The following is a 56,368-nucleotide window of genomic DNA, read 5'->3' as shown; positions in this document are numbered from 1 at the left end:
TCAAGGCGCAGCCCCTTGAAGAGGCAGGGGATGGGGCGGCTGAACCAGTGCCCGAACAGGGCAATGGCGCTGGGATGAATTGTCAGCTCAAGGGCATCGGCCATGGCCGTAAAATCGGCGGGCTCGGAGCGATGGTGAGGACGCCAGGCCACCCGACCATCGGCGGGCTCACCAAGCTGGCAGGGGGAACGCCAGTCCGCCTCCCACTCGCACAGGGGCAGGCCTCGTCTGGCCTCGCCATCCCGTTGCCAGCGGGCAAAAAAGTGCTCCAGGGCAGACAAAACTTGATCCGACATCGAAAATCCCCACAATTGCTGGCAAAGTCCGCTATTGCACCACCAAACCCGGTAACAGACAAGGTTGCCAGCCGACCTAGTGACCCGGGAAACAGAACCCGGGATACAGAGAGGCCGACGCCCAAGCCAAGCGGCTGCAACCATCCGGCCCTGCAATGGCCCGTTTCATTCCACTCATCATGAGCACATTACGTGAGCAACCCTGTGAGCAAACAAGATAGATACGCCGGGGCCAGCGCCCTGACCGGCCTGAGCCTGGGCCAGCAATCCGATTACATCAGCCAGTACACCCCCTCCCTGCTGCAGCCGGTTCCACGTAGCCTGAACCGGGATGATCTCAAGCTGGGCGATGACCTGCCCTTTAGCGGTTGCGATGTCTGGACCCTCTATGAGCTCTCTTGGCTCAATGCCAAGGGCAAGCCGATGGTGGCGGTGGGTGAAGTGGCCATTCCGGCCACCAGTGCGAACCTGATCGAATCCAAATCCTTCAAGCTCTACCTCAACTCCTTCAACCAGACCCGTTGCGACTCTATCGAGGCAGTCGCCGCCATGCTGACCAAGGATCTGAGTGCCTGTGCCGGTGAGACCGTCAAGGTGACCCTGTTCCCCCTCGACAAGGCGCCGCACCAGATTGCCCTGCTGCCCGGCGAGTGCATTGATGAGCAGGATATCGAGGTAGACAATTACGAGTTTGATGCGTCCCTGCTGCAAGGGGCGGTCGGCAGCGAGCAGGTTGAAGAGACTCTGCACAGCCACCTGCTCAAATCCAACTGCCTGGTCACCAGCCAGCCCGACTGGGGCTCCGTGGTAATCCGCTACAAGGGGCCGAAACTCGATCGGGAGAAGCTGCTGCGCTACCTCATCTCGTTCCGCCAACACAACGAGTTCCACGAGCAGTGCATCGAGCGGATCTTTATCGACCTCAAGCACTATTGCCAGCCTGAGCAGTTGACCGTCTATGCACGCTATACCCGCCGCGGCGGCCTCGACATCAACCCGTTCCGCTCCGATTTCGAAGCCGTGCCAACCAACCTGCGTCTGATCCGTCAATAAGAGCAGACGTTGATAAAGGGCTTCCCGGTATCACACCACAGCGCCCTGCTATCTCAACCCTGCTGGCGCCTTGATGCATCCGGCTACAAAGGAGCCTGAGCACACCATCAGTAAACGCTGGACTCGCAGGGGTGGGCTTGGATAACATGCCAACACCTCTGCGCCGTCCTTAATCCAATGAATCAACTGTTTTTTCTGGCTATGATGATGTCTTCTCTGTCCGCTCCAAATCTGGATCTGGACAAGGAGCAACTATCCCTGGATCTGCAACAGGCCCAATCACTGGTGCTGACCGACCCTGCCAGATGTGTTCAGATCACCTCCGCCTTTCTGACGCGTGCGGCCAAGAATCCCCAGCAAATCATCAGTAATCGTCAGGAGTTCGGCTATCGCGAGCCTCTGCTCAGCTACAGCACCGTTTCGCAAACCATCGGAGCACACCTGCTTGAAGGGGAGTGCCGAATCCAGCTTGGCCAATATCAAGCTACCCAGCAAACCCTCGACAAGGCGATGGAGCTGGCGGAGAGAGAGCGCCAACCCGAACTCAAGGCCCACGCCCTCTATCTCAAAATCCGTAGCCAGGGGCTAAGGCAAGATGGCCAGAACAACAGCCGTATCCTGCTGGAACAATTGGACGAACAGCTGGCCCGTCCCGACCTCAAACAGAGCCAGTTACAGATCTATAGCCGCCTGCAACGCACCAGCTACGAGATTGAAAATCAGCATCTTGAAGACGCCAAGACCCATCTGGCGGATGCAAGGATCTGGGCTGCCAAAGCCGCCAATCCTCTTGCCAGCGCCTGGGTCAGCGCCATCAGCGGCGACCTTTATCGTGTGCTGCAACAACCCCAGCTGGCATTGGGTGAATATATCGATGCCCAGCAGCAGGCCAAGAATCTCAACGACCCGCTCTTTCTCGGCTTGCTCTCCAACCAGATAGTCAAACTCTATCAGCAAGAGCAGGAGCCCCAGAAAGCGCTGCAATATGCCAATGAAGCGGCCAACTATTTTCACTCCATCGGCAATCCGTCACTGCTATGCGACTCACTTATCGTGCTGGCCCGACTCAACCGTGATCAGGGCGACCTCAATATGGCGCTGGTCTACTTCTTCAATGCGCTGGATTTGCTCGATGAGGGAAGCAGTCGGCCGCAGGCCTCTCTGCTCAAGTACGAGATTGGCAAAACCTATCTGCAAAGCGGTAACCTCTCGCTGGCCGGCAACTACCTCAATGCAGCCCGGCAGTCCCACGAGTTGGGCGATGCCAAAGAGCCGCTGATCGATACCCTGCTGTTGCTCGGCGAGCTCTATCTGAAGAAGCAGGAGGCGGCCATCGCCATCCTGCAGCTGGAAAATGCCCGGGCACTGGCCAATCAGGTAGGCGACACTCGCCGCCAGTACGAAGTATTCCGCCTGTTGTCACTTGCGTATGAGCAGAAGGGATACCTGCACCAGGCCCTCGACAGTTACAAGCGCTTCCATCGTTTGGGAGAAGAGGTTCGCCAGCAGGAAATTGATCAGGAGCAGGCTGCGATCCGCGACAACTATGTCCAGGTTGAACGGGTACAACACATCAAGGAGCTGGAGCAGCAGCTTAACAACAGCCAGCACCAGCAGGAGCGCTATCTCTGGTCGAGCATTACCACCAGCCTGCTGCTGGCGCTCTTCATCTACCTCTTCTTCACCCTCTGGCTAAAATTGCGTACCGCCCGTCTGCAACTGAAACGCACTGGCGAGGCCCTGCTGATCGAACCCCGCTCCGGACTTGCCAACTGGCAGCGGCTGATGAATCGCTGGCCGCGGGAGATGGCAAAACGCCAGCTGAAATCGGAGCGCTGGTATCTGAGCGAAGAGCACAGTGAATTCGATGACAAGCTGCACTATCTGCTGTTCCGGGTACCCTTCCTGGTCAATACGCTGGAGCGCCACGGCTATCAGGCCAGCCGTGAAATCGAGCAGGCGTTCGGCATCTATATGGATACCCTGACCCCGCAAGATGGCCGTATCTATGACTTGCGGGAAGGGCACATGCTGTACGTTGTGCCGCAGCGCCACGTGACCAACCTGCATCAACTTGCGGGAGACCTGCTAACCGCCATCGCCGCCTTCCCTTGCCAATACGAGCTTGATCGCCAGATAAGCCTGGGGATTGTCAGCCACCCCTTCCTGCCCAAGGCGGCGACCGCGCTCGATCACAATGGCCTATTCGACCTCTGCTATCTCGCCCTGTCGGGAGCCATTCAGCTCAGTGAAAAATACCGGCAAAACGCCTGGTTGGAGCTCGCCGCCATCGATTGCCAGCAGGCTGCATTTTTTAATGGGGATGTGTGGCAATGCGGCTTGATGGCAATTGACAAGGGGCTGGTAAAAGTCAATTCTTCTCATGAAAAGCAATGGGTTAACTGGCCCAGCCTCGCAAGGATGCAAGCGGCTGAAGGCCAGCCGGCAAATAATAGATAACAGACGACACTCAACCTCGGGTTCGGCCACTGTTGCTATCCAACACCAAAAACAATAATGACAACAGGGCGACCTGATAATGAATGACATCGCTGCCGTAGCAGGACAATTGGCCAGGCTCAGGGAATCCCTCCAGCAAAAACAGCTGGAGCTCGACGGCGTTCTCTCCTTTTCCGATGCAGAGCGAGCTCGTGGCATCCAGTTTATCAACAAGCTGATGCTCTCTTGCCGCGGCTTCGATCGTGAGCTGGACAATCGCTTCGCCAAGCTCAAGCAGAGACTGGATAGCAATCCCGCATTCACCTCGCTGGATGCAGAGCTACTTGCCATCGAGAAGTTGCTGCAGCAGCACAGCAATGCACTGGAAGAGTCGCTCACCCTGACCCAGGCAGCCATTGATCTTGGCTCAAAACAGCTAAAAACCATCAAGGGCTTCCCGGAAGAGACCCGAAAATCCCTCAAGGAATTTCTGAAAAGCCCCGCCGGCTATGGTATTGCCGATCATCAAAAGAAGGTGATCCGCCTGCTTGAATTCTATCAGCAGGCGATCAAGATCCAGCTGCTGCCAAGCCAGCCACTGTCCGGCTCTTCAGCGCCCCAACAGCAAGAGAGCGAGCCCGGTTGTGAACCCCAACCTGATGTTGAGCCGTTTGACCTCAAAGATCATGCGCGTATCGCAGACGAACTGCAGCGGCTGATCACCGAACTTGATTTCGCCGGTTCAATTGGCGAGAGCCTCGGGGATATCCGCCGTCAACTGCTGATCGGCATCAATCCTGCCATGCTGGCAGAGACCTGTATGCAGGTCATCGAACTTATCATCGAAGGCACCCGCGAGGAGCGCAAAGCCTCCCGCGCCTTTCTCAGCTCCCTCAACGAGAGCCTGTCAGCAGTGCATGTCGGCTTTACCGAATCCCTCGATGAGGGGCGTGCGCTACAAAATGAAACCCGTGAAACCCGCGAAGCTCTGGTCTGCGAACTGCAGGCGATCGACCACTCCCTGGCCAGCCATAACTCCATCGATGCGCTCAAGCGTGCCATCTCCGGCCATATGGGCGCCATCAATCTGCTGCTGCAAGAACGGGAAAGTACCGCAGCACGGGAACGTCACCTGCTCACCCGCCTCTCCACCATGGAGTCCAAGCTGCGCTTGATGAAGGATGAGACCGCCGAATACAAGAAGCGGCTGACCATTCAGAAGCACAAGCTGTTCCTCGACAGCCTGACTCAGGTACACAACCGGGCCGCCCTCGACGAGCGGCTGGAGCAGGAGTTCAAGCGCTGGCTTCGCTACCGCACTCCGCTCTGCATGGCGATCATCGACATCGATCACTTCAAGAACATCAATGACAATTATGGCCACATGGCCGGCGACAAGGCGTTGAAGGTTGTTGCCAAAGCGCTGCAGAGCGCCCTGCGTGACACTGACTTCATCGCCCGTTTCGGCGGCGAAGAGTTCGTGGTGCTGCTGCCCAATATCAACCCGGACAAGTTCCAGAAGCCGCTGGAAACCCTGCGCCAGACCATCAAGAGCATCCCGTTCCGTTTTCGCGATGCCAAGGTGGAGATCACCATCTCCATCGGCGCAACCCTGTTCAAGGATGGTGACAACCCCTCCGATGTGTTCGAACGGGCGGACAGAGCGCTCTACCACTCCAAGAACGCAGGTCGGGATCAAGTGACACTGGCCTGAGTTGTGACTAAAAAAACAGCGAACAGTCGTCGCCCTATTTCCCTCCCCCCTCCGTTGCCACTACTATCAAACTCAGGGGATGCAACATGGCATCCCTTTTCTCCCCAGGGAAAAAACACAACGATAACAAGTGAGTAAAGGGGAACCTATGATTACGCACATCAATCCCGTTGGCAGCATGGATTTGCTGTCACAGCTCGAGGTGGATCGCCTCAAGCAGACTGCCTCCAGCGATATCTATCAACTGTTTCGCAACTGCTCGCTGGCGGTGCTCAATTCCGGCAGCCATACCGACAGCTCCAAGGAGATCCTGGAGCGCTTCAAATCATTCGACATTCATGTGATCCGGCGCGAGCGCGGGGTCAAGCTGGAACTGTTCAACGCCCCCGAGCACGCGTTCGTCGATGGAGAGATCATTCGCGGTATTCAGGAGCACCTCTTCTCGGTGCTGCGCGACATTCTCTATGTCTCCAACCAGCTTGAATCGAACCGGCTGGTCAACCTCACCAATTCGACTCATATCTCCAACGTGGTGTTCGCCATCCTGCGCAACGCCAAGGTGATCCTGCCTGGCGCCGATCCCAACCTGATCGTCTGCTGGGGTGGCCACTCCATCAACGAGATCGAGTACCAGTACACCCGCGCCGTGGGCAGCGAGCTGGGCTTGCGTGAGCTGAACATCTGTACCGGTTGCGGCCCGGGAGCCATGGAGGGCCCGATGAAGGGGGCCGCCGTCGGCCATGCCAAACAGCGGGTGCGCAACGGGCGCTACATCGGCCTCACAGAGCCCTCCATTATCGCGGCCGAGCCGCCCAACCCCATCGTCAACGAGCTGGTGATCCTGCCGGATATCGAGAAACGGCTGGAAGCATTCGTGCGTCTGGGCCATGGCATCATCATCTTCCCGGGCGGGGTCGGCACCGCCGAAGAGCTGCTCTATCTGCTCGGCATCATGATGCATCCGGCCAACGAACGACAACCCATGCCCATCATCCTGACCGGCCCGAAAGAGAGTGCCGACTACTTCCGAGCCATCGATGACTTCATCAAGGCGACCCTCGGTGAACCGGCGACCAAGCTCTACCGGATCATTGTTGGCGATGCACCGGAAGTGGCCCGAGTGATGAAGGAGGCGATGCCGAAAATCCGCGAATACCGCAAATCGGTCGGTGATGCCTACTCCTTCAACTGGTCCCTCAAGATTGAGCCGGAGTTCCAGCTCCCCTTCGAACCGGATCACGCCAGCATGGCCAGTCTGGATCTGCACCGCAACCAGCCGCCCCAGTTGCTGGCCGCCAACCTGCGTCGTGCCTTCTCCGGCATCGTCGCCGGCAACGTCAAGGAAGGGGGCATTCGCGCCATCGAGAAGAAGGGCCCCTTCAAGCTGCACGGCGACAAGGAGCTGATGCACCTGATGGACAAGCTGCTGGAGAGCTTCGTCAAGCAGCAGCGGATGAAGCTGCCGGGCAGTCAGTATGTGCCTTGCTACGAAATCGTCCGCTAGGGTACAGATACATCATCGACAGAGGGGCGCATCGGCGCCCCTCTTTATTGGCGCTATGCCTTCCCGACCGCCATCAATCCCCCATAAGGCGAGTGGTTTGTTACAATGGGGCGTCCCGACCGCCAAGAGTGCCCCATGTCAACTATCCGGCCACACCTGCTCATCATCGATGCCCTCAACCTCATTCGCCGTCTGCACGCGGTACAGGCCCAGCAGGCACTGACCCCTGCCCAGGCGCTGGTTGCAACCCGCGCCAACCTTATCAATACCTGCCGCAAGCTGCTGGCCAATAGCGAGCCGACCCATGTCATTGCCGTGTTTGATGGCGAGGTGCATAGCTGGCGCAAGGAGGTCTATCCGGCCTACAAGGAGGGGCGAACTCCCATGCCCCCCGAACTGCGTGAGGGGTTGGCGACCCTGCAGGATGCCTTCTGGGAGTGCGGTGTCGATGCCCTGCTCTCCGAGACCGATGAAGCGGATGACCTTATCGCCACCCTCGCCAGCGGCATCGCCAGCCATGGCCATCAGGCGACCATCATCTCCACCGACAAGGGCTTCTGCCAACTGATCTGCCCGCAGATCCGGGTGCGCGACTACTTCAACAAGCGCTGGCTGGATGCGGCCTTCGTCCAGCAGCAATATGGGGTAGCCCCTGCTCAGCTGGTCGACTTCTGGGCCCTGACCGGTATCAGCGGTTCCAATATCAAGGGGGTTCCGGGGATCGGCCCCAAGACCGCCACCCAGCTGTTGCAGCAATATGGCAATCTGGCAGCCATGCTCGAAGCCTGTCAGCAAGAGGATGCCGCCAAGCCACTGCTCAAGCTGCGCCAGCATCAGGATGAGGCCCTGCTGGCCCAGCGGCTGGTGCGCTTGCAGCGGGATATTCCACTGGGATTCAACCTGCGGGACATCCGCTACCCGCCCCAGCCGGACTAAATGGCCGAACAAAAATGCAGGCAAGGGGGCGAACCATGACGAGACTCACCCTCGCTGTTGATGAAAGTGAGTAGAATGTAAAGGAATGTGGTTGGTTTGCTGAGTAAATGCTATAAAACAGCCCCATCCTCCCCTATACCCTGGAAGTGGAACCCTCTCATGTCCAAAAGAAAAATTACCGTGATCCCCGGCGACGGCATCGGCCCCAGCATCATTGAATCAGCCATCCAGATCCTGACCCATGCGGGTTGTGACTTTGAGTACGAATACGCTGATGCGGGTCTGGTTGCCCTCGAGAAGCATGGCGAGCTGCTGCCCCAATCCACCCTGGATCTGATTGAGAAGAACAAGGTGAGCCTGAAAGGGCCATTGACCACACCGGTCGGCGGCGGTTTTACCTCCATCAACGTCTCCCTGCGCAAGAAGTTCAACCTCTACGCCAACGTGCGCCCGGTCATCTCCTTCAAGGGCACCAGAAGCCGTTACGACAACATCGACATCATCACAGTGCGTGAAAACACCGAAGGGATGTACTCGGGTGTAGGCCAGAAGCGCAGTGATGACAACAAGAGCGCCGAGGCGATGAGCATCATCACCCGCGAAGGGGCCGAGCGCATCGTCAAGTTCGCCTTCGAGCTGGCCCGTCAGGAAGGTCGCAAGAAGGTCACCATCATCCACAAGGCGAACATCCTCAAGTCGACCTCCGGCCTGTTCCTCGAAGTGGCACGTGAAATCGCCAGCCACTACCCGGATATCCAGAGCGAAGAGATGATCGTCGATGCCGCCTGCATGAATTTGGTGATGTATCCGGAGCGTTTCGATGTCATGGTCACTACCAACCTGTTCGGCGACATCCTCTCGGATCTCTGCGCCGGTCTGGTTGGCGGTCTCGGCATGGCGCCCGGCGCCAACATCGGCGATGGCGCGGCCATCTTCGAAGCGGTCCACGGTTCTGCGCCTGACATAGCTGGCAAGAATATCGCCAACCCGACCTCGGTGATCCTCGCCTCCATTCAGATGCTGGAGTACCTCGGCATGCAGGATAAGGCAGAGCGGATCCGCGAGGCAGTACGAGCCACCATCGAATCCGGTGATCGGGTCACCCGCGATCTGGGTGGCACGGCTTCCACCAGCGAATTCACCCAGGCCATCATCGATCGCCTGTGAGTTAATTAATTGATTTTAAAAGGGAGCTTCGGCTCCCTTTTTTATATTTCCGAATCCTTTGCCACTCCCTAAACAGCAACTATGTTCAATAGAGAAGAAGAACAGGGAGTGTTTTTCATGAAGGGATACGGGTGCTATCTGGTTTCGGGTCTGATGCTGGTGTGTGGTACTGCAAGTGCCTTCGAACAGGATCAACAGACCCAAACTGCCAAACTGCCACAGCAGGAAAAACGGACTGCCACCGAGGTATGGCGTTCAAGCCTGGATACCAACGACCTGCTCAAGGCACCCAAACCCCTGTCATTTGGTATTGAAGTCTCCACCGACAACTTTGGTAATCAAAAGATCACCTCCTACCCGCAGCTTAATCTGACCCCGGAAAAGAGCGTCAGTCTGTCGGTCGAACGCTTCAGACCCAAGGTCAAGTTCAAGGCTGGCGGAATGAACACCGCCCTCAGGCTGAGAGGAGACGGGATAAAGATGCAGTTCAATCCGGTAGACAAAACCATCCCGCTGCAGATAGAGATCAAGGTGACCGACGACGAATCCTCCCTGCGCCTCGATTACCGTTTCTGATATTTTCCGGCAGCCGAATAGCAAAAGGCCGACAGCTTTCCCTGTCGGCCTTGGTATTTATCGTACAGGCAGAACTGCTACATCACGCCTTGGGCTCGAGTTTGGAGACCCAGTACTTGTTGTAAACATGCACGGTGATCTCTTCTCGATCGTGATAGAGCTGCTTGGCCTGGATCACGAACGCGTTGTCGATCTCCTTGAGCATTTCGCGCAACACCTCGATATTGTGTACCGATTCAGCATAACGCTTCTTCATCGGCAGCTTGAGGTTGAACATCGCCTCCTGGCAGTCGCCCTCACGGAACCAGTCTGCAATCATGTGAACGACCCGCGCCGGTTTATCGACCATGTCGCACACCAGCCAGTAGGTGTTCTTCTTGCTCGGACGCCAGACGAAACCGTCATCCCGGATATGCTTGACCTGACCGGTATCCATCAGGGATTGGGCCATCATGCCGTTGTCGACCGCCGTCACCATCATGCCACGACGCACCAGCTGATAGGTCCAGCCACCCGGACAGGCACCCAGATCCACCGCCTTCATGCCTGAGCAGAGACGCACATCCCACTCTTCCCGCGGCACGAACACGTAAAACGCCTCCTCCAGCTTGAGGCTGGAGCGGCTCGGCGCATCGGCCGGGAAGCGCAGGCGCGGGATCCCCATGTGGAATCCGGAGTTGTTGAACGAATAGGAGTAGCCCAGCAAGACATGATCATTGGCCATGAAGAAGGCGTGGAACACCGGACGGTTTGGCGTCTCCTTCTTGGTCAGGATCTCGTTGCTGCGCAGCGCCTGACGAAGCGGCACGGTGAACTTGCGGCAGAAGGCCGACAGCTCTTTCGCTTCGTTGGTATCCGCGGTTTCGACCCGCAGATCACCGCAAATGGTGTAGTCACTCACCGCCTCAAGGATCGGGGAGATCCTGTCCGCGACATCCAGATCCTTCAACTCATGGGTGACCACCAGCATCTGGCGGATGAAGATGAGCTCCCGGAACGGCAGCTTGCGAGCCAGCAGGTCCGCCTGCTCCTCGTCATACAGTTCGAAGATCACATAACCGCTGTCGTCCTTGACCCGGGCGAAACCGTAGCACTGCATGTTACCGGCACGCTCGGTGATCTCTGCAGCCGCCTCTTTCTCAAAACCGGGGCGGCAATAAAGCAGCAGATTATTCATTTTTTCCTCCAAGACGACAGCCAGCCCAGATCAGGGCCGTCCATCCCAACATAAAACAGAGGCCACCGGCCGGGGTAATCAACCCCAGCCCCTTGCTGCCAAGCAGCACCATGGCGTAAATACTGCCGGAGAATCCGATGATCCCCAGCACAAAGGCGGTGCCAGCCAGCTGGATCACCCTGCTGCGCACACCACACCAGCCCAGAACCAGCAGGGCCAATGCGTGAAAAAACTGATATTGCACGGCGGTATTGAACGCCGCCAGACGCTCGGGCGTAATGCCGGTCGCCGCCAATCCATGGGCGCCATAAGCCCCCAGCATGGTGGCCGTCAACCCGAAGAAACCAGCCAGTATCAGCCAATGTCGATGAATCTGCATCCTCACTCTCCCTCTCTCATCGAGGCTGGCAATCAAACCAACCCTATCGTGCTATCCGTGCCGGGCCACAAAATGGCTGATGGCCGCCGCCGCATGCTGCATATTCTCCTGCTCACTCACACCACTGGCTTTACGCGGTTTGAAACCATGATCACCATCGGTCAACCAATGGACCGATACGGCGGGTGAGAAGGGGAAATCGGCCAGTTCGGCGCGACTACCGAAGGTGTCGCGCTCCCCCTGCAACAGCAGGGTTGGCACTGCAATGTGCTTGAGTACCTCGCCTCGCCAACTGTCGGGCTTGGCCGGAGGGTGGAAAGGATACCCGAGAATGAGCAATCCTGCAGCATTCATCTCACCCTCACCTTCACGATACAGTTCCGCCGCCATCCGCCCACCCATCGACTTGCCCGCCAGAAACAGCCGTGGATGGGCAAACTCGCGGATCATGTCGCGCCAATGGGCGAGCAGCACAGGCGCCCTGTCAGGCGGGCGGCGCTTGCCATCCTGTGCTCGCCTGGTCATGTAGGCAAAGTTGAAGCGCACCACTTCGATATCCGGCCCGGCCAGCAGGCGTGACAACTCGGCAAGAAAGGGGTGATCCATCCCTGCACCTGCCCCGTGGGCCAGCAAAATGCGAACGGGGGCATCAATTGCCCCCTCGCGGATCACCTCATGCATCGGCGAGCCTTGCCCTGCGACGCGCCTCTTCCTGCTCCACCAGCTCCAGCATCCAGTCGCGGAAGGCAACGATCTTGCCCTGATCCGACTGTTGCTCCTGGCACACCAGATAGAAAGCATTTTTGCTCACCAGCACCTGCTCGAACGGGCAGATAAGGCGGCCGGCCTCAATCTCGGGTTGTGCCAGCACGCTGTGGCCAAGCGCCACCCCCTGGCCGTGGATCGCCGCCTGGATCACCATGGTGGAGTGGCTGAAGATGGGCCCCTGATTGACGTTGGGGGCATCGATATCGAGCTGGCGGAACCAGGCCTTCCAGTCGCGGCGGGAGGTATCGTGCAGCAGGGTATGAAGAGTCAAATCTTGCGGTGTACGCAGTGGCTTGGATCCCGTCAGCAGCAAGGGGGAACAGACGGGGATCAGGTATTCGGTATGCAGCTTGTCACTACGCAGACCAGGCCAGTTGCCGCGCCCGTAGTAGATGGCCACATCCACATCATCGGTGAGCGACCCTTCATCGAGATCGACCGCCTTGATCCGCACGTCGATATCGGGGTGGCGCTCGCTGAACTTGACCAGCCGCGGCACCAGCCACTGGATGGCGAAACTCGGCTGCAAACTGACAGTCAACGCCCCCTTGGCACTGCGGGCCAGCAGCTTGTCGGTCGCCTCTGAGATGGAGGCAAAGATGTCCTTGATATCCAGGAAATAGCCCTGTCCCTCTTCGGTCAGCAACAAGGAGCGGTTTTTGCGGCGGAACAGCTTGATGCCAAGATACTCCTCCAGCGCCTTGATCTGGTGACTGATGGCAGCCTGAGTCACAAACAACTCTTCTGCTGCGCGGGTAAAGCTTAAGTGACGAGCCGCAGCTTCAAACGCCTTGAGGGCATTGAGCGGGGGTAAACGACGAGACATGACACCAGCCGACGATGAGTTTTTCTAATGGGGCGCATTATAATTTGTCGGTTGCGGGTCGACCAGTGAATAAACATAATTCGCCCAGCAATCAGTCGTCATATGGCTCACATTTTCTACTACGTGTTGGTTTACATGTGTTTTTAGTGAGTCTTTCGACTGTGATTGTGGTGTTGTGTTTCTTCCTCTGCGGGAAGAGGGGCTCAAATCTCACCGGTTTGACCCAGTCTGTCATCTGAATGTGTTTGGCGCCTCCAGCTGGATGGCGCCTTTTTTCATCCCTTCTATACCTTGAACTGCCCCACCAGCTGCTGCTGTTTGTCCGCCAGCGCAGAGAGCTCGCGACCATTTTCGGCGGAGGTCGCCGCCTCGGCCCGAATGGTGTGGCTCACATCGCGAATATTGCTGACATTGCGGTTGATCTCGTCTGCTACCCGACTCTGCTCCTGCGCCGCCCGGGCAATCTGCTCGTTCATCTGATGGATGGTGGAGACCGACTGGATGATCTGCTCCAGCACCTGTACCGAGAGATCTACCTTGGCAAGCGTCTCGTCAGCTTGGTCATGACCATCGCGGATAGCCTTGACCACGGCGCCGGTACCGGATTGCAGTTGGCTGATCAGGGTCTGGATCTCGACGATGGCATTCTGAGTGCGACCGGCCAGATTGCGCACCTCATCGGCCACCACGGCAAAACCTCTCCCCTGTTCACCGGCTCGCGCCGCTTCAATGGCCGCATTGAGTGCCAACAGGTTGGTCTGCTCGGCAATCCCCTGGATTACGATGAGGATGTCATTGATGTTGCCGCTGTTGGCCGAGAGATGCTCGGCTACCGGCTGGGCATCATTGATGATGGTCATCAGCTTGCGCATCGCCTCCTGGGTGTCAGCCACCACATACTTGCCTTCTTGCGCCGCGGCATCCGTCGTGTTGGCGGCAGTGACGGCTGCGCTGGCATTGCCCGACACCTGCATAGCCGTGGCACTCAGCTCTTCAAATGCCGTCGCCACCAGATCGATCTCCTGATACTGGGCCTGCATGCCGCTGCTGGTGCGCTCAGCCACTTGCGCGGCTCGCTCGGCACTGTTGCGCGTACCGGAGACGGTATCAATCACCTGACTGATGGTGGATTGCAACTTGTTGAGGAAGCTGTTGAACCACTTGGCCAGCTCGCCGATTTCGTCTTGCCGCTGGATCTCGATACGCTGGGTCAAATCCCCCTCACCGCTGGCGATATCCTTGAGGCGGGCAACCACGGCGCGGATGGGCGCCACAATCTGGCGCGCCATCAACCAGATAAAACTTAGGGCCACCAGCGAGATCAAGATGCCGATCAACAGTTGCGAGACCACGCTGCGACTGGCCTCGCTGGCCAGTTCATCCTGCAGTTGCTGGGCCGAGGCCAGCACCACGGTGCGCGGCAATTCAATGTAGATACCCCATTTACGTTCAGTGCCACGCATGGAGACCGGGACAAAGGTCTGCAACAAGGTGCCATCGCTGCTCCAGCGAGTCAGCTCCTGACCCTGACTGAGCCAGCCTTTCAGCTCGCTGGCCAGCCCCTGATACTTCTGATCCAGCCCACGCCCCATGGTCACATCGAACTCATCGGCTCCCGCCACGCGCCCCTCGTGACTGACCAGCAAGATTCTGCCCTTGCCGTCATAGAGCTCCTTGTCCATGGTACTGACCAGACTCTGCAAAGTGGCCAGCGAGATATCGACCCCGACCATCCCCAGCAAGGTCTCCTGCTCCAGTAGCGGGACCGTCACCGAGGTCATCAATATCTGTTTATCGCCCACATCGTCCAGATAGGGCTCCAGCAGGCAGAGGGCACGGGTGCGAATGCTGCAGCGATACCACTCGTTTTCGATGCCACCAGCCTCGGTCGGGCTCTCATCGGCCAGTACATCCTCATTCTGCACTTCCGGCTCTATCTTGCCGTTGTCATAGGCCCAGTAACTGGAAAAACGCCCCTTGTCGTTGGAACCCAGCGCCGTTGAGCCCTGATAGTTGCTGTCTTCCCCATCCAGCTGGTCAGGCTCGAACACCGCATAGACGCCGAGCAGGTTGGTCGATGAGGCTGCCGCATCGTGCAATTGCTGATTGATAGCCCCGCGCAGCGCCTCCGAATGAACGAAGTTGTCGGCCGCATTCTTGCGCTGGAACAGCACGCTCTCGGCCAGCAGACTGGCACGAAAATAGGCTTCATCAAGATAGCTGGTCACCTTGGCGGCCTGCTCTGACCCCATCGCTTTCATCCTGTTTTCGGCTGACAGCTGTGCCTCATGCATGGTGGCTTGCCGCACCTGGGACTGCATCTTGCTCGCGTTATAAATAGAGGAGGTGACCAGCGCAGCGGCCGTGACCAGCAGACAGCAACCGGCGATCAGGGTAATCCGTCCCTGGACAGAAAGAGCATTCATGCCAATATTCCTACTTCATGCAGATACAGGTAGATTATCGACTTTATAAACAAAAACTTAACCATCTCATAGCAAATCCAGCGAGAGTTGGTTTACTTCTCCCTCCTTCGGTAGCCCGACTACCAGTCCCAGCAGACGTATCGAACGCCCTTGTGCCCGCAGCAGCCCTTCCTTGAGCAGTGGTGTGAACAATGCGGCCTGATAGCCCCCTTGGCTGCGATAGACGGTAGTCTGATGGAAGTCGGCAAACTTGAGTTTAATCCCCTGCCCCATCACCTGCTCGGCAGGACACGCCAGCTGAAATCGCCGTTCCAGCTCAGGCAGCAGTTGCTGCAATACCTTCAGACAGGCCTCTTCGTCACAGAGATCGCTTGCCAGGGTGGTCTCCACCCCGATGGTTTTGCGGATCCGGTGCGCCTGCACCGGCTGTTCATCCAGCCCCCAGATCCGGGTCGTCAGCATCTCCCCCAGCTTGCCAAAACGGCTGCACAGCTCTTGTGCCGACAAAGCCCGCGCATCCTCACAGGTGTAGAGCCCCTGAGCCTCCAGCCGCTCGGCAGTCTTGCGCCCCACCCCGGGCAGTTTGCCGAGTGGCAGCTGACAGACAAATTCGGCCACTTCGTCGGGACGAATGACAAACAGACCATCAGGCTTGCGCTGCTCCGAGGCGAGCTTGGCGAGAAACTTGTTGGGGGCGACCCCGGCCGAAGCGGTCAATCCCAGTTCGGTGACGATGGCTTGCCGGATATCTTGCGCCATCAGGGTGGCGCTGCCACCACAACAGCGACTATGGGTCACATCGAGGTAAGCCTCATCCAGCGACAGCGGTTCAACCTGATCGGTATAGCGCAGGAAAATGGCCCTGAGCTGACGGGAGATATCCTTGTACACCGCCATTCGCCCCGGGATGAGTACCAGCGGTGGGCAGAGTTTTTTCGCCAGCGCGCTCGGCATGGCGGAGCGCACCCCGAACCGGCGCGCCACATAGTTGCAGGTCGAGATGACACCGCGCAGCTCGGAGGACCCACCGATGGCAAGCGGAACTTCCCGCAATGCGGGGTTGTCCCGCATCTCCACCGCGGCAAAAAAGCAGTCCATGTCGATATGGATGATCTTGCGCATACCACTGTATAAATAAACAGACATGGCATCATCTTACCCCAAGGATAACCACAGCTCTATCTCTCTCGTTACGGCTAAAATGGTAGACTCTAAAGAGACCTTAACCACCACAATGACAAGGAGCGTTCGGGATGAAATATCTTTGGCTGGGACTCTGTTTGCTGCCGCTGACCGGCATCGGCAAGAACAACCCGACGGCGGAGTGCCGCTGGTTGTACGACCGGATTGAGATACTGGAACAGGCCATCAAGAAAGGAGACACGCTGGGCACTCAGGAAGAGCTGGCACGCTGGCGTGAGGAATACAGCAAGAAACAGTGTTCACAATACGACTACTAAGCTTGGCAATATGATGTGGCCAACAACGGCAGACAACAAGCGGGCCCCGATCAAGATGACCGGGGCCCGGTTTTCAAAGCATGGCTAGTTTGATTCAGCAACAGAGTGCGCTCAAGGCAGCACCATAGGGCCAGCCACGGCGGTAGCCACATCATCCCCACGCAGCACCCGAACCAGTTCAAGCGCAAACTCGATGGCACTGCCCGGCCCCTGGCTGGTGATAAGGCGATGAGCCTCATCCCTGACGACCCGCTCATGTGACAGTTGCGATGTCGGTAGTCGGGACTGAAAGCCGGGATGACAGGTGACGATGGCACCATCCAGCAGAGCGTGATGTTGCAACACCACCACGGGGGCGGCGCAGATGGCTGCGCGCCAGCGACCAAGAGCGGCCTGCTCTTTGAGCCGTTCGATGGCCAGCGGGGTATCGCGGATCACTTCGCTGCCGGGCAAACCACCGGGTACCACGATGGCTTCAAAGTCCCGACGGGTCAGCTCGTCGATATGACAATCAGCCACCAGCTGCACCCCACGAGATGCCTTGATCTGACGCTCACCATGCGGGCAACAAGAGGCCAGCACCACCTCGATGCTGGCGCGCACCAGGGTATCGACAATCGCGACCGTCTCTATCTCTTCCGACCCGGGGGCCACCAGCACCAGTACACTCACGTTCGCCTCCTTGCAGCTTGCTCTGCCATGTAAAAGATCAGACGGCCTGACTCTTCTCTTTAATCGCCTGATAGAGACCCTGATTGACCGGTACGGCAATGCCATGCCGGGCAGCCTTGGCCAGCAGGAAGCCGGTGATGGCCTCAATCTCGGTCTCGCGTCCCAGCTCCATATCCTTATGCATGGAGGAGTAATTGTCAGCGGTCAGTTCCACCACTGTCATCACCCGACGCAGCAACTCCTCTGCCGTTGTTGCAACTCCTTCGGCGCACATCACATCCGCCACCTCCACGCAGATCTGCTGCAGGGCATCGGCAAAACGGGGGCCAGCCAGCTCGCCATTTTTCAGCTTGTAGAGGGCCGTCAGGGGATTGATGGCACAGTTGATGGCCAGCTTTTGCCACTGGCGTGCCACTATCTGCTCATCCCAACCCGCCTGACCCAATGCCTGCGCCAACTCATCTGCCAGTGATGCATGAGCCTTGGCCGCCTCGTTAAATGGCCCCAACCAGGTTTCCCCCTTGCCGGTATGACGGAACACGAAATGGCCCGCTTTCATGGCACCATGGCTGGTCACCCCGGCAATCACCGGGTTATGCGGGAACATCTGGACCACCTTCTCGGCAATCCCCATCCCGTTGTGCAGCAGTACGATCGGCACGCCAGCATCCAGATTGCCAGCCAGTGGAGCTAGGGCGCCAACCACCTGACTGGCCTTGGTCATCACCAACAGACGCTGGATTTTTCCCGGCTGGCTGGCAAATGCACGTTCGATATTGAGCAGCTGTACCTGCCCCTCCAGCGAAGTAAAGTCAAATCCGGGGTGCAGGGTAGATTGATGATGCTCACGCAACAAGACTCGAGTGGATTGACCACTGATGGTCAACAGGGAGGCAAAAACGCCGCCGAGAGCTCCGCACCCGAGCAGTGTCCACTTGGGCGCTACAGGTGGCATAACGGGTTGTCGGGAATTTTTTAATCCGCTTGGCATGATGTGACTCTGTCAGGGTAAGGGTTGCAATCCTCTCAACCTGTTACCGGGAATAAATGAAAAATAGCGCGAACGGACACTAACGGGTCCAATCTTCCTGTGCGCAGGGGATTCTAGCAGAGCACTCCCATCAAAATCAGCAAATTTGCCGTATTTCTGGTAGATTTGGCCCCCGATAACGCAACATGAGGAGCTTCGGCTATGCCGTCATTCGATATTGTCTCTGAAGTCAAAATGAACGAGGTGTTGAACGCTGTCGACAACGCTAATCGTGAACTGGCCACCCGTTTCGATTTTCGTGGGGTAGAAGCCAGCTTCGAGTTGAACAAGGAAGAGGTAAAACTGGAAGCCGATGCCGATTTCCAGCTCAAGCAGATGGTTGAAATTCTGCGCGGCGCCCTGCTCAAGCGCAACATCGAAAACAGCTCCATGGAAGTGGGTGACTCCGTTCACTCCGGCAAACGCTTCCACCTGACCGTCAAGTTCAAACAGGGGATCGAGAAAGAGATCGCCAAGAAGCTGGTCAAGCTGATCAAGGACTCCAAGATCAAGGTACAGGTCGCCATCCAGGGTGATGAAGTACGTGTCACCGGCAAGAAGCGTGACGATCTGCAAGAGACCATGGCACTGGTCCGTGGCGCCGACCTGGGCCAACCGATGCAGTTTCAGAATTTCCGCGACTGATGATGGGAGAGAAGGGCTCTCCCTTCTCCTCTTCTTTAATCGTCCGAGCATAAAAAAACCGGAGCAAATGCTCCGGTTTTTTGTTCCCCAAGTTTTATTAGAACTTGTAGGTAACAGAGAAGTAGTGGCTGAAGCCGGTGCTCTTCCACGGGGTACCGTCGTAGGCTTTGGAGCCATCTTTGGTACCGTAGGCATCCATGAAATACTTCAGGCCATAACCAACCGCGTAGCGATCGGAGTGCCAGTAGATACCGTGGAAGGTGGCCAGGTTGTCGCTGGTACGGTCAGCACGGTCATGGGTATCCAGGCCGAATTGATAATCCAGATAACCCTGGTAGGAGACAAAGCTGCCATTGCCGAAGGTATAGAAAGGCTTGAACCAGTTCATGGAGAACTGATAACCGTTCCACTCACCTTCTTCTTCGGTGAAGAACTGGTTCTCGGTGGCGTGACGTGCATACAGGTTCATGCCAACCTTGCCAAACCAGGGAACCATCACATCGGCACCCAGACCCAGCTGGTTTTCCATCTGCTTGTCACCAACGTTGTTCAGGTTGGCAATGTAAAGCTCTTGCACAGGACCAAAGGAGAGATCTTTACCTGTCAGCGCATCCAGAGACATACGCGGTGCAAACTTCATGAACAGGTTCTGACCATGGTGTTTATTGCTGTGACGGGAGTCGAAAATATCGAATACGTCGACGTAACCGTACAGGTCAAACAGGCCGGAGCGACCACCGAACTCCATCTCAAAATAGGTATCGTTGTAGTCCTCTTCACCGGTAGTGAAAGGGCGCTGGTCGATGGTGTGCATTACGTTGAACTGCATCCACTTGTAGTCATTCTTGTGGATATCACCGCTGTAGTCAGCAGCAAAGGCTGGAGTTGCGGCAGCAGCCAGCAGACCGGTAGCGATCAGAGTCTTGGTAAATTTGGCCATTTTATTGGTCTCTTGTGCGTTAGTTGAGGTTTTCCGTAGCCTGCCCACAAGGAGCGAGAGGAATTCTAATCAAATAAAATTGGGGGTGAAACAACTTCTCGGGAACTTTATCCGGAAGTGTGAATCTAATCACCCCCGATTCTACGCAAACGCTTGCTATTTGTCAGCAACTGAGAACAACTCACCCCCTTTACGGGCGACCAGCACAATCAACAACAACACGGGCAAGCCCAACAAACTGGTGCCGACAAAGAAGGCGCTGTAGCCAATCTGCTCCACCACCTGCCCCGAAAAACCGGCCAGCAACTTGGGCAGCAGCAACATCACCGAGCTGAACAGGGCGTATTGCGTCGCTGAAAACGCCACATTGGTCAGGCTGGAGAGATAGGTCACAAAAGCTGCGGTGGCGATGCCGGCGCTGAGGTTATCGAGCGAAATGATCAGGGTCAGCAGCTCCAGGTTGTGCCCAACCTGATGGAGCAGGGCAAACAGCAGATTGGTGCTGGCGGTGAGCAGCGCCCCGAGAAACAGGATCCGCAGCGTGCCAAAGCGCATCACCAGCACGCCCCCCAGTGCCGCCCCCACCAGCGTCATGATAACGCCAAACACCTTGGTGATAGTGGCGACTTCGGTCTTGCTGAACTGCATATCCACATAGAAGCTGTTGGACATCACCCCCATCACCACATCCGCAATCCGGTAACAGGCGATAAGCAAAAGGATCAGCAGCGCCGAGCGACCATAACGGCGAAAGAAGTCGGCAAACGGACTCCAGACCGCCTCATAACCCCAAGCTCCGGCACTTGCCAAGGGGGCGGGCCACCCCTTTCCCTGCAGCAGTGCCTTGCGCTCTGCCTGTTGTCTGCCCTGACCGGCCAGATCGATATCAGGTTCATGGCAGAACAGCGTGGTAATCACCCCGAGTGACATCAGACCGGCCATCACCAGATAAGTGATCTGCCAGCCACGATAGTCATAGCCGCTGTTGCTGCCAAACCAGGCTGCCAGCGCCAATGCGCCGGCACCGGCAATAATCATCGCCAGGCGATATCCGGTCATATAGGAGGCCGCCATCGCAGCTTGCAGCCGCTCCGGCGCAGACTCGATGCGATAGGCGTCGATCACGATATCCTGCGTGGCCGAGGCAAAGGCCACCAGCAGGGAAAACAGCGCCAGATGAATCAACCCACTCTTGGGATCACAAAGTGCCATACCGACCAGTGCACCAGCGATCAGCAGTTGGGAGAAGAGCATCCAGCTACGACGACGCCCCAGCAGTCTCGAAAGCAGTGGTAATGGCATGCGATCCACCAGCGGAGACCACATCCATTTAAAGCCGTAGGCTAGCGCCACCCAGCTCATGTAACCGATATCGGTCAGGCTGACATCGGCCTCGCGCAACCAGAATGAGAGGGTGCCAAATACCAGCAACAGCGGCAGACCCGATGAAAAGCCCATGGCAAAGAGAATGAGTACTCGGGCTTCGAGATAAACAGCGAGCGATTCCCGCCAACTCGGTGTGCGGATCATATTCAACTACCTGACAACTTTGGAAAAGTGCGTCATTTTGGCAGGTTGATGGCAGATAGCCAAGGCGGGTAAGGAGATAGGCACAAGAAGCCCGGCCAGAGAAAAGGCCCATCCCGAACGGGATGAGCCTTGAATGGTGGCGCGACGGGATCACGGTGACATACCGCATCCGGCGATGGGTTACTTGCCGGCTTTCTTGTCCGCCGGGGTTTCCGCCAGCAACACTACCTTCTTCAGGATGACAGGGCTGGTCGGCACATCGTTGGCACGCAAAATGGGGCTGTAACCGGTCTGTACCTGAGCCAGTTTGTCCAGTACCTCCATCCCCTGAACCACCTGACCGAACACGGTATAACCCGCAGAGCCGCCGGCGTTGAGGTTATTGTTGTCGACCAGATTGAAGTAGAACTGGCGAGTAGCGCTGTCGACCGCCAGGGTGCGAGCCATGGCGATGGAGCCACGCTTGTTGGGCAGACCGCCACGCGACTCGTTGACCACCGGCTCATAAGTTGGCAGTTGCTGGAACTGCTGGTTGTATCCCCCACCCTGCACTACGAAATCCTGGATCACCCGGTGGAAGATGCTGCCGTCATAGCTGCCATCAGCCACGTAGCGCAAAAAGTTTTTCACCGTCTGGGGCGCCTGCTTGGACGCCAGCTCCACCACGATATTGCCGTGGTTGGTCTCCATTCTCACTTTCGGGCCCGCGAACGCCAGCGGGGCGATCAACATGGCCAGCAACCAGAGTTTTTTCATCATCAGACACCTGCGCCGTTCGGTTGACCTTTAAGGTAACCGCGCAGCGCCTCATCGGCCATGATCTGCTGCAGCACGCTACCCAGTTGCAGGTTCAGTGTAGACTCGAGATCGGCCATACCGGGCTCGCTCGGACTCTCCTTGCTGGAGGACATGTTGAACTGCTTGGTCAGACGGTTACCCTGGAAATCGGCAATCACCTGCAGGCTGACACGGGACTTGGTGACATAGGTAAAGGTCTTCTCTTCCACATTGACCGCAGCACTGGAGATCACCAGCGTCAGGTTGGTGGTACCACTGTTGCCCACTTCCAGACCCTGACTACGCAGTCCTTCCGCCAGCCGTTCGGCCATCAGCAGATTGAGCGGACGCTCGCTGTTGACCAGCACCGGCGCTTTCTCCTTGTGTTTGATGGAGAAGACATAGGCAGCCTCACGCTTGTCTACCCCTTCCATGGTGATGCGATTGCCAGAATAGTATTGCTGGTTGGCGGGGATCACCTGCGGATTGAGCAGCGCCGTCTCCGGCCAATGAGTGGCACACCCGCCCAGCATCAGGGCGGCCAGCAGCAAGAGTGACTTTTTCATCATGGTTTCCTTTGGCTTTAGCGTTTGATGGCTTTCAAAATAACGAATTTGCTGTTCGACGCAACGACTTGTGCGTTGGCAAACAAGCGTTTGAGTTTGTTGTGATAATCCAGATGACGGTTGCCTACTATCCAGAGTTCACCCCCTTGAGGCAACACCCGGTGCGCATCGCTGAACATCTGCCAGGCGATATGATCGGTGATCGCCTGCAACTGATGGAAGGGAGGATTGCAGAGGATCCGATCCGCCGAACCGACCGCCACCCCGTCGAGACAGTTGTTGACCATAAAGCGGGCGCGCGGCAGAGCATCGGGCAGATTGTGCTCGACATTGAGCTGTGCCGAGGCAACCGCCATATAGGATTCATCGATAAAGGTCACCTCCACCTCGCTATCTTTGGCGAGCAGCGACAGACCCAGCACCCCGTTGCCGCAGCCCAGATCGATCACCTTGCGGGCACTGTGGATGGGCAGGTTGTCCAGCATAAAACGGGCACCGATATCGAGACTGGTGCGCGAGAAGACGTTGGCATGGTTGTGGATGAGCATGCCACTCCCCTCCAGCGGCCAGACAGTCGGGAAGGGGTTGGCCAGCGCGGGGCGTTCTGCCTGCGGCTCGCAGTGAATGAGACGCGCCTTCTTCCAGGCCAACGAGGTACGGGTAGGCCCCAGATACTTCTCGAACAACTTGAGGGTGGAGGTATGAATATCCTTCGCCTTGCCGGCAGCGATAACGCGGGTTGCCGGTGTCACCACCTCCCGCAGCGCCAGCAGTTGCTGCTCCAGCAGTGCCTGATATTTGGAGACCTTGATCACCACCAGCGCAGGAGCATCGGGCAGCGGTGCCAGCGCATCCTGCAAGGTAATCCCGCTCGTATCCAGCCCATTTTCGGCCAAATTGGCCATGGTAGCCCGCTCACTGATGTAGGAGTCGGTGACACAGCAGGGGGAGTGCGGATGCAGATAGGCGGCAAGCGCGCCAAAACCGTCATTCATGATGATGACGTGGCCCGCCTGCTCGAGGGGGGACTCCGCCAGAGTGTTGATCAGATATTCGTCAGCCGCATCCCAGGCTTGCAGTGTCTCCTGACTCTGGCGCGGATAGCGGTAGAGCGTGAGCTGGCAATGGGGAGTGTCGAGAAGGGTTTGCATAGGAAGAGTCCAACCTCGGCTTGATTCATGGATACAGGCGCCAGGGGCGACGCAAAGTGGCGCTATTCTAGCGAGGAGCAGGAATTTCACCAGTTCGGAGCGTGCCAATGAACGGATAGCAGGCGATTTTCCTTTTGCGGGGGCTTATTCCACACCTAGACAGCCGATAGAATGGCCCGACATTCACTCTGGAAGCTGATCCTATGACCATCCAACAACTGATTGAAGCCAAGCTGACGGCAGCCCTCTCCCCCACTCTGCTGGAAGTGATCAACGAGAGCCACATGCACCGAGTGGAGCCGGGCTCTGAGAGCCACTTCAAGGTGGTGATCGTCAGCGAACAGTTTGCGGGTCAGCGCCTTCTCTCTCGCCATCGTCAGGTCAACGCCATCCTGGCCGATGAACTGGCCGGCGCTGTCCATGCACTTGCACTGCATACCTACACGGCAAGCGAGTGGCAGGAGAAGGGTAAAGCACCACGCACACCAGCTTGTGTTGGCAACCCCTCGCACTCCTGAACGGCTAGCTGTCACCCATTGCTCTGACCCACCACCCTATGGGTGACAAACAAACAAAAATTAAACAAAAAGCCGCCAGCCTGCTGATCCTGACAACCATAAATAGGTATTTAATTCAGTTTTCCCTGGCGGCTTAGTCACAGCCTTACACAAGCATACCCCCATGGGGGTATTAAACTAAAAAAACCTTTAAAACCACAGCTTACAAGGAATTCAGGGGTTATTCATTGCAGGTTAATTTTGTGATGACGCAGGGATTTTGCCTATTTGGCATGGCAGAAAATGGGCCTTAAGTGGTAGACTCAAGCGCTTTTGAGTGACCTCGCATGTTGAATAATTGCTGAGCCTGACCACCCGGCGCAGCCACAACAGCGACTCATTCAACCACCCGTCGTGATGTATTTCTCGGCGCTAACCAACCTCTCTTCCCGTAACGGTAGTGCAATTAAGTATGATTACAATCAAAAGAGGACTGGACATCCCCGTGCTGGGTGCGCCAGAGCAAGTAATCTACGATGGCCCCGCCATCACCCGTGTTGCTACACTGGGCGAGGAGTTCGTGGGGATGCGACCTACTATGTTCGTCAAAGTAGGTGATCGCGTCATCAAAGGTCAGGAGCTCTTCGAAGACAAGAAGAATCCCGGCGTTAAATTCACGGCCCCCGCCACCGGCGTAGTTTCAGAGATCAACCGTGGAGCCAAACGTGTGCTCCAGTCTGTGGTCATCGACCTCGACGGCTCCGATGAACAGGTGACCTTCGAGCATTTTGCCTCTTCCGAGCTGGTCAAGCTCGAGCGCAGCAAGGTGCAAGAGATCCTGGTTGCATCAGGTCAGTGGATAGCACTGCGCACTCGCCCGTTCAGCAAAGTCCCTGCGGTTGGCTCAGCCCCGCGCGCCATCTTCGTGACCGCGATGGACACCAACCCGCTGGCTGCCGATGCCGAGCTGATTATCAAGGAACAGCCGCAGGCCTTCCTCGATGGTCTGGCCGTATTGACCCGCCTGACCGACGGCACCGTCTATGTCTGTAAAGGCGAAGGCAGTCTGCCTCACTCCTCTTTGGCTCAGGTCAAGGAAGAGATCTTCGTCGGTCCGCACCCTGCCGGTCTGCCGGGTACCCATATCCACTTCCTGGATCCGGTCAGCAGCACCAAGGTGCAGTGGCACATCAACTATCAGGATGTGATCGCATTCGGCAAGCTGTTCACCACCGGTCAGATCTGCACCGACAAGGTGATCGCCCTGGCCGGCCCGAATGTGCTCAAGCCGCGTCTGCTGCGTACCCGTCTGGGGGCCTGCATCAGCCAACTCACCAACAATGAGCTGCGTGCCGATGAAAACCGCGTCATCTCCGGTTCCCTGCTGAGCGGCGCCAAGGCTGAGGGTGTTCACGACTATCTGGGTCGTTACCACAATCAGGTCTGTGCACTGGGCGAGGGTCGCGAGAAAGAGTTCCTGGGCTGGATCAACCCCAGTGCCAACAAGTTCTCCATCACCCGCACCACCCTCTCTCACCTGATGAAGGGTCGCCTTATCAACTTCACCACCACTACCAACGGTAGTGACCGTTCCATGGTGCCTATCGGCAACTATGAACGGGTGATGCCACTCGACATCCTGCCCACCCTGCTGCTGCGGGACATGGTCTCCGGCGATACCGACGGTGCGCAAGCACTGGGTTGCCTGGAGCTGGATGAGGAAGATTTGGCCCTCTGTACTTTCGTTTGCCCCGGCAAGACCGAGTACGGCCCGATCTTGCGTGAGTGCCTGACCAAGATTGAACTGGAAGGTTAAGCGATGAGTTTCAAGCAACTTCTTGAAAATATGGAACATCACTTCGAACCGGGTGGAAAGTACGCCAAGTACTACGCCCTGTTCGAAGCGGCGTATACCCTGTTCTATACCCCGGGTAGCGTTACCCGCAATGCCGCCCACGTCCGTGATGCGCTCGATCTGAAGCGCATGATGATCATGGTGTGGCTGGCCGTGTTCCCGGCCATGTTCTGGGGCATGTACAACGTTGGCAACCAGGCCATCGCCGCCATTGCCCACATGGGCTCGGCAGCCGGTGCCAGCAGCTGGCAATATGCCCTGGCCACCATGCTGGGTGCCTCCCTCGATCCGTCTGTTGCCGGTATCGGCAGCAAGATGCTGATTGGCGCCACCCACTTCTTCCCGATCTACATCACCGTCTTCTTTGTCGGTGGTTTCTGGGAAGTGCTGTTTGCCATGGTGCGCAAGCACGAGATCAACGAAGGCTTCTTCGTGACCTCCATCCTGTTTGCCCTGATCGTGCCGCCCGAGCTGCCCTTGTGGCAAGCTGCGCTGGGCATCACCTTCGGTGTGGTAATGGCCAAGGAAGTGTTCGGTGGTACCGGCAAAAACTTCCTGAACCCTGCGCTGGCAGGTCGTGCCTTCCTGTTCTTCGCCTACCCAGGCCAAATCTCCGGTGACGCAGTCTGGGTTGCCGTTGATGGCTACTCCGGTGCAACCGCGCTGAGCCAGTGGGCTCAGGGCGGCCAGATGGCGCTGATCAACGGTGCCACCGGTCAGGCTATCAGCTGGATGGACGCTTTCCTTGGCAACCTGCCGGGTTCCATCGGTGAAGTCTCCACCCTGATGATCCTGCTGGGTGCGGCCATGATCGTCTATATGCGCATCGCCTCCTGGCGCATCATCGCCGGCGTGATGGTCGGTATGATCGCCACTTCCCTGCTGTTCAACGTCATCGGTTCCGATACCAACCCCATGTTCAACATGCCGTGGCACTGGCATCTGGTACTGGGTGGCTTCGCCTTCGGTATGGCCTTCATGGCGACCGACCCTGTCTCCGCCGCCTTTACCAACAAGGGCAAGTGGTGGTACGGCGCCCTGATCGGCGTGATGGTCGTGCTGGTTCGCGTGGTCAACCCTGCGTTCCCGGAAGGCATGATGCTGGCCATTCTGTTTGCAAACCTGTTTGCTCCCCTGTTTGACCACTTCGTCGCTCAGGCAAACATCAAGCGGAGGATTGCTCGTGGCGTTTAATAAAGACTCAACCTTCGGCACCATCAGCGTGGTCACCGGCCTCTGTCTGGCCTGTTCCATCGTGGTATCCGTTGCTGCCGTTGGCCTGCGTTCTACCCAAGAGGAGAACAAGGCGCTGGATAAACAGAGCAATATTCTCTCCGTAGCCGGCGTGGACATCAGCGATGTAGCCAAGCGCGATCTGGCCAAGCTGTATGGCGACAAGATCGAAGCCCGTCTGGTGGATCTCGCCACCGGTAACTTTGTTGACGGCGATGCCGACAACTTCGATACCAAACAGGCGGCCAAAGATCCGGCGCAAAACATCCGTCTGGCTGCTGCCGAGGACAAGGCTGGCCTGCGCCAGATCTCCAAGCTGGTTCCGGTGTTCTTCGCCAAGGATGCCGATGGCAAGATCGACAACATCATCCTGCCCATCTACGGTCAGGGTCTGTGGTCTACCATGTATGCCTTCGTCGCGGTTGCCGCTGATGGCCAGACTATCAAGGGCATCACCTACTATGACCACGGTGAAACCCCTGGTCTGGGCGGTGAAATCGAAAATCCAGCCTGGCGCGAGCTGTTTGTCGGCAAGAAGCTGTTCGATCAGGATGGCATGCCGGCGCTGCGCGTCATCAAGGGTCACGCTCCGGCGGGCTCCGAGCACGAGATCGACGGTCTCTCCGGCGCCACCCTGACCGGTAACGGTGTACAGCATACCTTTGACTTCTGGATGGGTCCCAAGGGCTTCGGTCCTTTCCTGGCCAAGGTTCGTGCAGGAGAAATCAACAATGGCTGACAAGAGCGAAATGAAAAAGTTGCTGTTGACTCCAGTGCTGGGCAACAACCCCATCGCCTTGCAGGTGCTGGGTGTCTGTTCCGCACTGGCGGTTACCAGCCAGATGAAGACAGCGTTTGTAATGACCCTTGCGGTCATGGCGGTCACCGCCTTCTCAAACCTGTTCATCTCCCTGATCCGCAACCAGATCCCGAACAGCGTGCGGATCATTGCCCAGATGGCGATCATCGCCTCGCTGGTTATCGTGGTTGACCAGGTGCTCAAGGCGTATGCCTATGACATCTCCAAGCAGCTGTCAGTCTTCGTCGGTCTGATCATCACCAACTGTATCGTGATGGGCCGCGCCGAAGCGTACGCCATGAAGAGCGCGCCGCTCCCCTCCTTCCTGGATGGTATCGGTAATGGTCTGGGCTATGGCGCCATTCTGCTGAGTGTCGCGACCGTGCGTGAACTGCTGGGCTCCGGCACCTGGTTTGGCATCGAGCTGCTGCCGCTGGTGAACAACGGTGGCTGGTATGTACCCAACGGCCTCCTGCTGCTGCCGCCGAGTGCATTCTTCATCATTGGTCTGATCATCTGGGGCGTGCGCACCAAGGATCCCAAGCAGGTGGAGGCGAAGGATTAAGGTATGGAACACTATCTGAGTCTGTTGATTAAATCGATCTTCATCGAAAACCTGGCACTCTCCTTCTTCCTGGGGATGTGTACCTTCCTGGCGGTATCCAAGAAGGTCAAGACCTCCATGGGTCTGGGTATTGCCGTTATCGTGGTGCAAACCATCGCCGTACCGGTCAACAACCTGATCTACAACTATGTGCTGAAGGCCGGAGCTCTCTCCCCTGACCTGGATCTGAGCTTCCTGAGCTTCATCACCTTTATCGGGGTGATCGCAGCGCTGGTACAGATCCTGGAGATGGCGCTGGACAAGTACTTCCCGGCTCTCTACAACGCGCTGGGCATCTTCCTGCCGCTCATCACCGTGAACTGCGCCATCTTCGGTGGCGTTTCCTTCATGGTGCAGCGTGACTACACCTTCGTGGAGTCTGTGGTCTACGGCGTGGGCTCAGGGGCAGGCTGGATGCTGGCGATCGTTGCGCTGGCGGGTATCCGCGAGAAGATGAAGTACTCCGATGTTCCGGAAGGCCTGCGTGGTCTGGGCATCACCTTCATCACCGCCGGTCTGATGGCGCTGGGCTTCATGTCCTTCTCTGGTATCTCCCTGTAATCGGCTTTCCTGCAATCAGAAAGGAACGATAGATGGAAATTATTTTGGGTGTGGTCATGTTTACCGTGATCCTGCTGGCACTGGTGGCAGTCATTCTGTTCGCCAAGTCCAAGCTGGTGACCGCGGGCGACGTGACAATCAGCATCAATGGTGACCCGGCCAAGGCTGTGACCAGCCCGGCCGGTGGCAAGCTGCTCGGCGTACTCGCCGGCAACGGTATCTTCGTCTCTTCCGCCTGTGGCGGCGGTGGCTCCTGCGGCCAGTGCAAGGTACGGGTGAAATCCGGTGGCGGCGACATCCTGCCGACCGAACTGGATCACATCAGCAAGGGTGAAGCCCGTCACGGCGAGCGTCTGGCCTGCCAGGTCACCGTGCGTGGCGACATGGACATCGAACTGCCGGAAGAGATCTTCGGGGTGAAGAAGTGGGAATGTACTGTTATCTCCAACGATAACAAAGCCACCTTCATCAAGGAGCTCAAGCTGCAGATCCCCGATGGCGAGAGCGTACCGTTCCGCGCCGGTGGTTATATCCAGATCGAAGCGCCGGCTCACCATGTGTACTACAAGAACTTCGATATTCCCGAGGAGTATCGCGGTGACTGGGATCGCTTCAAGATTTTTGAGCTGGAGTCCAAGGTCGATGAGCCGATCATCCGTGCCTACTCCATGGCAAACTATCCGGAAGAGTTCGGCATCATCATGCTGAACGTGCGTATCGCGACCCCGCCCCCGAGCAACTGGACTGCCCCTCCGGGACAGATGTCCTCCTACATCTTCAGCCTGAAGGCTGGCGACAAGGTGACTATCTCCGGTCCGTTCGGTGAGTTCTTCGCCAAGGATACCGATGCCGAAATGGTATTCATCGGTGGTGGTGCAGGTATGGCGCCGATGCGTTCCCATATCTTCGACCAGCTGCGTCGCCTGAAGTCCAAGCGCAAGATGAGCTTCTGGTACGGTGCCCGTTCCAAACGCGAGATGTTCTATGTCGAAGACTTCGACATGCTGGCGGCCGAGAACGAGAACTTCACCTGGAACGTAGCGCTGTCCGATCCGCAACCGGAAGACAACTGGGATGGCTACACCGGCTTCATCCACAACGTGCTCTACGAGAACTATCTCAAGAACCACGAAGCGCCGGAAGATTGCGAGTTCTACATGTGTGGACCTCCCGTGATGAACGCAGCCGTCATCAACATGCTCAAAGATCTGGGCGTTGAGGACGAAAACATCCTGCTGGATGACTTTGGTGGTTAATCCATGAACAGCGTTGTAAAGACCTGGCTAGCCTTCGGGCTAGCCTTTTTCTTGACAGGGTGCGGTCAGGAAAGCACGGTCCAGTCGAAACCGGAGATCCATATCACCGGCAGCACCATGGGCACTTACTACTCCATCAAGGTGGCGGACAACGTCATCAGCGATGCAGCCAAGTTTCAGGCCGAGGTCGATGTACTGCTGGAGCGAGTCAACGATCAGATGTCCACCTATCGCCCCGATTCCGAACTGTCGCGCTTCAATCAGCACCACAGTTCGACACCGGTAGTGGTATCGCGGGACACCGCGCGGGTCATTACAGAAGCCATTCATATTGGCCGTGAGAGCCAGGGGGCGCTGGACGTCACCGTCGGCCCCTTGGTCAATCTGTGGGGCTTCGGTCCGGACAAACGGCCGACCAAGATGCCATCAGAGGAGCTGATCACCCAGACCCGTCAGAAGACCGGCCTGGGCAACCTGCACGTCATCACTTCGGTCGATGCCGACACCCTGCAAAAGGACATCCCGGATCTTTACGTTGATCTCTCCGCCATTGCCAAGGGCTTTGGTGTGGACAAGGTGGCCGAGTATCTGGAGTCTCTGGGTGCGCGCAACTATCTGGTGGAGATCGGCGGCGAGCTGCGGATCAATGGCGTCAACGGCAAGGGACACCCCTGGCGCGTTGCCATCGAAAAGCCGACAGCCAATGCCGGTTCGGTGCAGGAGGTGATCGTTCCGGGTGACAACGGAGTGGCCACTTCGGGCGAATATCGCAACTACTATGAGATGGATGGCCAGCGCTTCTCCCACACCATAGATCCACGCACCGGCAAGCCAATCCAGCACCGCATGGTGTCGGTCACCGTGATCCACCCCTCCTGCATGACCGCAGACGGGCTGGCGACCGTATTCATGGTAATGGGACCGGAGAAGAGCCTGGCCTATGCCAAAGAGCGCGGCCTGGCGATCTTCGTGATCACCAAGACGGACAACGGCTTTGAAGAGGCCTACTCCGATGCGTTCAAACAGTATCTGGTCAGGAAATAGGGAGGATAGATGCAGGTTTTTCTGATCACCTTCGGGGTATTCATGCTGGTGATAGCCGCCATGGCTATCGGCTATATCTTCCAGAAAAAATCCATCTCCGGCTCCTGTGGCGGTCTGGGGAGCGTTGGCATCGAGAAAGAGTGCGACTGCCCCGAGCCCTGCGACAATCGCAAGAAGAAGATGGCCAAGGAAGAGGCCCGTCGCAAGATGCTGGAAGAGAACCGCATCATCTGATGACTCTGATTGTTCGATAAACAAAAGCGCGCCATCGGCGCGCTTTTTACTGGGCGTTATCTTGCGTTAACGGTCAGGCTGACGTTCGATATAGAGGATCACCTCGCCAAGATGGATACCGAACTTGCTGATCTCGGCACGATTGATCAGACGATCTTCGTCCAGCAGATACATCCAGTCATCGAAGCTCACCCGCACTACCTCGCCATCCGGCAGCGCCAGATCAAGCTGATAACGCCAGTTGAGGGCAAACCCTTGGCTTTTACCCATCGCCTCCCCCACCACATCGGAAGCAGTACCTCGCCAGTGACCGTCAACCCCCTTGCTCAGATACCAGGTACGGGTCTGCTGGCGGCCATCATCAAAGTAGAACTGCTCGAACAGCTCTCCCTTGCCATCCTTCCAACGACCCACCATCTCGACCCGAAAGCGACTGGTCACTTCGCCGCTGCGGTCGGTTACCAGGCCGTGAGCCACTAATTTACCGTTGAAGAAACGGGCGAGATCCCAGTTTGGCCCCTGCCCCCGATAGTCATCGAGACTGGCACCACAGCCGCTCAGCAGCAAAAAAGGGAGCAACAGCAACCAGCGGTATGCACGATAGAAAAACATTGGAAACTCCATGTTCAGGGTTGGCCACGCAGGCGGCGGGTCAGGGCAGGATCGCGGCTGTTGTCAGCCAGCCAGATGGCGAGAAAAGCGGCCGAGAATTGCGGATCGGCCAGAGTGCCGAGGGGCTTCTCCTGCCACCAGAAGTGGCCTGTCCCACCCTTGTCGACATAGAAGGTAAGCCGGTCACCCGCCTGGATATCGGGCCACAGCGCGGCGAGCTGGCCAAGCCAGCGCTGACGCTCGGCGTCGGAGCCAAGACCGAGCCGCTGCCACTCCGCGGCAGTAGCGCTCAGCAGATCTTCCCGCTCGATGGATCTGGCATAGGTGAGGGTCAGTGCCTGTGGATAGTGACCGGGCTGATAGCGCCCGCTCGCACTGTAGAGGGTGGCATCGTAGAGCTTGAACCAGAGCCAGTTCATCTCCCCCTGCCCGACCGGGCGCAACTGCTGCCAGGGGGCGGCAGAAGCCTGCACTGCGGTTGCAGCAAAGAGCGCAAACGCCAGCATCAGCGGGTTAATTCCACCCCATATGCCAGTGGTTGGGGTCTTCCAGTTCATGCCAGTCCATCTCCTGTTCCTGCAGGGTGTTGATATCCTGCATCACCACCTGCACCAGCTGCCCTTGCGCATCCCGCTGGCAGGCAACCACCAGATAGAAGCGATCAGTGAGCTCATGCTGGCTCTCTTTGGTCCATTTGGAAAAAAGCAACGAGTCGGTCGAAAAGGTGTTTGTCATGACTCACCCTCCAGCTTGACCATTACCCACAGGAGTACGGGTAACCACCACACCCAGATCACCGCCAGCAGCGCCGAACTGATCCAGATGCCCCAGGGTAAGTTTACTGCCCCCATGGCGGCCCCCGCCACATAGGAGGAAGCACCGCCAAACACGCCAAACAGCGCCTGCTGCCAGCGAGGCAAGCGCAGCAGCCAGCGCATACCGTGGGCCAGCGTCAGGGCAAAACCGAGCCAGAGCAGCACCAGCCAGAGGGGAAAACCGGACGGAAACCGGAACAAGCCGAGCTGCCAGAGCAGCACATCCAGCAGACAGCCGGCAACGGCGATGGGAAGCAGCCGCCAGTCACGCTGGCGGCGGGGTGAGAAGATAAAGTGCAACAGCAACATTGCCAGCAGCGGGCCCGGCTGCTGCCACTTCACCGCCAGCAACCAGTAGAGGTTAAACCCCAGCAGGTGAGCCCACTGCCACATGGTCAGTGACCGCTTACTGGCACATCACCCGACCAGCCAGCGGGCCCCGGCTTGGCGGCCTCGAGCTGCACCAGACTGATGCTGCGCTCCCAGAATCCCCCTTCGCAATAGGCAAAGTAGAAGTGCCACAGCCGGATGAAATCCTGGCTGTAACCGAGCATGGGCAGCTCGGGCGCCAGCGCCAGAAAACGCTCGCACCAGTGAGCCAGGGTGCGGGCATAGTGATGGCCGTGATCATGCAGCCGTACCAGCTGCATGTCGGTCTCCCGCGCCAGCAGCCCCGCCATCTGGGAGACGCTCGGCAGGCAGCCACCGGGGAAGATGTAACGCTGGATAAAATCGACCCCGCGCAAGTACTGGGCATGGCGCTGATCGGCGATGGTGATGGCCTGAATGAGCAGACGGCCACCGGGCTTGAGCAGCCGCGACAGCTGGCGGAAATAGTCGGGCAGGAAGGCGTGGCCCACCGCCTCGATCATCTCGATGGAGACCAGCTTGTCATAGGTGCCCTCCAGCTTGCGGTAATCCTCCAGCAGCAAGGTGATGCGATCCCCCAGCCCCTCCCGCGCAATCCACTCCTTGGCATAGTCATGCTGGGCCCGGGAGATAGTCGTGGTGGTCACCCGGCAGCCATAGTGGCGGGCAGCATAGACGGCCAGGCCGCCCCAGCCGGTGCCGATCTCCAGCAGATGATCGTCAGGTCCCAGCGCCAGTCGCTCGCAAATGGTGCGCAGCTTGGCCTGCTGACCCTCTTCGAGAGTGGCATCGGCGCTCGGATAGATGGCGCTCGAGTACTGCATATGGCTGTCGAGAAAACCCTGATAGAGGGTATTGCCGAGATCGTAGTGGGCGGCGATGTTGGAGCGCGAACCTGTCAGAGTATTGCGGTTGAGCCAGTGGCGCACCTTGTTGAAGGGGAAGCTGAGCCAGCCGAGGCGCCGTTCGAGGGAGTCGAGCAGGGTCAGGTTGCGGGCCAGCAGCCGCACCAGCGCCACCGGATCCGGGCTGGTCCAGAGCCCCTCCACCCAGGTTTCTCCGGCGGCAATGCTGCCCCCCAGCAACAGGCGACGATAGAAGGCCGGATCCTGCACTACCAGTTCGGCATGCAGATCGGTACCCGCGACGCCAAAGCTGTGGCGCTCACCGCCATCCCGCAGCAGCAGCTGGCCATGTTCGAGGCGACCCAGCAGATTGAGCAGCAGTTGTCTTGCCCCCTTGTCGATGAAAGAGGCAGAGAGGGTTGATTGAGCAAGTTCCATTAGCGGCTCTCCGGATGGGTAAAAATCGGGGTTCGTTTGATAAATAGACGCAGGGCCTGCCAGTAGATCCCGATCAGCACCTTCATGGTCATCCATGGCCAGCGGGCCAGCAGGGCCACCAGCCCCTTGCGCGACAAGGGTTCGCGAGTGAGCGCCAGGGTTGCGTCAAACAGCTTGGCTTCACCGGATACGGGATGACTCTCGATGTGGATCAGTGTCTCCTGCGCGGGCGGCCTGATCCGCCAGTGATAACGCATCGCCAGCCCCATAAAGGGGGAGACGTGAAAATCCTTGTCATGGGGTGCCAGCGCCGCCAAATCCAGCAGGTAGTAGTGACGCTCGTTCCAGGGGGTGTTCGACACCTCTGCCAGCAGATAGCGCGCCTCGCCCTGCCGATAGCAGAAGTAGAAGTTGACCGGGCTGAAGTAGAATCCCAAACAGCGCACGTTGCCGAGCAGCAGTACCCGCCCCTCGGGCTCGGCATCGCCACCCAGCTCGCTCACCTTCTGCCACACCGCCTGCTTGAGGCTCCCCTCACTCCCCTTGAGATAGTCATGGCGGTGAAACGAGAGCAGCCCCGAACGCTCAACTCCGAACCAGCGCCCCTGATCGAGCTGCGGCAGTTCGTCGAGATCCAGTCCCAGCATAAAGAGGCTGTAGGAGAAGGCGTGAGCCCGCGGTGCAAAACGGCGGTGGCGCACCGAGCCCTGCCAGATGGCGCTGGTGACGCCAGCCAGTTCGTCTGTACGCTCATGTTCGGTGGCCACGGTGGCGCCGTTCATAGCTCGGCTCCGAAGCGCCTGGCGACATCCAGCGCGCTGCGCACCCCATCCTCATGGAAGCCGTTGTACCAGTAGGCGCCGCAGAAGTGGGTGTGCTGCTGGCCACAGATCTCCGCCCGCCGCTGCTGGGCGGCGATGGAGGCCTGATTGAACACCGGATGGTGATAGACGAAGCGTCGCAGCACCTTGCTCTCATCCACCTTGCCCTTGGGATTGAGGCTGACGCAGAAAGGCTCTGGCGAGTTCACCCCCTGCAGGATGTTCATGTTGTAACTCACCAGCGGCCTCGCCTCGTCGTTGCCATCGAGCTGATAGTTCCAGCTGGCCCATGCCTTGCGGCGGGTGGGCAGGCAGCGGGCATCGGTATGGAGCCAGACATCGTTGGCCTGATAGGGCATGTCGCCGAGGATGGCCTGCTCCCGCTCGCCGGGATCCGCCAGCAGCGCCAGCGCCTGATCGCTGTGACAGGCGAAGATCACCTCGTCAAACCGCTCCTCACCGTAACTGCTCTGGATCACCACGCCATCCGCATCCCGCCGTACGCTCTGCACCGGACAGGCGAGGCGGATCTGCGACTGCCAACCCGCGGTAAGGGGGCCGATATATTCCCGCGAGCCACCCGGGATCACGTACCACTGGGGGCGATTGGCCACATCCAGCAGGCCGTGGTTGGCAAAAAAGCGCAGGAAGAAGCCAAGGGGGAAGGCGCGCATATCGGCCAGGGTCGATGACCAGATCGCCGCCCCCATCGGCAAGATGTAGTGGCGGGCGAAGTAGTCGCTAAACTCCCCCGCCAGCAGAAAGTCCCCCAGGGTCAGCTCGGGGCCAGCCCCTTGATGTTGACCATCCGCCAGCCAGGCCCGCGCCTCCCGGTTAAATCGCAAAATCTCGGCAACGAAGCCGTAGAAGCGCGGACTCAGCAGATTGCTGCGCTGGGCAAACAGGGTGTCGAGGTTGTGGCCGTTATACTCCAGCCCCTCCGGGCTCTTCACCGAGAAGCTCATCTCGGCCGGTTGGCGCGCCATGCCGATCCTTGCCAGCAACCTCAAGAAGTTGGGGTAGGTGCGATCGTTGAAGACGATAAAACCGGTGTCGATGGCATAGCTGCGGCCAGCCTGATTCACATCGACAGTGGCTGTGTGCCCCCCCAGAGTCGGCGCCGCCTCGAACAGGGTTATGTCATGGAGTTTGTGGAGCAGAAAACCGGCGGTGAGCCCCGAGATCCCTGAACCGACGATGGCGATCTTTTTCTTCATGAATGGCTTCCTTTCGATACGAGTGCGCGGCCAAGGCGCAGCCAGAGCCCCACCGGCAGCGCACCGAGCAGGCGCAGCAACCAGATGAAACGGCGGGGAAAGTGGATCTGGTGACGACCAGCGGTCAGCCCGTCCATGATGGTGCGGGAGGCCTGTTCCACCGTCACCAGACAGGGCATGGGAAAATCATTTTTGGCGGTGAGCGGCGTCTGGACAAAGCCGGGGCGGATCAGGGTCACCCCGATCCCTTTGCTGGCCAAATCGAGGCGCAAGGTATCCGCCAGATAGTCGAGGGCCGCCTTGGAGGCGCCATAGGCCTCGGCTCGTGGCAGCGGCAGCCAGCTCACCGACGAACTGACGATGGCCAGCCGTGACCCAGCCCCTAGCAACGGCAAGAAGGCGGCCAGCGCATGGCCGGTAGCGGTCAGATTGGTGTCGATGACACGGGCAAACAGCTCGCTGTCAAACCCCTCGCCGACATCCATGTACTCGCAGTTGCCTGCATTGAGGATTAGCAGATCGAGGGATGGCAGCGTAGCGGCTATCCCGCTCATTGCGGCCAGATCACGGGCATCGAACTGCAGCGGAGTGACGCCACCCAGCCCCAGCGCCTGCAGCCGTTCGCCATCGCGGCCACAACCCCACACCTGCCAGCCGGCCCGCCGGTAATCCAGCGCCAACTGGCGACCGATGCCGGAGGTCGCGCCTGTGATGAGCACCCGGCCGCTCATGCGCCAAGCCTCATCTTGATGGTGCGCACCACTGGCCCGAGCAGCGGCAACTGCTCGTAGAGCATGGCGCCCAGGTCAAAATAGTCCCGATGCTGGCACACCTTGCCCGCCTCGTCGAATTCGAGGCGGGTGGCCCCCTCCAGCGTCACCGGCTCACCACCACGCAATCTGGGGTGAGAGAAGGTCATGGTCCAGCCGAGCCAGGCCTGCTGCCCTTGCAGCTGCTGACTAGTGATGACGAAACGGCAGTAGGCGAGGCGCTGATAGAGGGCGGCAAAATAGTCGCCAAGGGCCGCCAGCCCCTCGATACGGTGGGCCGGATCGGTAAAGACCACCTGTTCGGCATAGACCTCGGGCAAGCGGTGCAACTGCTGTTTGTCCAGTTGCTGATAGAGGCCAATAAAGCGGGCCAGCGGCTCGTTCATCCTATTTCTCCAGAGAGCGAAACATCTCGATGGCTCTCACCCGGGCAACGGCGTGATCCACCATGGGGGCCGGATAATCCTGTCGCCCCTTGAGTCGCAGCCAGTCGTGGGGCTGATGCACATAAGCGGCGGGAATATCGGCAAGTTCAGTTACCCAGGTACGGATAAACTCCCCTTGTGGATCAAATCGTTGCCCCTGAGTGGTGGGGTTGAAGATCCGAAAGTAGGGGGCGGCATCGGCACCGGTGCCTGCAGCCCACTGCCAGCCACCGTTGTTGGCTGCCAGATCCCCGTCGATCAGTCGACTCATGAAGTAATCCTCCCCGAGCCGCCAGTGGATATGGAGATCCTTGGTGAGAAAGCTCGCCACTATCATCCGCAGCCGGTTGTGCATCCAGCCGGTGGCGTTGAGACAGCGCATCGCTGCATCAACGATGGGGTAGCCGGTACGGCCCTCGCACCAGGTGGCGAAGGCATCCGGGTCCCAGCTCCACGGCAAGGCTGCCGTCTCTGGTTTGAAGGGGCGATTCATGGAGAGGGGCGGGATCAGCACCAGCAGGTGGCGATAGAACTCACGCCAGATGAGCTCATTGAGCCAGACAAAGCCGGGCTGGGCCTTGGACTGGGGCCGATAGCCAAGCCGCTGCTGAAGCGCCGCCACACACTGACGAGGACTGATGATGCCCGCCGCCAGATAGGGGGAAAGCACAGAGGTGCCCGCGATGGCAGGAAAATCCCGGGTCTCGCCATAGTCGAGCACCGCCTGCTCCAGAAAAATGTTCAAACGACGCAGAGCTTCCACCTCGCCCACAGGCCAGCGGGGGTCTGCCGTCAGTTCGCCAAGGGCGGCATCGACGAAGTCCCGCTCGGCCAGCGGCTGCCACGGCAGCGGCTCACCACGAGCAGTGGGCGCGCGATGAATGACAAACCCCTCTTCGTCGAGGGCCTTGAGCCAGGCACGGCTAAAAGGAGTGAAGACCTTGAACATCTCACCCGACCCGGTCAGCACCCGCCCCGGTGGCAACATGCAGCAGCCGTTGAGCCAGTGACAACTCACCGCCTGCTCTGCCAGCACGGCGCTGACGGCGTGATCGCGGCGCTGCTCATCGATCTCGATAGCCTGATTGGCGTAGAGCTGGGTCACCCCCAGCTCGCGGCAGAGGTCTGCCAGCGCAGCGGGCGCCTCGGCAAAGGTTTCCACTCGCAGCAGATGAAGCGGAATGCCAAGGGCCGCCAGCTCGCGCCCCAACTCATCCACCTGCGCCAACATAAAGCGCTGACGGACGGGGGCCATTTTGTGCTGCCGCCACTGGGCAGGAGAGATGATAAAGAGCGCGGCGACCGGTTCATCACCGGCGCAGGCATGGCGTAGCGCCGGGTTGTCGGCAAGGCGCAGATCGTTGCGCAACCAGACCAGTCTCATGACGTTTTCCTCCCGCGTCCGCTGGCGCCAGCCGCAGCAGGCGCGTTCGCCATCAGCTCGGCAAGGCTCGCCTGCCAGCCGTGTGCTTTAAGCCACTCATCATCGTAGAGACGGCCCAGTTCGCCAAACAGGCGCGTGCCTGCAGGCCACCCGGCGGCCAGCTCCGGTTTGCCAAGACCAGCTCCCAGCAGTACCAGCCAGGGGGTAACGGCACGCCCCTCCAGCAAGCTGGCATGGCGAGGCTCTACCGCTCCCAGCAGTTGCACCTCATAGCCTTGACCGATCAGCTCGTAAGCGGCCCACACCAGATCGAGGGGGCCGACCTGTCCCCAGCTCACCAAGGTGATCGGCACGCCCTTCTCCTGCTCGATCAGGTGGCGGGCGAAGCGGGTATGGAACCAGCCCAGCCACACCTGTTGCAGCAGCTCGCCATCGGGCCGCTCGCGCCACAACCCCAGCAGCCGCTCCACCAGCGGTTGCAGTACCCGGCTGCGCACCAGCTCGAACGGGTAGCTAGCCAGCAAATCGTTGAGCTCAGCCTCCGCCTTGCGCTGGTTGAAGGCGAGTAACGCCTGACTGAACTGCTCCAGAGTCTGCTGCCAGTGATCGCTCACCGGCTCGGAATGGGGTTCGCTCAGGAGCCCCTTCACCTGCCCGATACTCACTCCCCGCTCCAGCCAGCTCAGGATCTCGCTGATTTGGCGGATATCCTGCTCGCTGTAGAGGCGGTGGCCCTTTTCGGTGCGGGCCGGTTGCACCAGACCATAGCGGCGCTGCCAAGCGCGCAGGGTCACGGCATTGACGCCGGTGAGACGGGAGACCTCGCGAATGGGGTAGCTCCCCTCATCAGCGAGATGAGCAACTTCTTGCGATAAATCAGACATACAACGTCCATCAAACAGAGGTGTAAAGCGCCCGGTGCAAATCATGCACCGGGGCAACAGAACGGATTCAGAGTCCGTAACGCAATTTGAGCGTATCGGGGTGCGGATTGAGATAAACCTGCTCGGCGAGATAGGGATTGGGGTACTCGCGCAGGTAGTGGCGGATCAGGGTGAGCGGCACCAGCAAGGGGAAGATGCCGGTGCGGTACTTGTCGATGGTATCGGCAAGCTCCTGCTTCTGGGCCGGGGTCAGCACCCGCTTGAAGTAGCCCTGCAGGTGCATCAGCACATTGGTGTGGCTGCGACGGTTGGCCCGCAGGGTCAGCGCGGTCATCAATCCCTTGATGTAGTTGTCAGCCACCTCCTGCAAATTGGTGGACTTGCCCAGATTGCCGAGCAACTTGCCGAGCGCCCGGTAGTGGGTGGTTGCGTGGGAGAGCACCAGATACTTGTAGCGGGAGTGGAAGCGGATCAGCGCAGAGGCGGTGATACCGCGGGCACAGAGTTGCTGCCAGTCGTGGTAGGCGAAGACCCGCAGCACAAAGTTCTCCCGCAGGATGGGATCACAGAGCCGACCATCCTCTTCCACCGGCAGCAGGGGGTTGGCCTCCATCAACGCCTTGGCAAAGAGGCCGATCCCCTCCTTGGCGCTCCCCTCGTTGTTGGCGCCATAGACCTTGACCCGCTCCATACCGCAGCTGGGTGATTTGGCACAGAGGATATAACCGGAGATGAAGTCGAGCTGGCGTGCCTTCTGCTCGCTGAAGGCAATCAGCTTTTGGGTGACATCGAAACTACCGTTGCTCGCCTCGGCACGGATCTCGCCGTTGCGCTTGACCAGCCGGATGGCGGCACGGGGCGCCCCCAGACCGATAGCCATCTCGGGGCAGACGGGGTGATAGTCAAAGTGAGCGCCAAGATCCCGTTCGCAGAAGCTGGAGCGCTTGTGGCCCCCGTCGAAACGCACCTCTTGTCCCAGCAGGCAAGCACTGATACCGACTTTAATCTTGTACATGATGGCACTCCTTGTATAAGTCTTGATTCAGTTATAGCAGTTATACAAAAAAATGGAAGTTGTATAACTATTGCCGACTGATACGACACAAGGAGAAAAAAGAGATCACCGGAAAACGAAAAAACCCATGGCGAACGCCATGGGTAAAAATCAAGACACTACGGACTACTGGAAGGAGGATCAGAAGCTGTACTTCACACCCAGGCTGGAGATGGAGCCTTTCTGCAGATCCCAGCTGCGATAGGTGTAGTCGGCAGTCAGCGCCCAGTTCTGGTTGAGCTTGTAAGCACCGCCTACCTTGAAGTCATGCATATCGTCGGTCATGTTGGCGTAACGGTAAGCCGTGGAAAGCTCGATGTCGCCGATGTCGTAGCGCAGACCCACTTCACCGTACATGCTGCCACTATCCTTGCGAGCCACTTCGTCCCATCCCTTGTTGTTCTTGGCCAGCTCACGCTCAAGTTGATAGCCCATCAAACCGGTTTCGCCATAGAGATTGAGTCCTGTGCTCAGCGGGGTAAAGACACCGATACCCAGGCTGGAAATGGACATGCTGTCATTGCCGTCGTTGCGGGAGGTGAATTCGGTTCCGGCACGACCGTAGAAGTTGGAGCCAAAGCTCTTTGAGAGGTCCAGGCTCAGACCACCAAAATCACGGGTACCTTTGCTGGCAGCATCACGGGGAAATGCAGCGCCGTCTTGGCTAAGGTAATCAGACTTGGTGTGCGCCCAGGTCAAACCGCCCTTTGCGTAGCTGAACGCATCCTGTGCCAGAGCGGAAGTAGAGGCGAAACCGGCCAGAACCAGAAGAGATACAGTTGCTTTTTTCATGATGATAACTCCATGTGATTGGGCCCGTTGCTAGCGAGCTGGTATGGAGTCATTGTGCAGTCAGCATCCCGGCTTGCCGAGCGGCAAGCTATTGCAAAACCATGTCAGATGTAAGCAGATATTTCCCGAGATGTCAGGGGTAACAAATTGCCGGCCCAAGCGGTTTGCATGGGCCGGACAACACCAAATCAGCGGAAGACCACCTCATCAATTTCGACCCTGACCAAGGGCTGCCCGGTCAATCCGGCAGGACGGGGGATCTCGAGGGCCAGCGACGGACGGACTTGCCCCTTGCGCAGATAGGTCTCCGGCAAGCGATTCTCGGCGACCCAGAAACGGGCTTCCTGACGCACCAACTGCACACCGTCAGCACTGAACAGAGTCACCATGCCGCGCACCCCGACCACATTGCGGCTGCCGGTATTGCTCACCATAAAGGTCAGCGCCAACGGATCAGACCCCTCGAGCTTGTCCAGCTTGACCACCACACCGTCGCGTGCCGCTTGTGACAGCAATTCGGGGTTGGCCTTGGCCTGCTCGGTCAGTACCGGGGCGGCAACCGCCACCACGGCCCCCGCTTTCCCATCAGCAGCCATACCCTGCACGGGTTCGGCCGGTTTGACCACCAGATACTCCCAGGTAAAGTCATCGTTGAGCTGAACCTGCCGACCATCGGGCAGCGTCACCTGAGAAAGAGGGGCAGCCTGCGCCAACACGGGGGAGAGGCACAGGGCAATCAGCAGACGGGAGAAGGGTTTCATAGGGCGAAGCTCGGCAACAGGTGAAAGGGCGACAGTATAAACAGTCCCGCCACCCCTTGCCTATGACAGCACTCACGTTCTGGCTCCGGCGTCGCTTGCCCACGGGCTAGATGGCAAGATCGTGCCGCTCTTTGTGCGCCATATCCAGAGTCACCAGATCGAACTCGGTCCTCTTGAGGGCAGAGAGAATATCCGATTGCATATCAAAGGCCTGAGCACGCTGATGCTCGGGCAGACGCACCCGGGCCAGGGTGGTAGAGCAGTCGCACAGGGTATGGAAAAAGACCTGCGCCTCATCCAGCCCCATGTCGGCCAGCATCTGTTCGGCCTGATCCACCATTCGTAGATAACGCTGCTTCAACTGCCGTGGATTGGTGAAGCGATTGCTGAGGCAACCGTTGCTCCCTTTGCCCCAACGACCGAGCTGACGCTTGTTGAAGCCATAGCGAAAATCACGGCTCATCACCCCGTTATCGGCAAAAAACCAGATGGTGTTGGCAGGCAGTGAGCCGAACTGGGCAAGATAGTCATCACGCTCCTCCACCGCGGCCGGAACCAGCAACGGCAGATGAGCCCATTCCGGACGAGCCTGCACATACTCACCAATGCGGCGAACCGGATCGATCAACCCCTCCATATTCGGCAGGCGATCGCAAAAGATGATTTCGTCACTCTTGATGACCCAGTGATCGATGCCATAACGCTGGCAATAACGGCGGGCTCGGGCCACTTCGCTGCGGCTGCGGGTCGGATTATCGAGGGTGATGGCGCGGATCTTGATCCCGCTGGCACGGCACAAATCGATGCTGTAACAGGATTCCAACCGCCCCGAAAAAGAGACTATCAGCTCGTCAAAATTTGCCAGTCGCTCAATCAGCTGCAGCTCCCTGGCTTGAAAAGAGTGATCATATCCCTGATTCAAGACAACAACATTGGCATCCATTAAACAGCTCCGGATGATAAACAGGTGGCTTATTGTGCGGGAAACAAGCTGAATAGGCCCTTACAGAGTCAGGTTAAAATTAAAACTTGATGATTATTTCCCGTGATTCATCCATAAAATCAATACCTTGAGCGTCGTACACTCGCAATCTGGCCTGATGTACCCGATGGGCTCGCAAAAAGCCCTGCGCCTGATCCAGCGAGGTGAAGGTCAGGTGCTCCCCCTCGCTGTCGGTCAGACAGAGGTACTCCCCTTCCGCCTCGATACAGAGCTGATAACCACTGCCATCCTTGCAGGCGATGATCAGGATTGCCTCGGGATAGTGACTGAGCCAATTGCGAAACCGGCCATGCTCCATAGTACTCCTGGAGGGGCATCACCCCTTGTCGGTGACAGGCAAACTGTCCAGCTCACCCAGTTGCTGACGGCAACTCGCCACGTCGGTAAAGACGATCCCCCTGATGCCGAGGGCCTCGGCGGCCGCAATATTGGCGGGACTGTCATCAATAAAGATGCACTCTGCCGGTTTCAGATCGAACGACACCAGCAGATAGCGGTAGATATCCGGCTCCGGCTTCATCATCCGTACCCGCGCCGACACCACCTTGCCGCTAAAGAAGCGCCAGAAATCCTGATGCTGCTCCAGCCAGTCGATGCTGGCGTGCCCCATGTTGGAGAGGGCATAAAGAGTGTGCCCCGCCCCGTGCAGATCGGCTATCAGGGTTAGCATAGCGGGATCTGGCAGCAGGGAAGCGGGAACTGCCTGTAAAATGGCCAGATTCTGTGCCGCCGAGAGGCCAGTGCGCGCTTGCGCTTCCCGGGCCATGGTGTGGAGCGACATGGTGCCTCTGTCTACCTCCAGCCAGTCCGGGTGGTTAAAGAGCTGCTCGGCCAACTGTTCGGCCCCTTGCGGGCCACGCACCGAATGCACTATGCCTACCGGATCCCAGCTCACCACCACCCGTCCCAGATCGAAAATAATCGCCATCGTCTTTACCTCCCCCACTGGGTGTCAGTCATCAAAACAGAGTCAATAGAACATCGCTCATACACCATTTTCTTAACCGGATACCCTGCCCCCATCCCCGCCCGCGGGCAAGTTTTACTTGCATCAGACCGGCAAATCCCTTAATGGTTATGACGTTACTTCAAGGACACACCTATGCACGCACCATTCTTCTTTGCTTTCTCGTTTATCCGGCCCGCTTGAGGGAAGGCCTGTCGTCGTGTGAACAGAAAGCAAAGACGAATCAAGCCTCCCCTAGCGGAGGCTTTTTTTTGCATTAATATCAATCGATTACTTGGATAGGGAACAATCATGGCAACGCTCGACGAGATCAGACAAGACATCACCCGGTTGGATCAGGAGCTGCTTGCCCTGCTGGCGAAACGCAAGACCCTCAGCATCGAGGTGGCCCGTGCCAAGCAAGCCAACCCGCGCCCCATTCGTGACCACCAGCGGGAGCAGGAGCTGCTGGTCGCCCTAATCCAAAAAGGGCGCGTGCTGGGACTGGACGCCCAGTACATCACCCGCATCTATCACACCATCATCGAAGACTCTGTGCTCTCCCAGCAGGCCTATCTGCAGAGCCTGCTCAACCCGGAGCAGCAGGAGCCGATGACCAGCGTCGCCTATCTGGGGCCGCGCGGTTCCTACTCCAGCCTGGCCGCCCGCAAATATCTGGCGCGCTACAAGGATCAGGTGATCGAAGTAAACTGCCAGAACTTCCGTGAAGTACTGGATGCGGTGGAGTCGGGTCGCGCCGCCTTTGGCGTGCTGCCCATCGAGAACACCAGCTCGGGCTCCATCAACGAAGTCTATGACGTGATGCAGCATACCAGCCTCTCCATCGTCGGTGAGCTCACCTACCCCATCGAGCACTGCATTCTCACCGCCGTACCGACCGAGCTTGGCCGTATCAAGACCTTCTATGCCCACCCGCAGGTGTTCCAGCAGTGCTCCCACTATCTGAGCAAGCTGGAAGGAGCCCGTCACGAGATCTGCGACTCCTCCTCCAGCGCCATGATGAAGGTGAAAGAACTGGCAAGCCCGGAGGCCGCCGCCATCGGCAGCGCCGCCGGTGGCGAACTGTATGGTCTGGATGTGCTGGCCGAGCAGCTTGCCAACCAGAAAGAGAACTACAGCCGCTTCATCGTGGTGGCGCGCAAGCCCATCGATGTGGCACCGCAGATCCCGGCCAAGACCACCCTCATCATGTCCACCTCCCAGAAGCCGGGTTCGCTGGTCGAGGCGTTGCTGGTACTGCGCAGCCACGAGATCAACATGACCAAACTGGAGTCCCGTCCGGTGCAGGGCAACCCGTGGGAAGAGATGTTCTATCTCGATGTCTCCGCCAACCTGCAAACCCCGGCGATGCAGGCCGCACTGGTGGAGCTGACCAAGATCACCCGCTATATCAAGGTGCTTGGCTGCTACCCGAGCGAGGATGTGAAACCCACCGCAGTGCCGCCGGTGCTGATGGGGAGCTAACCAGCCCACAACGACAAAAGGCGAGCACACTGCTCGCCTTTTGTTTTGATGCCTGTGTTGATGCCTGTTTTCAGGTCAGGCAATCAACTCAGAACTGACCCGCCATCAACTGATTGATGTTGTAGAGGGCGCGGGTATCGAGCTCCATCTCGGTGGCATAGGTATTGCCGCGCGGATAGGAGGCCACCACCCGGGCACCACGCACCACACCGGCGACCGACACATCCAGCGAGTTGGAGGTCTGGGTCAGGTCACGATAGCTGCTCTGGCCGCGCACCTGCTGACCATTGAGCTGCTCGGCCAGCTCGCGATAAGCATCCATCTTGGAAGCGCGAATGGCTTGCAGCATCTTCTCCGACTGGGAGGGACCGGGCTGGATGTCGATCACCGCATAGCCCACCGCCTTGAGCACCGGAAAATCATCGGGTTTGCCACCCTGGGTGTAATCCACCACCCGGTTGCCGCTGCAACCGGTGAGCAAGAGTGCCAACAGGCAACCAAACAGGCTCTTCATGACTCGCTCCTCACGGGGTCAGGTTGACCAGATGACCGCCCGGCCGGGCCTGACTGTCACGCATCAGATAACCGCGATTGATCGATGCCCGACCAAACGAGTTGTTAGCACCGAACAGATATTTTTGCGGGATCAGGCTCTGGGCCGTGGTCTCAACCATCTTGGTGCGCATGTCGATAACGCGGGCATTGACCAGGATCCCCTTGCTGTTGCGGCTGAAGGTGCCGACCAGAATGCGGGAGATCGGCAAACGGGAAGAGAGCTCCTTATAGTTGCGGCTCAGCACGAAGTCCCCCTGCGGCGTCACCTTGATGCTACCGGTCAGCTTGAAGTCCACCACCACCTCGCCGCGGCGGTTGAGCTCGTAGATAAAGCTCTCCTCAATCTGCTGCCCCATCCAGTTGGTATCCTGCAGGGTATCGAGATCGACGAAAGAGGCCACCGCGATGGGCTCGGTCAGGGTGGTCAGTGATTTGCGCTCCATCAACTGATCGGTCATGCGCGCCACCAGCCAGTTGAGCTCCATCCCCTGCGCCGCCTGGCGGGGGTCACCCTGATCTCGATTGATAGGGTCGGAGCCGCATCCGGTCAATGCCAGGGCGAGCGCCAACGCCGTGATGAGTTTGTTCATGGATACCTTTCCTGTATCTGCACCTGATTTGTTATCGGACGCGCCGGACAAAGCTTGAGCCGGGAATGAGGCATGATTCTTGCTGAAACACTCGTTGTTAAGCCAATCTCTGGCGGATGGTCAGAAAAACGCCATCGAACAACTGTTGTGATCCATGTCGGCCCGCCATGATCTCTTCAAGAGAAGAGGCTGCGAGTCGCCTAATCAAGGTATCTGCTATGAAATTACCGCTGCTGTTGACCCTGCTGCTGGCCAGCCTGAGCGCCCGAGCCGAGCTTATCGAAGCGCAGGGCAGCGCCGCCATTCTGGGGGGCGATGAGGTCTATGCCCGCGAGCAGGCGACCCGCGACGCCCTGCGTCAGGCGCTGCTGGCCAGCGGCGCGGCCGTTTCCAGCGTCCAGCGTCTGGAAAATGGCAGCCTGCGATCCGAGCAGATCCAGATCCGCTCCGGCGGCGACATTCGCCAATACCGGCTCAAGCGGGAAGAGGTGCGCAACGGCCGCATGTACATCACGCTAGTGGCCGACATTCAGGCCGAACGCCAGATCTGCCAGACCCAGCACTTCGCCAAGGATTTGACACTGGTCAGGCTGCGAATGCGCTATCCGGACCAAGCCAGCTACGGCGCCATGGACGACATGCCGGAAAACCTCTCGCGACGACTGTTCGAGACCCTCGCCAATGCGCCGCAAGGGGTCGCGGTGCGCCAGTGGCTGGATGAAAACCTGCGCATCGATCCGCTCCATCTGCAACAGGGAGATCGCAGCGCCCTCGAGGAGATCAAGGCGCTCAGCCTGCGTACCGACAGCCAGTATCTGGTGCTCGGCAGCATCGACGATCTCTCCATAGAGCCGCAGGGCAACCAGCTGACCAGCTGGTATGAGGATCCGGTGCGCAACTTTCGCATGCAGCTCTACCTGTTCGACGGTATTAACGGCAGTCTGATCAACCGCAAGGTCTACGAAGGACGTGCCACCTGGACCTTTGGCAAGCGGGAACAGGTGGGCAGCAGCAGCGGCCAGTTCTGGCAATCGAGCTATGGCCAGGAGGTCAACTACCAGTTGCAGCAGGCGGCTCAAGATCTGGTAGCCCAGCTCACCTGCGCCCCGGTCACCGCCCGGGTGGTAGGCCAGAACGAACGTGGCCCCTACATCAATCTGGGGCGGCGCAACGGCGTCAAACTCGGCGACCAGTTCAGGATCCAGCACAACGCCGACTTCATCGACTCCTACGGCAAGTCCCGCATGATGCGCAACCCAGCCGACGGCCTGTTCGAAGTGGTGCAGGTATTCGACGATGGCGCCATCATCAGCAGCCAGAACAAATATTCGCCGTTTAACATCCAGAATGGGGATTTGGCAGTATTGGAATAGGTGCCAGAGAGTTACCGGCGCTTACGGCATCTCCCGAGCTTCCCGTTGTTATGGTTCACCAGTGGATTGGTATCGGTCAGTTTCCCAACACCTGACGCAACCTCTCCTGCGCAACGCCCACCAGCAGGTCGGGCTGGAACTTGGAGATAAAGCGATCACAACCCACCTTCTTGACCATGGCTTCGTTGAAGTTGCCGCTCAGGGAGGTATTGAGGGTGATAAAGAGATCGGACATGCGCGGATCACTGCGCACCTCGTGGGTCAGCCGGTAGCCGTCCATCTCAGGCATCTCGGCATCGGTGATCATCAGCAGGATCTCGTTGGTCACCTTCTTGCCAGCATCGCACCACCCCTTGAGCAGGGTCAGCGCCTGCAAGCCATCCTGACACTCGATAACCTCGAGTCCCAGCTGGCCAAGAGTCTCACGCACCTGGGTACGGGCGGTGCTGGAATCATCGACGATCAGCACTTTGCGTCCATGCATCTCGGGCAGGATCTCCCGGTCCAGCACCTCCTCGGAGATGCGGATGTCATAGGTGATGATCTCCGCCAGCACCTTCTCCACATCGATGATCTCGACGATCTGCTCCACTCCATCTTCGGGAATGCGGGTGATGGCGGTGAGGTAGTTGGCGCGCCCGGCGGAGCGCGGCGGCGGCAGTATATCCTTCCAGGTCATGTTGACGATGTTGGCCACCTGCCCCACCAGAAAGCCCTGAATGGTACGGTTGTATTCGGTGATGATGAGGTTGGATTCACTGTCGATGGGCATGGGACGCATGCCGATGGCGCTGCGCAGGTTGATCACCGGGATCGAGGTACCGCGGATATTGGCCACCCCGCTGATATTGTGATGGGAGCCCGGCATCTTGCTCAGATGGGGCAACTTGACCACTTCCCGTACCTTGAAGACGTTGATGGCGAACATCTGACGGGTGCCGAGACGAAACATCAACAACTCGAGGCGGTTTTCCCCCACCAGTTGAGTTCGTTGATCAACGGAATCCAATATACTCGCCATACGCTGATATCCATCTGATTATTAATCGACTCTATTATAGAGGCTGCCCGCCAGGAAAGGCAGGCGCATTTTCAACCAGAGCGACCAACCAGACAAAAAAAGTGAGGCCGAAGCCTCACTTATCTCATTGATTTTAAAATCAATAGCTACAGACAGACTTCCAGCTGCCATCGGTTGCCTTGGGCTCGCTGCTGGTCCACCAGTTTGCTTGCCACACTACCTTGTTATGGGTGATGCGATCTCCGCCATTGGCATGATCCCCCTGCGGCCAGCTCGGATAGGCCTTGTAGGCCGCCGGATTGACGTTCTGGCTGCTGCAGCTGGTGCCCGGATTCTCGCCACCACCCGAGCCCAGCACGGCCTCCGGCAGGGTAGGGAACTCGGCCTTGAGACCAATGGTCTGGCTGCCGCTGATGATGCGCATACCGCTTGGCACGCCAGCGGCGGGCAGGTAGTAGGTCATGGCGACTTCAATCTCGGCCCCCGGTGCCAGGGTCTGCCATCCCGGCAGGTTCATGGCGACCTTGTGGAAGTCCTTCTCATTGGCAATGCCTTCCGAGTTGCCGTTGCCACCGCTCTCCACCACTTTCAGGCCCATGCCACTCTGATCCGTGATGGTGTCAGAGCTAGAGGTGGGCACCAGAAACTCGATGCGCGCGCCGCCCGGAATGGTCTGGGTCGACTTGTTGACCAGCTTGAGTTTCGGGTTGATCGGATAGTTGGAGTCCCCTTCCTTGAAGCCGGAGAGGCTGACCTGGATGTCGAGCTGGGCGCTCGGCGCGGCCAGATCGTTTTGCTTGGTGTTGTACGGAGTTGCCTTGGCAAACTTCTCATAAGCCAGGGTGGTCAGGGTACTGCCCATGCCGTACTCGTTCTTGGCCGGATCGAAGGCGTAATCACCCGCCATCTCCCAGAACATCACGCCACCCAGACCGCGCTTGATGATGTAGTCGAGCTTGTGGCCCATGGACTCTTCATCTTCGGTTGAGAGGAACACCTTCTTCTCTTCGTTCCACAGCCAGGGCGCGTGGGCCTTGTCATCGTAGTAACGCACATACTTGCCCTGCATCACGTGAGCCGGATTGTTGGGATCCAGACCCCAGGCAGTGCCATAACTTGGCAATGTGGTGATGCCGAGGCTGGCCGCATGCTCCAGATTCTTGGCATGCCACATGGGCACGGCGCCACCGCCGATCTCTTTGCCGTTCTTGTCGAGATCATGCCAGATGTTGTCGATGCCGACCGCCCCGTTGCCGCACGGAATGGTGCTGCCACCTGTGCCCGGCTGGCACTCGTTCTGGCTCGGCAGGGCTGCCTTGCCACCCAGCCCATGACTGCCACCGCTCACCCCCTGCCAACCGCGGGTGTAATAGGGCACGCCAACGTTGATCTTGCCAGCCGCCAGCGCACCGCGGAAGTAGTGGGCAGACCAGGCCGCGTTGAGGTAACCGATACCGCCAAACTGGGTCTGGGTATAGACGCCCCAGTGGGAGAGCTCGGGGTCGGCATTGTTGTCGAACAGGGCCGCGTTGTGACCGACAAAGTGGTTCCAGGCACCGTGGAAGTCATAGGTCATCAGGTTGACGTAATCGAGGTACTGGGTGACCTGGAAGTTCTCCATCCCGCGCAGCAGATAGGCCGAGGCCGGTGAGGCGATGGTCAGCATGTACTTGCGACCATCCTCGCTGCCGGCGCTGTCGAGCTTGCTGCGCAGAGTCTGCATCAGCACCTTGTAGTTGGCAAACAGCTTGCCACGGCACTGGTTGGAGAGCGGGAAGTCGTTGGGATTGCCCGCATCCTTCATCGAGGTGGGGTATTCGTAGTCGATATCGACCCCATCAAAGCCGTACTGGCGGATAAAGCTCACTGCCGAGTCAGCCAGGGTGTTGATACCGGCAGTATTGACCGAGCAGTCGCCCTTGGTAGTGGCGGTGTAGAAGCCGCGGGTATCGGCCCAGCCCCCCACCGAGATCAGGGTCTTCACGTCCGGATACTGCTTCTTGTACTTCGACAGCAGGTTGAAGTGGCCCTTGTAGGCGAATTCAGGATCCATCTCGGCACCCGGCACGCCATCCCAGGTCATCTTGGTGGCTGCATCGTCCACCTTGATGGTGTGGCTCTGCTCATCCACCGCCGCGAAGGCGTAGTTGATGTGGGTGATCTTGTTCCATGGAATATCGCTCACCAGATAGGCAGGCAGGCCGTTCTTGCCGGTGCGCCAGGAGGTGAAGTAGCCGATAACCCGACGGGCATGGTCATCCCCCATGCACTCGTAACCATCCGGACGATAGATCTGGCGAATGTCACAAGAGAGGTTGCCACCGGTGGGCGGCAGCGCGGCCTCCTCGACATTGACGGTCACCGCCGCCGACTCACCGCTCAGATTGCTCTTGTCAGTGGCCACCAGCTTGAGGGCGGCACTCCCTTTGGCATCCGGCGTCCAGTTCACCTGCCAGGGGGCACTGGTATCTTCGCCTACCTTCTTGCCGTCGACATAGAGCTCGACTTTGGCCACATCGTTGTTGGCATCGGTGACGTTACCGCTCACCGCCACACTGCGACCCAGCGTCACCTTGGCGCCATTGGCCGGGCTGCTGATGCTCGCCTTGGGCGCCTCGGGCGCCACCACGGCGGCGACGTTGAAGCTGGAATCCGCCTCGCTCAGCACCTTGCCGTCTTTATCCAGCGCCCGTGCCTTGAGGGTATGGGTCCCCACTCCGGCGGCGCTCCAGCTGGAACTCCAGGGCGAGGCACTCGCCGTGGCGACCAGCGTGCCGTCAACAAGATATTCCACCCGGGCCAAGGCCGTTACCGGGCCGCTCAAGGTCACCGCCAGCGCCACGCTGGCTCCTTCGTTGAAGCTGGCACCAGCAGCTGGCGAGCTGACGGCTACGCCGAGTGCAGGAGGGGGCACCTCGCCACCATAGGGCTTCCAGGCATCTGCCCAGACCACCCCCACCCCCGGCTCATAGTGATAGGGGGATGCCCCGCACCAGCCTGAATAGGGGAATTCTTTGCACTCGTAGAGGGCACCGACGTTGCTGACGATATCGCCAGCCTTGTAGGCAGTACCGGATTTATAGGCGGGATAAGCGGCCTGAGCCCAGGCGGGCGCAGCCGCAAGGGCGACCAGCATGGCAAGCCTGCTGGGTCTGAAGAGCTGTTGCATATTGTTATCTTCCTTGTTTTGTCTTGGCATTGGTCACCAAGGCAAAGAACAATCGCAACCTGCATGATGGGCGCAGACAACTGGCAATGGACCTGCCACACAAACCACCCCTCACCCAGGGAAACCCCGCTATCTGGATCGCACGCTCTGAAGACCGGAGGCATTGCGTCCCGGCATCTCGACCGGTTTGCCCTTTACCTGGGTTCCGTGAGGAACAAGCCGAGTATAGGAATCAACCAGCTGAGTCTCAATCTTCATTCTCGAAGAAAAATATGTGGTTGCCGGCAGGATCACACTTTCTCACCGACGCACTTGATAGGTCTTTTATCAGTAACTTCAAGATGTTAGCCAAGTCAAAAAAAGCTGCTTTGCGCTCGTTTGTATCCCTGGAATGTGCGTTGGCTCACTGGTATGACATGCCAGAAATGTGACAATGCGCGCCCTTGGTCAACGAGCCAAGGCTATGGAATCACTGGCAAAAATAAAAAAGGAACACCTATGAAAGGTACTCGTACCCTGCTGTCGCTGGCCGTGGGGCTGGCACTTGCATCCTCAGGCGCCCATGCGGCATTTGTCTGCCCGTCCGATCCGGCTCAACTCACCCCCATCCCGACCATTCAGGGCACAGGCTCCGCCAGCGCGCTGGCCACCCAGACCGTGACCGACAAGAACGGTAACGTGACCGGCAAAATCAGCCCGGGCACCTTCAACGTTCGCGGTATCGTGACGACGCTGGGCCAAAGTCTGACCAAGGGTTTCTATCTGACCGACCCGGTGGGCGATGGCAACCCAGCCACCTCTGATGGCATCTTTGTCTATCTGAACGACAAGGACTTCGCGACCAAATATAAAGACATCAAACCGGGGGCTGAACTCTGCCTTGAAGCCAAGGTCGAGGAGTATTACGGCGGCACCCAGCTCAAACCCACCTTCGAATCCAGCAAAGCCCGCCTGCAAGTCACCGCACAAGGGCTGAATGTGCCGACCAGCGTACTGCAGGTCAATGAAGGGGAGACGCTGGCGCAAGCGCTCAATCGCCACGAAGGGATGCGGGTACGTCTCGACAGCAGCAGTGACCTGCACCTGACCCGCAACTACGGCTTCGACTACAAGGTCTATCGCAACAACGTAGAGTTGGCCCACAAAACCCCGCTGATCAAACCGACCCAACTTCATGTTGCCAACAGTGCGGACGCTGTCGCACTAGCCACCAGAAATGGCAGCAACCGTCTGGTAGTCGAGTCTGATTACAAAGCGCCGGATGGCGTACTGCCCTGGTTCCCTGGCTGGGATGCCGATCAGGGTTATCTGCGCATCGGTGATCAACTGACCGGGCTGGAGGGGGTGATCGTATACAACAAGGATGCCTTCCGTCTGGTGGTACCGAGCGATATCACCCTGACTACCGGCGCCCTGCTGCGCAGCCCTGAAGAGGATCGTCAAGACGCGCCGGCTCGCCTCGCTGGCAGCGATCTGCGGATCGGCAGCTTCAACGTACTCAACTACTTCACCAGTCACTCCAGCATTGGCGGCGCACTCAATATCCTGTGCAAGGATCAGGCGGATGCCGACAACGCCAAAGGTTGCAACCGGGGTGCCAAGAGCCAGCCCGAGTTCGAGAAGCAGCGCACCAAGATCGTCAATGCCATCACCGCAATGGATGCCGATCTGCTCGGCCTGATGGAGATGGAGAACAACGGCTTCGAGGATAACTCGGCCCTCAACAATCTGGTGACCCGCCTCAACGAACAGCAGAAGGATGCGAGCAAACACTACGCCTATGTGCGTCTGCCGGTCACTGCCCTTACCGATGGCAAGTTCTTCGGCGGAGACGCCATCATGGTGGCGATGATCTACCGTCCTGCCCTGCTCACCCCCAGCGGAGATGCCAGCGTCATCAAGCTGCCGGAGCAGCGCTACACCACAGGTGGTGTGGCCAAGACAGCCGGTCAGCGCGATTCTCTGGTTCAGACCTTCACCCTCGCCAAGAGCAAGGAGCCGCTGACGCTGGTGGTCAACCACCTCAAATCCAAGGGGTCAGGCTGCTACGAAAATGGCGATGGCAAGACAGAACCGGCCGACCTGCAGGGCAAGTGCACCGAGTTCCGGGTCTCTGCCGCCAAGGTGCTGGGTGAGGCAGTCAGCAAACTGCCGGGCCAGGTGCTGCTGGTGGGCGACTTCAACTCCTACGCCAAGGAAGATCCGATCCGGGTACTGACCGACTACAACCCGGCCACCAGCGAGCGGAAGATCGTATCGGCCTCCCACACCTTTATCGGTGATCAGTCCTATGAACAGCTCGGTCGCGAAGTGACTCGCAGCTACGGCCTGATCGATCTCAACGTCAAATTCAACAAGGAGAAAGCCATCTCCTACAGCTACGACGGGGAGCTGGGCACCCTGGACTACGCCCTCGCCAACCCGGCGCTGGCCAGCAAGGTGGCAGGTGTCGCCGACTGGCACATCAACTCCTTCGAGAGCTCCCTGTTCGAATACGGCAGCCAGTACACCGGCACACTGCTCAAGTCTGACAACCCCTTCAGTGCCTCCGACCATGATCCCATCATCGTCGACCTGAGACTGGAGAGCGATGCCACCAAACCGGACACCTCCTCAGGCGGTGGTGCACTGGGACTCGGCCTGCTGGCCCTGTTGCCACTGGCCTGGCGACGTCGCCGTTAACCACAGGCGCATTTGAATAGTGCAAGCAAAGCCCGCGACTCTCGCGGGCTTTTTCATTCAGGTCATTGGATTTACAAATGAAAGGCGCGGACGTATGGAGAAAATAAATGATGGAGAAAACAAAAATGCCACCGCGATGCGGTGGCCTTTTTGCTTCTTGTAACAAGAATTTGGTGGAGCTACGCGGGATCGAACCGCGGACCTCTTGCATGCCATGCAAGCGCTCTCCCAGCTGAGCTATA

At 58.4% G+C, this 56,368-nt stretch carries 56 protein-coding genes, 1 riboswitch and 1 other annotated feature (1 of these 58 cut by a window edge); of the genes, 21 read left to right on the top strand and 35 right to left on the bottom strand.

Annotation, left to right across the window (positions count from 1 at the left end):
- A protein-coding gene (gene syd, locus G5306_RS16775) for a SecY-interacting protein (RefSeq protein WP_421313241.1) crosses the window boundary here: on the bottom strand, positions 1-296 show its 5' portion. Its footprint begins 253 nt before the window's first position; only the first 296 of its 549 coding nucleotides appear in the window; the start codon lies at positions 294-296; its stop codon lies off the left edge, out of view.
- 204 nt (positions 297-500) lie between these two features.
- Here syd and queF point away from each other — a divergent pair, with 204 nt between their 5' ends.
- The 7 genes from queF to G5306_RS16740 all read left to right on the top strand — a co-directional run bounded on the left by queF (position 501) and on the right by G5306_RS16740 (position 9,685).
- Entirely contained in the window at positions 501-1,349 is an 849-nt protein-coding gene (queF, locus tag G5306_RS16770) for an NADPH-dependent 7-cyano-7-deazaguanine reductase QueF (protein WP_216951892.1), read from the top strand.
- Between the two features lie 177 nt (positions 1,350-1,526).
- Complete coding sequence (locus tag G5306_RS16765; protein ID WP_266134129.1) at positions 1,527-3,809, top strand: hypothetical protein; 2,283 nt, start codon at positions 1,527-1,529, stop codon at positions 3,807-3,809.
- 79 nt (positions 3,810-3,888) lie between these two features.
- Positions 3,889-5,502 (top strand): GGDEF domain-containing protein, encoded by a 1,614-nt coding sequence (locus tag G5306_RS16760; protein WP_216951894.1) that lies wholly within the window; start codon positions 3,889-3,891, stop codon positions 5,500-5,502.
- A 148-nt stretch (positions 5,503-5,650) separates the two neighbouring features.
- A complete protein-coding gene (gene ppnN / locus G5306_RS16755; RefSeq protein ID WP_019445906.1) occupies positions 5,651-7,006 on the top strand; it encodes a nucleotide 5'-monophosphate nucleosidase PpnN in 1,356 nt (451 codons plus the stop codon).
- Between the two features lie 135 nt (positions 7,007-7,141).
- Positions 7,142-7,942, top strand: a complete 801-nt coding sequence (gene xni, locus G5306_RS16750) for a flap endonuclease Xni (RefSeq protein WP_106842360.1) — start codon at positions 7,142-7,144, stop codon at positions 7,940-7,942.
- Positions 7,943-8,101: 159 nt separating this feature from the next.
- Complete coding sequence (locus G5306_RS16745; RefSeq protein WP_421231396.1) at positions 8,102-9,109, top strand: isocitrate dehydrogenase; 1,008 nt, start codon at positions 8,102-8,104, stop codon at positions 9,107-9,109.
- A 117-nt stretch (positions 9,110-9,226) separates the two neighbouring features.
- Entirely contained in the window at positions 9,227-9,685 is a 459-nt protein-coding gene (locus tag G5306_RS16740; protein WP_043819010.1) for a hypothetical protein, read from the top strand.
- A gap of 82 nt (positions 9,686-9,767) precedes the next feature.
- Here G5306_RS16740 and rlmM read toward each other — a convergent pair whose 3' ends face one another.
- From rlmM to dinB, 6 genes are all read right to left on the bottom strand, one after another.
- Positions 9,768-10,862, bottom strand: coding sequence for a 23S rRNA (cytidine(2498)-2'-O)-methyltransferase RlmM (rlmM, locus tag G5306_RS16735; protein ID WP_005338617.1), 1,095 nt, complete (start codon positions 10,860-10,862; stop codon positions 9,768-9,770).
- On the bottom strand, positions 10,855-11,241 hold the full coding sequence (locus tag G5306_RS16730; protein ID WP_216951896.1) for a DUF423 domain-containing protein: 387 nt from the start codon (positions 11,239-11,241) through the stop codon (positions 10,855-10,857). The genes rlmM and G5306_RS16730 overlap by 8 nt, the downstream gene beginning before the upstream one ends.
- Positions 11,242-11,292: 51 nt before the next feature.
- Entirely contained in the window at positions 11,293-11,922 is a 630-nt protein-coding gene (locus tag G5306_RS16725) for an alpha/beta family hydrolase (RefSeq protein WP_421313238.1), read from the bottom strand.
- Positions 11,915-12,835, bottom strand: coding sequence for a transcriptional regulator GcvA (locus G5306_RS16720; RefSeq protein WP_185227590.1), 921 nt, complete (start codon positions 12,833-12,835; stop codon positions 11,915-11,917). The genes G5306_RS16725 and G5306_RS16720 overlap by 8 nt, the downstream gene beginning before the upstream one ends.
- A 284-nt stretch (positions 12,836-13,119) precedes the next feature.
- Positions 13,120-15,261 (bottom strand): methyl-accepting chemotaxis protein, encoded by a 2,142-nt coding sequence (locus G5306_RS16715; RefSeq protein WP_421172784.1) that lies wholly within the window; start codon positions 15,259-15,261, stop codon positions 13,120-13,122.
- Positions 15,262-15,327: 66 nt separating this feature from the next.
- On the bottom strand, positions 15,328-16,383 hold the full coding sequence (gene dinB / locus G5306_RS16710; protein WP_323913059.1) for a DNA polymerase IV: 1,056 nt from the start codon (positions 16,381-16,383) through the stop codon (positions 15,328-15,330).
- Positions 16,384-16,514: 131 nt separating this feature from the next.
- Here dinB and G5306_RS16705 point away from each other — a divergent pair, with 131 nt between their 5' ends.
- Positions 16,515-16,721, top strand: coding sequence for a hypothetical protein (locus G5306_RS16705; protein ID WP_101530802.1), 207 nt, complete (start codon positions 16,515-16,517; stop codon positions 16,719-16,721).
- Between the two features lie 111 nt (positions 16,722-16,832).
- Here G5306_RS16705 and G5306_RS16700 read toward each other — a convergent pair whose 3' ends face one another.
- Together G5306_RS16700 and G5306_RS16695 are read right to left on the bottom strand one after the other, a co-directional pair.
- Positions 16,833-17,393 (bottom strand): DJ-1 family glyoxalase III, encoded by a 561-nt coding sequence (locus G5306_RS16700; protein ID WP_101530803.1) that lies wholly within the window; start codon positions 17,391-17,393, stop codon positions 16,833-16,835.
- A 37-nt stretch (positions 17,394-17,430) separates the two neighbouring features.
- Entirely contained in the window at positions 17,431-18,384 is a 954-nt protein-coding gene (locus G5306_RS16695) for a ketopantoate reductase family protein (protein WP_216951899.1), read from the bottom strand.
- Positions 18,385-18,585: 201 nt separating this feature from the next.
- Here G5306_RS16695 and G5306_RS16690 point away from each other — a divergent pair, with 201 nt between their 5' ends.
- Positions 18,586-19,068 (top strand): YajQ family cyclic di-GMP-binding protein, encoded by a 483-nt coding sequence (locus G5306_RS16690; RefSeq protein ID WP_216951900.1) that lies wholly within the window; start codon positions 18,586-18,588, stop codon positions 19,066-19,068.
- Between the two features lie 97 nt (positions 19,069-19,165).
- Here the strand turns inward: G5306_RS16690 and G5306_RS16685 are convergent, their stop codons facing one another.
- From G5306_RS16685 to G5306_RS16665, 5 genes are all read right to left on the bottom strand, one after another.
- Positions 19,166-20,008: an outer membrane protein OmpK gene (locus G5306_RS16685; RefSeq protein ID WP_216951901.1), complete on the bottom strand. Its 843-nt coding sequence runs from the start codon at positions 20,006-20,008 to the stop codon at positions 19,166-19,168.
- Between the two features lie 156 nt (positions 20,009-20,164).
- Positions 20,165-21,544 carry an AmpG family muropeptide MFS transporter gene (locus G5306_RS16680; RefSeq protein ID WP_421313235.1) on the bottom strand — a complete coding sequence of 460 codons (1,380 nt, stop codon included), beginning with the start codon at positions 21,542-21,544 and terminating at the stop codon, positions 20,165-20,167.
- Between the two features lie 174 nt (positions 21,545-21,718).
- Positions 21,719-22,294 carry a peptidylprolyl isomerase gene (locus tag G5306_RS16675; protein WP_421313279.1) on the bottom strand — a complete coding sequence of 192 codons (576 nt, stop codon included), beginning with the start codon at positions 22,292-22,294 and terminating at the stop codon, positions 21,719-21,721.
- Between the two features lie 2 nt (positions 22,295-22,296).
- Entirely contained in the window at positions 22,297-22,881 is a 585-nt protein-coding gene (locus G5306_RS16670; RefSeq protein ID WP_421313233.1) for a YajG family lipoprotein, read from the bottom strand.
- A gap of 17 nt (positions 22,882-22,898) precedes the next feature.
- A complete protein-coding gene (locus G5306_RS16665; RefSeq protein WP_227341205.1) occupies positions 22,899-24,032 on the bottom strand; it encodes a methyltransferase in 1,134 nt (377 codons plus the stop codon).
- A gap of 203 nt (positions 24,033-24,235) precedes the next feature.
- On the opposite strand from G5306_RS16665, the gene G5306_RS16660 reads away from it, so the two are divergent.
- The 9 genes from G5306_RS16660 (at position 24,236) to nqrM (ending at position 32,115) form a co-directional block, all read left to right on the top strand.
- On the top strand, positions 24,236-24,550 hold the full coding sequence (locus G5306_RS16660; RefSeq protein WP_227341207.1) for a BolA family protein: 315 nt from the start codon (positions 24,236-24,238) through the stop codon (positions 24,548-24,550).
- Positions 24,551-25,001: 451 nt separating this feature from the next.
- Positions 25,002-26,345, top strand: coding sequence for a Na(+)-translocating NADH-quinone reductase subunit A (locus G5306_RS16655; protein WP_421209761.1), 1,344 nt, complete (start codon positions 25,002-25,004; stop codon positions 26,343-26,345).
- 3 nt (positions 26,346-26,348) lie between these two features.
- On the top strand, positions 26,349-27,578 hold the full coding sequence (locus G5306_RS16650) for an NADH:ubiquinone reductase (Na(+)-transporting) subunit B (RefSeq protein WP_216951905.1): 1,230 nt from the start codon (positions 26,349-26,351) through the stop codon (positions 27,576-27,578).
- Positions 27,568-28,356: a Na(+)-translocating NADH-quinone reductase subunit C gene (locus G5306_RS16645; RefSeq protein ID WP_005343676.1), complete on the top strand. Its 789-nt coding sequence runs from the start codon at positions 27,568-27,570 to the stop codon at positions 28,354-28,356. Before G5306_RS16650 ends, G5306_RS16645 begins: the two co-directional genes overlap by 11 nt.
- Positions 28,349-28,981 (top strand): NADH:ubiquinone reductase (Na(+)-transporting) subunit D, encoded by a 633-nt coding sequence (locus G5306_RS16640; RefSeq protein WP_033114212.1) that lies wholly within the window; start codon positions 28,349-28,351, stop codon positions 28,979-28,981. Before G5306_RS16645 ends, G5306_RS16640 begins: the two co-directional genes overlap by 8 nt.
- A gap of 3 nt (positions 28,982-28,984) precedes the next feature.
- Positions 28,985-29,581, top strand: a complete 597-nt coding sequence (gene nqrE / locus G5306_RS16635) for an NADH:ubiquinone reductase (Na(+)-transporting) subunit E (RefSeq protein ID WP_227341212.1) — start codon at positions 28,985-28,987, stop codon at positions 29,579-29,581.
- 32 nt (positions 29,582-29,613) lie between these two features.
- Positions 29,614-30,837, top strand: coding sequence for an NADH:ubiquinone reductase (Na(+)-transporting) subunit F (gene nqrF, locus G5306_RS16630; RefSeq protein ID WP_216951907.1), 1,224 nt, complete (start codon positions 29,614-29,616; stop codon positions 30,835-30,837).
- A gap of 3 nt (positions 30,838-30,840) precedes the next feature.
- Positions 30,841-31,881: an FAD:protein FMN transferase gene (locus tag G5306_RS16625; RefSeq protein ID WP_216951908.1), complete on the top strand. Its 1,041-nt coding sequence runs from the start codon at positions 30,841-30,843 to the stop codon at positions 31,879-31,881.
- A gap of 9 nt (positions 31,882-31,890) precedes the next feature.
- Entirely contained in the window at positions 31,891-32,115 is a 225-nt protein-coding gene (nqrM, locus tag G5306_RS16620) for a (Na+)-NQR maturation NqrM (protein ID WP_216951909.1), read from the top strand.
- Between the two features lie 66 nt (positions 32,116-32,181).
- On the opposite strand, the gene G5306_RS16615 is transcribed toward nqrM, so the two are convergent.
- From G5306_RS16615 to G5306_RS16535, 17 genes are all read right to left on the bottom strand, one after another.
- A complete protein-coding gene (locus G5306_RS16615) occupies positions 32,182-32,727 on the bottom strand; it encodes a DUF3833 domain-containing protein (protein WP_216951910.1) in 546 nt (181 codons plus the stop codon).
- 14 nt (positions 32,728-32,741) lie between these two features.
- Complete coding sequence (locus G5306_RS16610) at positions 32,742-33,284, bottom strand: chalcone isomerase family protein (RefSeq protein ID WP_421313231.1); 543 nt, start codon at positions 33,282-33,284, stop codon at positions 32,742-32,744.
- Entirely contained in the window at positions 33,241-33,462 is a 222-nt protein-coding gene (locus tag G5306_RS16605) for a TIGR02450 family Trp-rich protein (RefSeq protein ID WP_005338671.1), read from the bottom strand. Before G5306_RS16605 ends, G5306_RS16610 begins: the two co-directional genes overlap by 44 nt.
- Positions 33,459-33,935: a DUF2878 domain-containing protein gene (locus G5306_RS16600; protein ID WP_421313229.1), complete on the bottom strand. Its 477-nt coding sequence runs from the start codon at positions 33,933-33,935 to the stop codon at positions 33,459-33,461. Before G5306_RS16600 ends, G5306_RS16605 begins: the two co-directional genes overlap by 4 nt.
- A 2-nt stretch (positions 33,936-33,937) precedes the next feature.
- The gene (locus G5306_RS16595) at positions 33,938-35,194 is read right to left on the bottom strand and encodes a class I SAM-dependent methyltransferase (RefSeq protein WP_421313227.1); all 1,257 of its coding nucleotides are present in this window, start codon (positions 35,192-35,194) and stop codon (positions 33,938-33,940) included.
- On the bottom strand, positions 35,194-35,976 hold the full coding sequence (locus G5306_RS16590; RefSeq protein WP_421313225.1) for a DUF1365 domain-containing protein: 783 nt from the start codon (positions 35,974-35,976) through the stop codon (positions 35,194-35,196). Before G5306_RS16590 ends, G5306_RS16595 begins: the two co-directional genes overlap by 1 nt.
- Positions 35,973-37,232 (bottom strand): NAD(P)/FAD-dependent oxidoreductase, encoded by a 1,260-nt coding sequence (locus tag G5306_RS16585; RefSeq protein WP_335841661.1) that lies wholly within the window; start codon positions 37,230-37,232, stop codon positions 35,973-35,975. The genes G5306_RS16590 and G5306_RS16585 overlap by 4 nt, the downstream gene beginning before the upstream one ends.
- The gene (locus tag G5306_RS16580; protein WP_421313223.1) at positions 37,229-37,963 is read right to left on the bottom strand and encodes an SDR family NAD(P)-dependent oxidoreductase; all 735 of its coding nucleotides are present in this window, start codon (positions 37,961-37,963) and stop codon (positions 37,229-37,231) included. The genes G5306_RS16585 and G5306_RS16580 overlap by 4 nt, the downstream gene beginning before the upstream one ends.
- Positions 37,960-38,388: a nuclear transport factor 2 family protein gene (locus G5306_RS16575; protein WP_421313221.1), complete on the bottom strand. Its 429-nt coding sequence runs from the start codon at positions 38,386-38,388 to the stop codon at positions 37,960-37,962. The genes G5306_RS16580 and G5306_RS16575 overlap by 4 nt, the downstream gene beginning before the upstream one ends.
- 1 nt (position 38,389) lies before the next feature.
- Positions 38,390-39,811, bottom strand: coding sequence for a deoxyribodipyrimidine photo-lyase (phrB, locus tag G5306_RS16570; protein WP_421313219.1), 1,422 nt, complete (start codon positions 39,809-39,811; stop codon positions 38,390-38,392).
- Complete coding sequence (locus G5306_RS16565; RefSeq protein WP_421313217.1) at positions 39,808-40,695, bottom strand: MerR family transcriptional regulator; 888 nt, start codon at positions 40,693-40,695, stop codon at positions 39,808-39,810. Before G5306_RS16565 ends, phrB begins: the two co-directional genes overlap by 4 nt.
- A gap of 67 nt (positions 40,696-40,762) precedes the next feature.
- Complete coding sequence (locus tag G5306_RS16560) at positions 40,763-41,710, bottom strand: YbgA family protein (protein WP_266134143.1); 948 nt, start codon at positions 41,708-41,710, stop codon at positions 40,763-40,765.
- 180 nt (positions 41,711-41,890) lie between these two features.
- Positions 41,891-42,541 (bottom strand): autotransporter, encoded by a 651-nt coding sequence (locus G5306_RS16555; RefSeq protein ID WP_421205904.1) that lies wholly within the window; start codon positions 42,539-42,541, stop codon positions 41,891-41,893.
- A 188-nt stretch (positions 42,542-42,729) separates the two neighbouring features.
- A complete protein-coding gene (locus tag G5306_RS16550; RefSeq protein ID WP_421205903.1) occupies positions 42,730-43,302 on the bottom strand; it encodes a DUF3157 family protein in 573 nt (190 codons plus the stop codon).
- 106 nt (positions 43,303-43,408) lie between these two features.
- Complete coding sequence (locus G5306_RS16545) at positions 43,409-44,245, bottom strand: hypothetical protein (protein ID WP_227341232.1); 837 nt, start codon at positions 44,243-44,245, stop codon at positions 43,409-43,411.
- 79 nt (positions 44,246-44,324) lie between these two features.
- The gene (locus G5306_RS16540; protein WP_421313215.1) at positions 44,325-44,603 is read right to left on the bottom strand and encodes a DUF6482 family protein; all 279 of its coding nucleotides are present in this window, start codon (positions 44,601-44,603) and stop codon (positions 44,325-44,327) included.
- Positions 44,604-44,621: 18 nt separating this feature from the next.
- On the bottom strand, positions 44,622-45,233 hold the full coding sequence (locus tag G5306_RS16535) for an HAD family hydrolase (protein WP_421205902.1): 612 nt from the start codon (positions 45,231-45,233) through the stop codon (positions 44,622-44,624).
- 170 nt (positions 45,234-45,403) lie between these two features.
- Positions 45,404-45,525, top strand: a sequence feature (Phe leader region).
- 38 nt (positions 45,526-45,563) lie between these two features.
- On the opposite strand from G5306_RS16535, the gene pheA reads away from it, so the two are divergent.
- Positions 45,564-46,736 (top strand): prephenate dehydratase, encoded by a 1,173-nt coding sequence (gene pheA / locus G5306_RS16530; protein WP_005338715.1) that lies wholly within the window; start codon positions 45,564-45,566, stop codon positions 46,734-46,736.
- An 88-nt stretch (positions 46,737-46,824) separates the two neighbouring features.
- On the opposite strand, the gene G5306_RS16525 is transcribed toward pheA, so the two are convergent.
- Both G5306_RS16525 and G5306_RS16520 read right to left on the bottom strand, forming a co-directional pair.
- Positions 46,825-47,250 carry an LPP20 family lipoprotein gene (locus G5306_RS16525; RefSeq protein ID WP_421313213.1) on the bottom strand — a complete coding sequence of 142 codons (426 nt, stop codon included), beginning with the start codon at positions 47,248-47,250 and terminating at the stop codon, positions 46,825-46,827.
- Between the two features lie 10 nt (positions 47,251-47,260).
- Positions 47,261-47,881, bottom strand: a complete 621-nt coding sequence (locus G5306_RS16520; protein ID WP_005338718.1) for a FlgO family outer membrane protein — start codon at positions 47,879-47,881, stop codon at positions 47,261-47,263.
- 218 nt (positions 47,882-48,099) lie between these two features.
- Between G5306_RS16520 and G5306_RS16515 the strand changes: the two genes are divergently transcribed.
- A complete protein-coding gene (locus G5306_RS16515) occupies positions 48,100-49,254 on the top strand; it encodes a flagellar assembly protein FlgT (RefSeq protein WP_421254403.1) in 1,155 nt (384 codons plus the stop codon).
- 76 nt (positions 49,255-49,330) lie between these two features.
- Here G5306_RS16515 and G5306_RS16510 read toward each other — a convergent pair whose 3' ends face one another.
- On the bottom strand, positions 49,331-50,275 hold the full coding sequence (locus G5306_RS16510) for a chemotaxis protein CheV (protein WP_421254402.1): 945 nt from the start codon (positions 50,273-50,275) through the stop codon (positions 49,331-49,333).
- A 139-nt stretch (positions 50,276-50,414) separates the two neighbouring features.
- A complete protein-coding gene (locus G5306_RS16505; RefSeq protein WP_421313211.1) occupies positions 50,415-53,444 on the bottom strand; it encodes a glycosyl hydrolase family 18 protein in 3,030 nt (1,009 codons plus the stop codon).
- Positions 53,445-53,560: 116 nt separating this feature from the next.
- Positions 53,561-53,646, bottom strand: a riboswitch (cyclic di-GMP riboswitch).
- A gap of 296 nt (positions 53,647-53,942) precedes the next feature.
- Here G5306_RS16505 and G5306_RS16500 point away from each other — a divergent pair.
- Complete coding sequence (locus tag G5306_RS16500; RefSeq protein ID WP_421313209.1) at positions 53,943-56,126, top strand: ExeM/NucH family extracellular endonuclease; 2,184 nt, start codon at positions 53,943-53,945, stop codon at positions 56,124-56,126.
- The last annotated feature ends 242 nt before the right edge of the window (positions 56,127-56,368 follow it).

The sequence above is a fragment of the Aeromonas sp. 603404 genome (assembly GCF_049171775.1).
Taxonomy (GTDB): domain Bacteria; phylum Pseudomonadota; class Gammaproteobacteria; order Enterobacterales; family Aeromonadaceae; genus Aeromonas; species Aeromonas veronii_A.
Note: the sequence above shows the minus strand (reverse complement) of the source record. Positions and strands in the feature narration are given on the sequence as shown.

Coding starts and splice junctions, on each gene's coding strand:
- G5306_RS16715 (WP_421172784.1), bottom strand. CDS start 15,261: ATGAATGCTCTTTCTGTCCAGGGACGGATTACCCTGATCGCCGGTTGC.
- G5306_RS16760 (WP_216951894.1), top strand. CDS start 3,889: ATGAATGACATCGCTGCCGTAGCAGGACAATTGGCCAGGCTCAGGGAA.
- G5306_RS16515 (WP_421254403.1), top strand. CDS start 48,100: ATGAAATTACCGCTGCTGTTGACCCTGCTGCTGGCCAGCCTGAGCGCC.
- G5306_RS16765 (WP_266134129.1), top strand. CDS start 1,527: ATGAATCAACTGTTTTTTCTGGCTATGATGATGTCTTCTCTGTCCGCT.
- G5306_RS16565 (WP_421313217.1), bottom strand. CDS start 40,695: ATGTCTGATTTATCGCAAGAAGTTGCTCATCTCGCTGATGAGGGGAGC.
- G5306_RS16725 (WP_421313238.1), bottom strand. CDS start 11,922: ATGCATGAGGTGATCCGCGAGGGGGCAATTGATGCCCCCGTTCGCATT.
- G5306_RS16510 (WP_421254402.1), bottom strand. CDS start 50,275: ATGGCGAGTATATTGGATTCCGTTGATCAACGAACTCAACTGGTGGGG.
- G5306_RS16730 (WP_216951896.1), bottom strand. CDS start 11,241: ATGCAGATTCATCGACATTGGCTGATACTGGCTGGTTTCTTCGGGTTG.
- G5306_RS16650 (WP_216951905.1), top strand. CDS start 26,349: ATGAGTTTCAAGCAACTTCTTGAAAATATGGAACATCACTTCGAACCG.
- G5306_RS16560 (WP_266134143.1), bottom strand. CDS start 41,710: ATGTACAAGATTAAAGTCGGTATCAGTGCTTGCCTGCTGGGACAAGAG.
- G5306_RS16625 (WP_216951908.1), top strand. CDS start 30,841: ATGAACAGCGTTGTAAAGACCTGGCTAGCCTTCGGGCTAGCCTTTTTC.
- ppnN (WP_019445906.1), top strand. CDS start 5,651: ATGATTACGCACATCAATCCCGTTGGCAGCATGGATTTGCTGTCACAG.
- rlmM (WP_005338617.1), bottom strand. CDS start 10,862: ATGAATAATCTGCTGCTTTATTGCCGCCCCGGTTTTGAGAAAGAGGCG.
- pheA (WP_005338715.1), top strand. CDS start 45,564: ATGGCAACGCTCGACGAGATCAGACAAGACATCACCCGGTTGGATCAG.
- G5306_RS16660 (WP_227341207.1), top strand. CDS start 24,236: ATGACCATCCAACAACTGATTGAAGCCAAGCTGACGGCAGCCCTCTCC.
- G5306_RS16520 (WP_005338718.1), bottom strand. CDS start 47,881: ATGAACAAACTCATCACGGCGTTGGCGCTCGCCCTGGCATTGACCGGA.
- G5306_RS16670 (WP_421313233.1), bottom strand. CDS start 22,881: ATGAAAAAGTCACTCTTGCTGCTGGCCGCCCTGATGCTGGGCGGGTGT.
- G5306_RS16555 (WP_421205904.1), bottom strand. CDS start 42,541: ATGAAAAAAGCAACTGTATCTCTTCTGGTTCTGGCCGGTTTCGCCTCT.
- G5306_RS16740 (WP_043819010.1), top strand. CDS start 9,227: ATGAAGGGATACGGGTGCTATCTGGTTTCGGGTCTGATGCTGGTGTGT.
- G5306_RS16655 (WP_421209761.1), top strand. CDS start 25,002: ATGATTACAATCAAAAGAGGACTGGACATCCCCGTGCTGGGTGCGCCA.
- dinB (WP_323913059.1), bottom strand. CDS start 16,383: ATGCGCAAGATCATCCATATCGACATGGACTGCTTTTTTGCCGCGGTG.
- G5306_RS16550 (WP_421205903.1), bottom strand. CDS start 43,302: ATGAAACCCTTCTCCCGTCTGCTGATTGCCCTGTGCCTCTCCCCCGTG.
- nqrM (WP_216951909.1), top strand. CDS start 31,891: ATGCAGGTTTTTCTGATCACCTTCGGGGTATTCATGCTGGTGATAGCC.
- G5306_RS16525 (WP_421313213.1), bottom strand. CDS start 47,250: ATGAAGAGCCTGTTTGGTTGCCTGTTGGCACTCTTGCTCACCGGTTGC.
- nqrE (WP_227341212.1), top strand. CDS start 28,985: ATGGAACACTATCTGAGTCTGTTGATTAAATCGATCTTCATCGAAAAC.
- G5306_RS16585 (WP_335841661.1), bottom strand. CDS start 37,232: ATGAAGAAAAAGATCGCCATCGTCGGTTCAGGGATCTCGGGGCTCACC.
- G5306_RS16720 (WP_185227590.1), bottom strand. CDS start 12,835: ATGTCTCGTCGTTTACCCCCGCTCAATGCCCTCAAGGCGTTTGAAGCT.
- G5306_RS16545 (WP_227341232.1), bottom strand. CDS start 44,245: ATGGATGCCAATGTTGTTGTCTTGAATCAGGGATATGATCACTCTTTT.
- G5306_RS16500 (WP_421313209.1), top strand. CDS start 53,943: ATGAAAGGTACTCGTACCCTGCTGTCGCTGGCCGTGGGGCTGGCACTT.
- G5306_RS16505 (WP_421313211.1), bottom strand. CDS start 53,444: ATGCAACAGCTCTTCAGACCCAGCAGGCTTGCCATGCTGGTCGCCCTT.
- G5306_RS16640 (WP_033114212.1), top strand. CDS start 28,349: ATGGCTGACAAGAGCGAAATGAAAAAGTTGCTGTTGACTCCAGTGCTG.
- G5306_RS16600 (WP_421313229.1), bottom strand. CDS start 33,935: ATGTGGCAGTGGGCTCACCTGCTGGGGTTTAACCTCTACTGGTTGCTG.
- G5306_RS16615 (WP_216951910.1), bottom strand. CDS start 32,727: ATGTTTTTCTATCGTGCATACCGCTGGTTGCTGTTGCTCCCTTTTTTG.
- G5306_RS16675 (WP_421313279.1), bottom strand. CDS start 22,294: ATGAAAAAACTCTGGTTGCTGGCCATGTTGATCGCCCCGCTGGCGTTC.
- G5306_RS16695 (WP_216951899.1), bottom strand. CDS start 18,384: ATGCCAAGCGGATTAAAAAATTCCCGACAACCCGTTATGCCACCTGTA.
- G5306_RS16665 (WP_227341205.1), bottom strand. CDS start 24,032: ATGCAAACCCTTCTCGACACTCCCCATTGCCAGCTCACGCTCTACCGC.
- G5306_RS16605 (WP_005338671.1), bottom strand. CDS start 33,462: ATGACAAACACCTTTTCGACCGACTCGTTGCTTTTTTCCAAATGGACC.
- G5306_RS16540 (WP_421313215.1), bottom strand. CDS start 44,603: ATGGAGCATGGCCGGTTTCGCAATTGGCTCAGTCACTATCCCGAGGCA.
- nqrF (WP_216951907.1), top strand. CDS start 29,614: ATGGAAATTATTTTGGGTGTGGTCATGTTTACCGTGATCCTGCTGGCA.
- G5306_RS16590 (WP_421313225.1), bottom strand. CDS start 35,976: ATGAACGGCGCCACCGTGGCCACCGAACATGAGCGTACAGACGAACTG.
- G5306_RS16610 (WP_421313231.1), bottom strand. CDS start 33,284: ATGAACTGGAAGACCCCAACCACTGGCATATGGGGTGGAATTAACCCG.
- phrB (WP_421313219.1), bottom strand. CDS start 39,811: ATGAGACTGGTCTGGTTGCGCAACGATCTGCGCCTTGCCGACAACCCG.
- G5306_RS16535 (WP_421205902.1), bottom strand. CDS start 45,233: ATGGCGATTATTTTCGATCTGGGACGGGTGGTGGTGAGCTGGGATCCG.
- G5306_RS16595 (WP_421313227.1), bottom strand. CDS start 35,194: ATGGAACTTGCTCAATCAACCCTCTCTGCCTCTTTCATCGACAAGGGG.
- G5306_RS16745 (WP_421231396.1), top strand. CDS start 8,102: ATGTCCAAAAGAAAAATTACCGTGATCCCCGGCGACGGCATCGGCCCC.
- G5306_RS16690 (WP_216951900.1), top strand. CDS start 18,586: ATGCCGTCATTCGATATTGTCTCTGAAGTCAAAATGAACGAGGTGTTG.
- G5306_RS16685 (WP_216951901.1), bottom strand. CDS start 20,008: ATGGCCAAATTTACCAAGACTCTGATCGCTACCGGTCTGCTGGCTGCT.
- G5306_RS16705 (WP_101530802.1), top strand. CDS start 16,515: ATGAAATATCTTTGGCTGGGACTCTGTTTGCTGCCGCTGACCGGCATC.
- xni (WP_106842360.1), top strand. CDS start 7,142: ATGTCAACTATCCGGCCACACCTGCTCATCATCGATGCCCTCAACCTC.
- G5306_RS16575 (WP_421313221.1), bottom strand. CDS start 38,388: ATGAACGAGCCGCTGGCCCGCTTTATTGGCCTCTATCAGCAACTGGAC.
- G5306_RS16580 (WP_421313223.1), bottom strand. CDS start 37,963: ATGAGCGGCCGGGTGCTCATCACAGGCGCGACCTCCGGCATCGGTCGC.